The sequence below is a fragment of the Variovorax sp. Root318D1 genome (genome assembly GCF_001424835.1).
GTDB lineage: Bacteria > Pseudomonadota > Gammaproteobacteria > Burkholderiales > Burkholderiaceae_C > Variovorax.
Genome location: NZ_LMCQ01000003.1, coordinates 166678 through 222716, shown reverse-complemented (window position 1 = coordinate 222716; position 56039 = coordinate 166678). Strand labels below are relative to the sequence as shown.

Genomic DNA, 56039 nt, shown 5'->3' with positions numbered 1-56039 from the left:
CACGTGCGCTTCGCGCACGCGGCGTGCGATGAGCTGCGTGACTTGCGAGCCGAAATCGAGGATGAGGATCTTGTCGTGTTGCATGGAGAAGACTCGGTCAGAGCGTTGAAATGTCGAACAGCTTCACGCCCGCTTGCGGCGCGGCCTGGATGAGTTGCTCGTCGAAGGTGGCGAGCGGAAGATTGAGCGACTTGGCGAGCCACAGATAGCCCGCGTCGTAGAGCGATACACCCACGTCGATGGCCACGGCCAGAACGGCTTTGTGCTGGGCCGGCGCGAGCTCGTGCAGTTCGACGCGATGGCGGATGGCGTCGAGCACGCTCCACAGCCCTTCAACCGCCGAAGTCGGAATGCGGCCGCTGCGCACGCCGTTGGCGAGGATGTTGGCGCACTCCCACTGCCAGGCGTTGGGCGCCTGCGGCTCCACCTCGTCGCGGCGGATGGCGGCGTAGAGCTTGCGGGTGTGTTCGCTGGCCTGGTCTGGCAGCAGCCAGGCGGCGGTGACGGAAGCGTCCATGACGAAGGCTGTCACGATTGACGCCCTTCGTCGAGCAATGCGCGCACCGGGCGGCCGGGCTGGATGGTGGCGTGCAGCGCGTCAATCTGGCCGAGCTCGCGCTCGATCTGCTCGTCGGTGATGACTGGCTTGCGCCGCACCGGCAGCATGCGCACGACTTCCTTGCCGTGGCGGGTGATGCGAACCTCCTCGCCCTTTTCGACCGAGTCGATCAGGGCGGAGAAGTTGTTCTTGGCTTCGGCGATGCCGATGGATTGCATTTGGGCCAGAAGATATTAGTCTGGCCAAATTTTAAACTTATTCTGGCCTGACTTTCAAGATCTGGCCAGAACCCGCTTACTCAGCCCGGTAATTGGGCGCTTCCTTGGTGATCTGCACGTCGTGCACGTGGCTTTCACGAATACCGGCCGTGGTGATCTCCACGAACTCGGCCTTGTTCTTCATGTCCTCGATGGTCGCGCAGCCGCAGTAGCCCATGCTGGCACGCAAGCCGCCCGACATTTGATAGACGATGGAGACCATCGAGCCCTTGTACGGTACGCGTCCTTCGATGCCTTCAGGTACCAGCTTGTCGGCGTTGGGATTGCCGGTGGTGGATTCCTGGAAGTAGCGGTCGGCGCTGCCCTGCTGCATGGCGCCAATGGAGCCCATGCCGCGGTAGCTCTTGTAGCTGCGCCCCTGGAACAGCACGATCTCGCCCGGCGCCTCTTCGGTGCCCGCGAACATGCCACCCATCATCACGGTGCTTGCGCCTGCGGCAATGGCCTTGGCGATGTCGCCCGAATAGCGGATGCCGCCGTCGGCGATCAGCGGAATGCCGGTGCCTTGCAGCGCGGTAGCCACGTTGTCCACGGCCATGATCTGCGGCACGCCCACGCCAGCGACGATGCGCGTGGTGCAGATCGAACCGGGGCCGATGCCGACCTTGACCGCGTCGGCGCCGGCGTCGGCCAGCGCACGCGCTGCATCGCCGGTGGCAATGTTGCCGCCGATCACGTCGACCTGCGGGTAGTTTTTCTTGACCCAGCGCACGCGCTCGATCACGCCGGCGCTGTGGCCGTGCGCAGTGTCGACCACGATGGCGTCGACGCCGGCCTTGACCAGCGCCTCGACGCGTTCCTCGGTGCCCTCACCCACGCCGACCGCGGCGCCCACGCGCAGGCGGCCCGAGGGGTCGCGCGCGGCATTGGGAAAGCTGGTCTGCTTGGTGATGTCCTTGACGGTGATCAGGCCCTTGAGTTCCCACGCGCTGTTGATGACCAACAGGCGTTCGAGCTTGTGCTTGTTCAAGAGCGCCTTGGCCTCGGCCAGCGTGGTGCCGTCGGGCACGGTGATGAGCTTTTCGCGCGGCGTCATGATCTCGCTCACCGGCACGTCGTAGCGGTTCTCGAAGCGCAGGTCGCGCCCCGTGACGATGCCAACCACCTTGCCGCCATCGAGCACCGGGAAGCCCGAAATGCCGAGTTCGTCGGACAGCTGCATGACCTGCAGCACGGTGTGCGTCGGCGTGATCACCACGGGATCGCGCAGCACGCCCGATTCGTAGCGCTTCACCTTGGCCACCTGCGCGGCCTGCTCGGCCGCGGTGAAGTTCTTGTGCACGATGCCGATGCCGCCTTCCTGCGCGATCGCGATGGCGAGGCGAGCCTCGGTCACCGTGTCCATCGCGGCGGAGACCAGCGGCAGATTCAGCGCGATGTTGCGGGAAAAACGGGTGGCGAGAGAGGTGTCCTTGGGCAGGACCTGGGAGAACGCTGGCACCAACAACACGTCGTCGAAGGTGAGCGCTTTGCCGAGAAGGCGCATGGGTGAAGCTCCAAAAGACGGATTGTAGCGATGCTCGGTACTTACCCGCCCCGGAGGGGGCTTCAGGCGGCTGCAAGTTGCCCGGACAGGTGGCCGAACGTAGCCAATTTCCAACTCACCTTGCTCGAAAGCTCGCACCGGCCATGTTGCCAAACGTAAGGCAACGCTAAACTCGCCGCATGAAATTCGCGCATTGGCTCGTACTTGGATGTGTTTGCCTGCTGCCGCTCTCGGCCAGCGCGCAATGGCAATGGATCGACAAGAACGGCAAGAAGGTCTTCAGCGACCAGGCGCCGCCGCCGGACGTGCCTGAAAAGAACATCCTGCGCCGCTCGGGTACACCCCCACCGCGCGGCGGCTCGACGCAAGCCCCCGCGGAGGCCGATGCGCCCGAGGCATCCAAGCCGCGCGAAGTCGCGACCGCGCCCAAGCCGTCGGGCGTCGACAAGGAACTCGAGGAAAAGACCAAGAAGGCGCAGGCGGAAGAAAAAGCCAAGCAGGCGGCCGAGGCAGAAAAGAACGCCAAGATCAAGGCCGAAAACTGCGACCGCGCCCGCCAGGGCAAGGCCACGTTCGACAGCGGCCTCCGCGTGGCCAGGGTCAACGCGAAGGGCGAGCGCGAAATCATGGACGATGCCGCGCGTGCCGCGGAGCAGAAGCGCCTTCAGTCGGTCATCGAAAGCGACTGCAAGTAGTAACTGCAGCACCCAGGCCGGTTCAGTAGCCGGCCTTGCCGCCCTTGCGGCGGTTCGCAAAAAGACCGGTGCCGCGTGCGCCTTGGCGCTGGAAGCGCTCGCGGCGCGCCACCTTGGGATCGACGGCCAACGGCCGGCACAGTTCAACGCGATCGCCGTCTTGCAGCGGCTGGTCCCAGCCCACCTCCCTGCCCCAAATCCCCGGCGTCATGGCCTGGCGCCAGTCCAGCTGCGGAAAGCGCTGCGCGAGGCCGCTGGCCTTCACGGCATCGTCCAGGGTGGCACCAGGTGCGAGCCGCAGGACCTGCTCGAACACCTCGCGCGGCGCGGGCGAGCAGCTCAGCGTGACTTCGATCATTGACTAATCAGGCCGCGCCGTAGACCTGCTCGGCGCGCTTGACGAAAGCTTCGACGAGGCTGGAGGCGACGGTGTCGAACACCGGCCCCACCAGGGCCTGCAGCGCGAAGTTGCTGAAGCCATAGCTCATGTGCAGTTCGACGCGGCAGGCGCGCTCTCCGGGCTCGCCCACGGGGGCGAATTTCCAGAGGCCGTCGAGGTTTGAGAACGGGCCGTCGACGAGCTTGAGATGCACTTCGCGCCCCGGCACGTGCGTGTTGCGGGTGGTGAAGCTCTGGTGAAGGCCCGCGAAAGCCAGGCCCACTTCGGCGGTCATTCCGGCTTCGTCCTCCTCGATGACCCGCGACTTGTCGCACCACGGAAGGAACTGCGGATACTTCTCCACATCGGTGACGAGCGCGTACATCTCTTCGGCGCTGTACCAGATGAGGACGGACTTGTTGACTGTTTTCATAGAATCGGGACAGCGTGCGCGACGGATTGTATTGAAGCCATGCGCCCCCACCTTTCCGAGCCATGGCCACCAAGAAACAAGATACCTCCTCCCGCATTGCCGACAACAAGAAGGCCGCGTACAACTATTTCTTCGAAGAACGCTTCGAAGCCGGCATCGTCCTCGAAGGCTGGGAAGTCAAATCCCTGCGCGAAGGCAAGGTCCAGCTGACCGATGGCTACGTGGTGATCCGCGACGGCGAGCTGTTTGTCGTCGGCCTGCAGATCAACCCGCTCAAGAGCGCTTCGACCCACGTCAACCCCGACTCCATCCGCACCAAGAAGCTGCTGCTGCACAAGGAAGAGATTCGCCGCCTGGTCGGCAAGGTCGAGCAAAAAGGCTACACGCTGGTGCCGCTCAACCTGCACTGGAAGGCCGGCAAGATCAAACTCGAAATTGCGTTGGCCAAAGGCAAGGCCGAGCACGACAAGCGCGACACCATCAAGGATCGCGAAGGCAAGCGCGAGGTCGAGCGCGCGATGAAGAGCCGCAACCGCTAAATTTTTGCGCGGCATGGAATAGAACGCGCGCTGCAGGCGTTTGTGCGGTGTCATCGGATCGTCGATGGCACCAACCCAGGAGTCATTCCATGTCGCCTTTCCGCACTTCCTACGCCGGCCTTGCCGCCGCGCTGCTGAGCAGCCTGCTCGCGTTTCCCGCGTTCGCACAGCCCAAGGCCGCCGACGGTGCGCTGGTCGGGCCGAACGGCATGACGCTGTACACCTTCGACAAGGACACGGCCGGCAGCGGCAAATCGGCCTGCAACGGCGGCTGCGCGGCCAACTGGCCGCCATTCATGGCCACCGACAGCGACAAGCCCGCCGGCGATTTCACGATCGTCACGCGCGACGACGGCAAGAAGCAGTGGGCCGCCAAGGGCTGGCCGCTCTACTACTGGGCCAAGGACTCGAAGCCGGGCGACAAGACCGGCGACGGCGTCGGCGGCGCCTGGAAAACCGCCAAGCCCTAAGCACGATCCACAGCCCGCCTTTCCGTGGACGCCCGCCTGATCGCTGAACAGATTCCGAGCCTGCGCCGCTATGCGCGCGCACTCACGGGCGACGCATGGGCGGCCGACGACCTGGTGCAGGACACGCTCGAGCGGGCCTGCGGCAAGTGGCGGCTCTGGCGGGTAGGCAGCGATCTGCGCGCGTGGCTGTTCACCGTCATGCACAACATCTTCGCGAGCCAGCGGCGGCGCATGCCATCGCCCCACAGCGTCGTGCCGCTGGACGACGTGGCGCATGAGCTGCACGGTGCCGTCGATGCGGGCCGAGACCTCGGCAGCGGCCTCGATCTGCAGCGCTGCCTGATGCAATTGCCCGAGGAGCAGCGTGCCGTGCTGCTGCTGGTGGCGCTCGAAGACCTTTCCTATGCCGAGGTGGCGAAGGTGCTCGGCATACCCGCCGGTACCGTGATGTCGCGCCTGTCACGTGCCCGCGCCCGGCTGCACGAGTTGATGGATGGCGCCACCGCGCCAAGCCGCCCCGGCCTGCGGCGCCTGAAGTGAAAAACATGAACCGCCCTGCCCCGCCCCCTACCGACGACGAGCTGCATGCCTTCGTCGATGGCCAGCTGGCACCGGACCTCAACTCCGAGGTCGAAGAAGCCATGGCGCACGACCCGGCCATCGCCGAACGTGTCGCGGCCTGGCGCAGCCAGCGGGACGCCTTGCGCCAGCTGCACGGCGAACTGCTCGGTGAACCCGTTCCTGCCCACTTGATAAGCGCACTCGATCGCATCGAGCCGCGGCACGCTCGGCAAGGCCGATGGATCCGATGGGGCGGCATGGCGGCCAGCGTGCTGGTCGCCTTTGCCGCAGGATGGTTCGGCAATGCCCAATGGTCGATGCAGCGCGCTGGGCCAGCCCAACTGGCCAAGGCACCCGCGATGCGCGAGTTCGTGCACGACGCGTCGGTGGCGCACGCCGTCTACGCACCCGAGAAAAGACACCCGGTCGAAGTGGCCGCCTCGGAGCAACAGCACCTCGTGCAGTGGCTGTCGAAGCGGCTCGACAAGCCGCTCAAGGTGCCCGACCTGGCATCGATGGGCTACACGCTCGTCGGCGGCCGACTGCTGCCGGGAGAAAGCGGCGCGCGCGCCCAGTTCATGTTCGAGGACGCGGCGGGCGAGCGCGTGACGCTCTACATCGGCACGCTCGACAGCCGAACAGCCGCCGGTACGACCGCATCGCGCGAAACAGCGTTCCGCTTTGCCTCCGAAGGGCCGGTGCCCAGCTTCTATTGGGTGGACCAGGGCTTCGGCTATGCGGTTGCAGGCAAGCTACCGCGAGACGTTTTGCTCAAACTGGCGACGCTCGCCTACCGGGATTTGTCTTGAGCCCGGCATAAACTGCCGACTCGCGCAACCAAACCAACTGGCTCGATTTCGCGATTTATCAACTGAAGGAGAAACTGCATGAAATTGCTCAGCGCCTCGATCCTCGCGGCGGCACTGCTCGCCGGCTGCGGCGGCATGTCCAACAAGACCGCCAGCGCACCCGACGCGCCTACCCGCACCGCCGACGGCGTACTCGTCGGACCGAATGGCATGACGCTCTATACCTTCGGCCGCGATACGGCCGGTGCGGGCACCTCCGCCTGCAACGCCCAGTGCGCCGCCAACTGGCCGCCGCTGCCTGTGGCCGAAACCGCCAAGCCCATGGGCGGCTACACCATCATCGTGCGCGAAGACGGCAAGAAGCAGTGGGCCTACAAGGGCGCTCCGCTCTACTACTGGACGAAGGACAGCAAGCCCGGCGACAAGACGGGCGACGGCGTGCTGAACGGCGCCTGGAAAGTCGCGCGTCCCTGATTGCGCGTCTCTTGAATGCGAAAAGGCCCCGGCAAATGTCGGGGCCTTTTTCTTTTAGCACCTGGATGCGCTAATGCGCGCTGGGAAGCGCGTCATCTGCCACCGTGGCGCGGCGTCCGCGCATGGCGAGCAGCTCGTTGAATACCAGCGCGCCGATCACCAGCACACCGCCGGTCAGCACGCTCACCGCAGGTTCTTCGCCCGCGCCGAGCCACGCCAGTGCAATACCGAAGATCACTTCGAGCAGCGCAAGCAACGCGACCTCGGGCGCCTTCAGCACCCGGGCGCAAAGCACTGACAGCACGCACGGAATCGCAAGCTGGAACACGCCAAGGAAAGCCAGCAGGCCAAGGTCGTGCGCAGTCGCCTTGAACGGCAGGGAAAACGGCAAGGTGGCCAGCGTGCTGAGCGCGGCGCCAATGAGCACCGCGGGAACCAGATCGATGTCGCGCCCCTTGGCCTGCGCATGCTGAACCACCGTCCAGTTGGTGGCGCCCGCGAGCGGCACGCAAAGCGCCACCAGCGTTCCGAGCAGCGATCCGCCCGCCGTATCGCCGCCCTGCATCAGTTGCGTGCCGTACATCCAGGCGATGCCCAGCCCGGCCACCACGATGGCAAGCCAGGTTCGCGCGGGCAGCCGGTGACCGATGAAGATTCGCGCGGCCAGCGCGGTAAGCAACGGCCCGAGCGACATTGTGACCAGCACGCTGGCCGTCGAGGCCAGCGTGAGCGCCACCATGAAGGCCGTGAACATCACGGTCCAGCAGACCCCCGAGATCCAGAGCTCGCGCCCGCCGCTGCGGATTTGCGAAAACACCGCACGGCCCCGCCAAAGCGGCAAGATCACCAGCAGCGCCAGCATCGTGAAGAGGCTGCGCCAGAAGGTGATCTCGAAACTGTGCGCCTGTGCGAGGTGCCGCGTGACGACGCCCGCCGTGGCCCACATCAGGGTCACGGCGACCATCAGCCACACGGCTCCTCCGTGCGTCAGGCGCAGCATCGGTCGATGTCGGCGATCAGCTCGCCGTTTCGCGGCTGGCGCGCTTGCGGTCGCTTTCCTTCAGGAAACGCTTGCGCAGGCGCACGCTCTTGGGCGTGATTTCGACCAGTTCGTCGTCCTCGATGAATTCCACGCCGTATTCCAGCGTGAGGTCGATCGGGGGCGTGATCTTGATCGCATCTTCCTTGCCGCTCACGCGGAAGTTGGTCAGCTGCTTCGTACGCGTGGCGTTCACCACGAGGTCGTTGTCGCGGCTGTGGATACCGACGATCATGCCTTCGTACACCGGATCGTTGGCCTTCACGAACATGCGGCCGCGGTCGTCCAGCTTGCCCAGGGCGTAGGTGAAGATTTCACCATCGTCCATCGAGATCAGCACGCCGTTCTTGCGGCTGCCGATGTCGCCCTTGTGCGCCTCGTAGCTGTCGAAGATGTTGCTGATGAGGCCCGAGCCGCGCGTCAGGTTCAGGAACTCGTTGGTGAAGCCGATCAGGCCGCGCGCCGGAATGCGGTACTCGAGGCGAACACGGCCGCGGCCGTCCGGTTCCATGTTGACCAGCTCGCCCTTGCGCTCGCCCAGTGCCTGCATCACGCCGCCCTGGTGCTGCTCTTCGATGTCGGCCGTCACCAGCTCGATGGGCTCGTGCTTCTCGCCGTTCACGGTGCGGAACACCACGCGCGGCTTCGACACTGCCATTTCGTAGCCTTCGCGGCGCATGTTTTCCAAGAGGATGGTCAGGTGCAGTTCACCGCGGCCCATCACTTCGAAGATACCTTCTTCGTCGGTTTCGTTCACGCGCAGCGCAACGTTGTGCTGCAGTTCCTTCTGCAGGCGGTCCCAGATTTGGCGGCTGGTGACGAACTTGCCTTCGCGTCCGGCCAGCGGGCTGGTGTTCACGCAGAAGTTCATGGTCAGGGTCGGCTCGTCGACCTTGAGCATGGGCAGCGGCGCGGGCTTGTCCTTGTCGGTCACGGTGACGCCGATGCCGATGTCGGTGATGCCGTTGATCAGCACGATTTCGCCGGGGCCGGCTTCAATCGATTGCACGCGGTCCAGGCCTTGGAAGGTCAGCACCTGGTTGACGCGGCCCTTGACGGTCTTGCCGTCCGGACCTTCCATGACCAGCACGTCGGTCATGGGCCGGAGCGTGCCCTGGCTGATGCGGCCCACGCCGATGCGGCCGACGAAGGTCGAGAAGTCGAGCGCGGAAATCTGCAGCTGCAGCGGCGCGTTCGGGTCACCCTTTTGCGACGGAACGTGCTTCAAGATGGTGTTGAACAGGGCCGACATGTCGGGGCCCCACTGCTCGCCTGCAGCGCCTTCTTCCAGCGACGACCAGCCGTTGATGCCAGAGGCATACACCACGGGGAAGTCGAGCTGTTCGTCGGTGGCACCGAGCTTGTCGAACAGGTCGAAGGCGGCGTTCACCACCTTGTCGGGGTTCGCGCCCGGCTTGTCGACCTTGTTCACGACCAGGATTGGCTTGAGGCCGAGGGCCAGTGCCTTCTTGGTCACGAAGCGCGTCTGCGGCATCGGGCCTTCCTGCGCGTCGATCAGCAGCACCACGCCGTCGACCATGGACAGCGCGCGTTCCACTTCACCGCCGAAGTCCGCGTGGCCGGGGGTGTCGACGATGTTGATGTGCGTGCCTTCCCAGGTCACGGCGCAGTTCTTGGCCAGGATCGTGATGCCACGTTCCTTTTCAATGGCGTTGTTGTCCATCACCGTGTCGACGACTTTTTCGTGCTCGGCGAAGGTGCCCGACTGGCGCAGCAATTGGTCGACCATCGTGGTCTTGCCATGGTCCACGTGGGCAATGATGGCGATATTGCGGATTTGCTTGGTACTCATGGTGTCGCTTCGGTCTGTTGTGCGTTCAAAAGAATTTGCTGGATTTCGATGGGGTTCAGCAAGCGCCCCGGTATCAATTCGTTGGCAGCGACATGCGCCGTGCCGAGGAAGGCAGGAGGCGTTTCGCCGAACACCGCCACGTGGTCGGCATCGGGCCAGGTGCCGCGGCGGCGCAAACCGGACAGAAAGCGCCCCGCATCTTCGCTGCCCAGCATGACGATCGTATGGCCCTCGACCAAGGATTCGGCAGGCAACAATTGGGCCAACCGCTCTTCCTCGCCCATGGCTTCGAGCGCCTCGAGCGTGATGCACTGCGCCACGCCGAAACCGCCGGTGGCCGTACGGCGCAGCGACGTAAGATGGGCGCCGCAGCCCAGTGCCTCGCCGATGTCTTCGCCCAGCGTACGGATGTAGGTTCCCTTGCTCACGGAAGCCACTATTTTTATCGCATTGCCCGCCGATTCGGCTGCTGCCTGTGTGATCTTCAATGCATGAATGACCACGTCGCGCGGCGCTCGCTCGATCTCGATGCCTTCGCGGGCGTACTCGTACAGCGCCTTGCCGTCTTTCTTGAGTGCGCTGTGCATCGGCGGCACCTGCCGGATCGGGCCGGTGAATTGCGCCTCGACGCGGGCCAGGTCTTCAGGCGTGACGTGCACCGGACGCTCGGCGATCACCTCGCCCTCGGCATCGCCGGTGGCGGTCTTGATGCCCAGGCGGGCCGTGGCCTCGTAGGTCTTGTCGGCATCGAGATGCAGCTGGCTGAACTTGGTGGCCGCGCCAAAGCACAGCGGCAGCACGCCGGTGGCCAGCGGATCGAGCGTGCCGGTGTGGCCCGCTTTTTCCGCGCGCAGCAACCACTTGGCCTTCTGCAAGGCCTGGTTGCTGGAGAGTCCCAGCGGTTTGTCAAGCAACAACACCCCATGCACAGGGCGCCGCTGCACCCTTGTGCGTGGCGCATTCATCGCTAGTCGTCTTTCGAACGCGAAGCGACGGCCTGCGCGATGAGCGCATTCATGTCGGCCGCACGCTCGGTGGTGCGGTCGAACAGGAAGTGCAGCGTTGGCACGGTGTGGATGTGGAGACGCTTGAACAGGCCATTGCGGAGGAACCCCGCGGCCTGGTTCAGCGCTTCGGTGGTCTCGGCCACGTCGCCCGTGAGCATGCTGAAGTACACCTTCGCATGCGCATAGTCGGGCGTGACCTCGACCGCCTGGATCGTGACCATGCCCACGCGCGGGTCCTTCAACTCGCGCGCGATCAGCTCCGTCAGATCCCGCTGGATCTGGTCGGCAACCTTGAACGCGCGGTTGGGGGCGGCGGCTTTTCTTTTCGGCATGGTCTCTCTCGCGTCGAACGCTTACAGCGTCCGGGCGATTTCCTTGATCTCGAAGAATTCCAACTGATCACCTTCTTTGATGTCGTTGTAGTTCTTGAGCTTGATACCGCACTCGAAGCCTTCGCGCACTTCGCGAACATCGTCCTTCATGCGCTTGATCGAGTCGACTTCGCCGGTGTAGATCACCACGTTGTCGCGCAGCAGGCGGAAATGCGCCGTGCGGTTGACCGAGCCCGAGGTAATGTACGAACCTGCGACCGTACCGATCTTGGAAGCCACGAACACCGTGCGGATTTCGGCCGAGCCGATGATTTCCTCGCGGCGCTCCGGTGCCAGCATGCCCGACATCGCGACCTTGATCTCGTCCACGGCGTCGTAAATGATGCTGTAGTAGTTCAGCTGTACGCCATTGCCTTCGGCCAACTTGCGCGCACCGGAATCGGCGCGCACGTTGAAGCCGATCACGATCGCCTTCGAGGCGATGGCAAGGTTGATGTCGCTTTCGCTGATGCCGCCGACGCCGGCGTACACCATCTGCACCTTGACCTCTTCGGTCGCCAGCTTGAGCAGCGACTGGGCCAGCGCTTCCTGCGAGCCCTGCACGTCGGCCTTGATGATGATCCGCAGCGTCTGCACTTCGCCGGCCGAGAGGTCGGTGAACATGTTCTGCAGATTCGCGGCTTGCAGCTTCGCCAGCTTGGTGTTGCGGAACTTGCCGGCACGGTAGGTGGCGATTTCGCGCGCACGGCGCTCGTCGGCCATCACCATGAACTCGTCGCCCGCTTGCGGCACTTCGGTCAGGCCCTGGATCTCGACCGGAATCGACGGACCCGCGGACTTGATGGCCTTGCCGTCTTCGTCGAGCATGGCACGCACGCGGCCATAGGTCGAACCTGCCAGCACCACGTCGCCGGTCTTGAGCGTGCCGGACTGCACCAGCACGGTCGCAACCGGGCCACGACCCTTGTCGAGCTGCGCTTCGATGACCAGGCCCTTGGCGGCGGCATCCACCGGCGCCTTGAGTTCCAGCACTTCGGCCTGCAGCAGCACCTGCTCGAGCAGTTCGTCGATGCCCTGGCCCGTTTTGGCGGACACCGGCACGAACGGCACGTCGCCGCCGTACTCTTCGGGCACGACCTCTTCGGTCACCAGTTCTTGCTTCACGCGGTCCGGGCTGGCATCGGGCTTGTCGATCTTGTTGATCGCGACCACGATCGGCACACCGGCAGCCTTCGCGTGCTTGATGGCTTCCTTGGTCTGGGGCATGACGCCGTCGTCGGCCGCCACCACGAGGATGACGATGTCGGTGGCCTGCGCACCGCGGGCACGCATGGCCGTGAAGGCCTCGTGACCCGGGGTGTCGAGGAACGACACCATGCCGCGTTCGGTCTGCACATGGTAGGCACCGATGTGCTGCGTGATGCCGCCGGCTTCGCCCGCGGCCACCTTGGCGCGGCGGATGTAGTCCAGCAGCGAGGTCTTGCCGTGGTCGACGTGGCCCATGACGGTCACGACCGGTGCGCGCGGCAGGGCTTCGGCGGTTTGCGCCGACACGTCCTCGTCGGTGAAGGCTTCGGGGTCGTCCAGCGCGGCAACGACCGCGTTGTGGCCCATTTCCTCCACCAGGATCATGGCGGTGTCCTGGTCCAGCGACTGGTTGATGGTCGCCATCTGGCCCAGCTTCATGAGCTGCTTGATGACTTCCTGCGCCTTGACGGCCATCTTGTGCGCGAGCTCGGCCACCGTGATGGTTTCGGGCACGTGCACTTCGAGAATGCGCGCCTCGACCGGTGCGGCCTGCACATGCTCTTCATGGCCTCCACGGTCATTGCTGCCACGGCGGCCGCGCGGGCCTCCGCGCCAGTTGCCGCGGCCAACACCACCGCTGGCATCGCCGCGGGTCTTGATTTCTTTCTTCTTGGCCGGATCGCCAGCCCAACTCGACGAGAGTTTGGCCGACTTGACTTCCTTGCCGGCACCTGCAGCGCCAGGGGCTGCGGCAGCACCTGGTGCGGCTGGCGCGCCGGGGCGCGCGGCCGGGGTGGCTGGCTTGTGCAGCGTTCCCTTGACCGCGGCCTTTTCGGGCTGCGGCTTCTCGGGCGCCTTGTGCGGCACCAGCACGCGGGCCGGTGCATTCATCATGGCGCGAATGGCTTCGGCTTCGGCGAGTGCCTTGCGGCGACGCTCGTCGAGGTCCTTGGCGCGGGCGGCTTCTTCGTCGGCACGGGCCTTCGATTCGGCGGCGGCCTTGGCCTTCGCGTCTTCCTTGGCTTGCGTGGCGGCGGTTTGCGCAGCCAGCTTGGTGTCAGCGGCTTGCTGTTCGGCGGCGGCTGCTGCGGCTGCGGCAGGCGCGGCAACTGGCTTGGCGGTTTCCTTCGGGGGCGCGGCAGCGGCTTCGGCAGCGGCCTTCTTCTCGGCGGCGATGCGTGCGGCTTCCTGCTCTGCCTGTTCGGCGCGCTCGGCCTTTTCAGCCTGCTCGCGTTCGCGCGCTTCGGCTTCTTCGCGCAGGCGGCGCTTCTCAACCAGTTCTTCTTCCTGGCGGCGGATCAACTCGGCCTGGCGGCGCGCTTCTTCCTCGCGGCGGGCCAGTTCAGCTTCGTCGACGCGGGGTGCGGCGGGAGCCGCGGGCGCTTCGGCCACCGGTTGTTGTGCTTCGGGCACGGCCGGGTGGCCGTCGTCGCGCTGGATGAAGGTGCGCTTCTTGCGCACCTCGACCTGGATGGTGCGGGCGCGGCCGGTGGCATCGGCCTGCTTGATCTCGCTGGTCGACTTTTTCGTCAGCGTGATCTTCTTGCGCTCGGGCTCGGCGGTGCCGTGGCTGGCTTTGAGAAAGCCGAGCAGGCGCTGCTTGTCAGCCTCGGTGAGTGCATCGGTGGGTGCCGCTTTGGGCACGCCTGCGCTCTTGAGCTGGTCAAGCAAGGTTTCGGGAGTCTTCTTGAGCTCGTTCGCGAACTCGGCGACAGTGGTACTGGACATATTGGTTTCGTGCCTCCATGACCATCACTCTTGGCCGGCGAACCAATGTTCGCGGGCTTTCAAGATGAGGGCTTTGGCGTCATCGGCGCTGTGGCCGGTGATCTCGGTGAGTTCATCGACCGCGAGGTCGGCGAGGTCGTCGCGGGTGTGTACACCCGCCTCGGCCAGCTTTGGAATCAGCTCGGGGTCAAGGCCTTCGAGGTCGCGCAGATTCTGCGAGACGGTCTCGACGCCCTCTTCCTTGGCGATTTCCATGGTCAGCAGCGCATCCTTGGCGCGCGTGCGCAGCTCATTGATGGTGTCTTCATCGAAAGCTTCGATCTCCAGCATTTCGGAGATCGGCACATAGGCCACTTCCTCGAGGCTGTTGAAGCCCTCGGAGATCAGGATGTCGGCGATTTCCTCGTCGACGTCGAGCTTTTCCATGAACAGCTTGCGGCTGGCGTCGGTTTCGACGGCCTGCTTCTGCGCAGATTCGTTGGCGTCCATGATGTTGATCTTCCAACCCGTGAGGTCGGAAGCCAGGCGCACGTTCTGGCCGCCGCGGCCGATGGCGATGGCGAGGTTTTCCTCGTCGACCACCACGTCCATGGCGTGCTTTTCCTCGTCGACCACGATCGACGACACGTTGGCCGGAGCCAGGGCGCCGATCACGAACTGGGCCGGGTCTTCGCTCCACAGCACGATGTCGACGCGCTCGCCGGCGAGCTCGTTGGTGACGGCGTTGACACGGGTGCCGCGCACGCCGACGCAAGTGCCAATCGGGTCGACACGCTTGTCGTGCGAGAGCACGGCGATCTTGGCGCGCGAACCGGGGTCGCGGGCGCAGCTCTTGATTTCGAGCAGGCCTTGTTCGATCTCGGGCACTTCCTGGCGGAACAGCTCGATCATGAACTCGGGGGCCGAGCGCGACAGGATGATCGGCGCGCCGCGCAGCGTCAGGTCGACCTCCATGATCATGGCCCGCACGCGGTCGCCGTTGCGCAGGTTTTCCTTGGCAATCATCTCGCTGCGGCGCAGGCGCCCTTCGACGCGGCCGGCCTCCACGATGATGTCGCCCTTGTCCAGGCGCTTGACGGTGCCCACGAAGATCTTGTCGCCGCGCGACATGAAGTCGTTCAGCAGCATCTCGCGCTCGGCGTCGCGGATCTTCTGCAGGATCACCTGCTTGGCGGCCATGGCGCCGATGCGGCCGATCGGCACCGAGTCCACCGATTCCTCGATGTACTCGTCGACCTCGATGTCGGGCATTTCTTCCTTGGCTTCGAACAGGAGGATTTCCTGGTCGGGCAGCTGCAGGCCGGCCTCATCCGGAACGACGTGCCAGCGGCGGAAGGTTTCGTAGTCGCCGCTGTCGCGGTCCACGGCCACGCGGATGTCCACTTCGCCCGCATAGAGCTTCTTGGTGGCTTGCGCCAGTGCGGATTCGACCGCGCCGAAGACCACGTCGCGCTCGACGTTCTTCTCTCGCGAGATCGCATCCACCAACATCAACATTTCGCGATTCATGCCACCACTCCTCTGTTCAGTCCGGAACATTCGTTCCGTCGTCAATATCCGAAAAACCCGGTTGGGTTTTGGCCCTGCGGCCCTTGAAATCCACAATTGGCGCGAGCCGCGCATCGCGCAGCTCGTCCAGCACGAAGCCGAGCGCCTGCAACTTTGCAGGCGCGCGCTTCTTGCTCACTTTTTGTCCCGGTTTGGGCTCGGGCGCATCGCTCCAGACGATTTGCCAGCCCGGGGCTCCGTCGGCCCCTTCCGCTCTTTCAGCACGCTCCAGCGTGCCGCGAAATTTCTTGCGGTTGGCAGACACCTGCCCCGCCGCCGCGGCACCCATCGGCGCCTTGAGCGTGATGTCGATCACCTCACCGACGAAACGCTCGAAATCCTGCTCATTGCGAAGCGGACGGTCAATACCCGGCGAGGAAACCTCGAGCCGCTTGTAATCGACACCATCGACCTCGAGCGCAAACTGCAGTTGCCGCGTGACCTTTTCGCAATCCTCGACGGTCACGAAGGGCTCGGGAATTCCCGCAGCCACAGCTTCCGAGGTGGGGGCTGTCCAGGGCAAATCAATCGTGACGCGCAGCAATCCCCCGGCCGATCTTTCGATCTCGACCAGGTCGTAGCCGAGTCCGGCCACGGTTTGTTCCACTGTCTGCTGCAATGCCACGTGTTTGAAAATGCCTTGTAAAAATGCCTGTGCGAAATGCTTGTACGCGCCACCCGCCCGCCACGGGTGCCACGCATCGAGAATGCATAGACCAAAAAAAACGGGCGGTTGGTACCCGCCCGTTTGGTCGTGAGCCTCGAATTATATGCTATTCGTGTGAGAAATGAAGGGGCTTTGACGCTCAGTTGCCTGTTATGCGGCGAGATTTCGACCACACCAGCGCAAACAGCGCGGCCCCCAGCGCCAGGGCCGCAGCCGCCACCAGCAGCGGCAACTGGAACGAACCGGTTCGCTGCGCCAGCGGCGCGGCAAAAAGCGGCCCGATGATCTGCCCGACGCCATAGGAAGCCGTGGCGTAGCCGATCAGCCCAGCGGCGGCATTGCCCCGCAGCCGGCGCGCATCCCGCATCGCAAAAAGAGTGATGGCCGTGAACGGCATGCCGAGCAGCAGGCTGCCAAGCGCAAAGCCGGCAATGGTGGGCCACGCCACCGACAGCAATACGCCCAGCGCCTGCAGCGCATACGCCGCCGCCAGCAGCAGCCGGTTGTCCCAATGGAGGGGCGCGCGGGCGCCGATCAGCGCGCCCGGAATGATCGCCAGCCCGAAAAGCGGCCAGAAGAAGTCGGGCCAGGGCGAGCCCGGCAGCGCCTGGCGGGCAATCACGGGCAGGAAGGTCGCCGTGATGATGTAGCCGAAGCCGGCCAGGCCGTAGAGCGCGACCAGCCAGACGGCGTCGCTGCGTGCCGAGGCCGAAGCCGGCGTACCTGCCGCGGCTGCAGGCGTGGCTGCGGAGCCGGCAGCCACTGGCAGCTCGCCGTCGTCGAACACCCGCCAGATCGCCGCCACCAGCACCACCGCCAGCAGCCCGAGACCGATCCACCCGGTTTCTGAACCCCACCGCCCCAGGGCGCCGCCGAGCAGGCCGGTCATGGCAATGCCGATGCCGGGGCCCGTATAGATGACGCCGGCCAACGCCGGGGAGTTGGTTTCGGCCAACCGGCGCAGGCCCCATCCGGACGCGAATACGAAGACCCAGGCACTCATCACGCCGGCTGCCGCGCGCAAGATGCCCCAGCTCGTGAAGCTGTGGAGCACACCCATGCCGACCAGCAGCACAGCCGTTGCGGCCAGCCCGCCGCGCACCATGGTCTTGGCCTTGATGCCGATGGCCGCGCAGCTGACCGCGCCCAGGAAGTAGCCCAGGTAGTTGAGCGACGCCAGCACGCCTCCCGCCTCGAGCTGGAGCTTTCCCTCGTGCAGCATGATCGGCAGCATGGGCGTGAAGGCGAAACGTCCCAACCCCATGGCCACAGCCAAAGTGACCATGCAGGCCAGCGCCGCGCGCCAGGCCCCGCGCCGGCCTTGTCTGATTCCCGACATGGCTCTGAATTCCGTTGTTCTATTCCAGCAGCGCGGCGGCCACCAGTTTTCTTGTGTAGGGGTGCTCTGGCGCATCGAGCACGCGCTCGACGAGGCCGGCTTCGAGGATGGCGCCATCCTTCATCACGATGACCTGGTGCGCCATGGCGCGAATCACTTCGACGTCGTGGGTGATGAGCAGGTAGCTCAGGCCGCGCTCGCGCTGCAGGCGCTGCAGCAGGCCCAACACCTGCTTCTGGATCGTCACGTCGAGCGCACTGGTGGGCTCGTCGAGCACCAGCAGTTGCGGATCGACGATGAGCGCGCGCGCAATCGCAAGTCGCTGGCGCTGCCCGCCCGAAAACTCGTGCGGGTAGCGGTCGAGCAGCGACGGAAACTGCGTCTCGCTCAAACCCACGTCGGCCAGCGCCGCCAGGGCCCTTGCCCGGCGCTGCTCGGTGTCAAGCTCGGGTGCATGAACGCGAAGTCCCTCGCCAACGATTTGCTCGACCGTCATGCGCGGCGAGAGCGAAGAAAACGGGTCCTGGAAAACCACCTGCATGACCCGGCGCAAGGCCAGGTCGGACCCCCGGTCGACCGCCCAGCCCTTGCCATCCACCTTGAGCGCCCCGCGATACTTCAGCAGTCCGAGAGCGGCCAGCGCCAGCGTCGACTTGCCCGACCCGGATTCCCCGACCACGCCCAGCGTTTCACCAGGCGCGATGCGGAAATCGGCGTTCTGCACCGCGATGAATTCGCCCTTGCGGAACCAGCCGGCAACGCCCGGCCGGGACACCGGATAGCTCACCCGCATGCCCGTGGCCTCGAGCAGCGGCCGTGCATCGGCGCCCGCGGCCACGGCGGCGACGTTGCGCTCGGGATGGCTGTCGATCAACTTGCGGGTGTACGCATGTTGTGGCGCTTGGAACACCGTGGCCACCTCGCCCTGCTCGACGATGTGGCCGTCTTCCATCACCGCGACGCGGTCGGCGAACCGGCGCACCAGGTTCAGGTCGTGGGTGATCAGCAACACCGCCATGCCATGCTTGCGCTGCAGGTCGGCCAGCAGATCGAGGATCTGCGCGCGCACGGTCACGTCGAGCGCGGTGGTCGGCTCGTCGGCCAGCAGCAGGCGCGGCTTGCAGGCGAGCGCCATGGCGATCATGGCGCGCTGGCGCTGCCCACCCGAGAGCTGGTGCGGAAACGCCCTCGCCCGCCGCTCCGGCTCGGGAATGCCGGTGTCGGCAAGCAACTGGACGGCGGCGGCTTGCGCGTCGCGTGCCGAGAGCCCTTCGTGCAGTTCGAGCACCTCGGCAATCTGGTCGCCCACGCTGTAGAGCGCGTTGAGCGCGGTCATCGGCTCCTGGAAGATCATTGCGATCTCCTTGCCGCGAATGCCGCGCAGTTCCCGCTCCGGGATCGACAGGAGGTCGCGCCCGTTCGAAGCCTGGGGGTCGAACAGCTTCGCGACACCTGCGAGGTCGGCGTTCTGGGCCAGGCGCAGCAGCGCCAGCGCCGTGACGGTCTTGCCCGAGCCCGACTCGCCCACCAGGGCGAGCTTCTCGCCGGCGGCAATGTGGAAGTCGATGCCATGCACCACCTCCTTGCCGCCGAACGCGACGCGCAGGCCCTTGACGTCCAGCAGCGGCTGATGAGGGGTCGTCATTGCGCTCACTTGTCGGCCTTTCGCGGATCGAGCGCATCGCGCAGCGCGTCTCCCATGAAGGTCAGGAGCATCAGCGTCACGACGAGCACGCCAAAGGTTGACAACGAGATCCACCAGGCATCGATGTTGGCCTTGCCCTGGCTGAGCAGTTCGCCGAGGGACGGCGTACCCGGCGGCACGCCAAGGCCCAGGAAGTCGAGCGACGTCAGCGCCAGGATCGCCGCGCTCATTCGGAAAGGCAGGAAGGTGACGACCGGCACCATGCTGTTGGGCAGGATGTGTCGCCACATGATCTGCAGGTTGCCGACGCCGAGGGCGCGCGCGGCGCGTACGTAGTCCATCTGGCGGTTGCGCAGAAATTCGGCGCGCACGTAGTCCGACAGGCCCATCCATCCGAAAAGGCTCAGCAAGATGAGCAGCAGCGCCACGCTGGGCGAGAAGATCGCGCTGAAGATGATCAGCAGGTAGAGCTCGGGCATGGAGCCCCAGATTTCGATGAAGCGCTGGAATGCGAGGTCGGTCTTGCCGCCGAAGAAGCCCTGCACAGCTCCCGTCACGATGCCCAGCACCACGCCGATGACCGTGAGCGCCAGTGCAAACAGCACGCTTACGCGAAAGCCGTAGATCAACTGCGCCAGAAGGTCGCGGCCGCGGTCGTCGGTGCCAAAGAAGTTGTCGCGCGATGGGGCCGACGGATTCGGCAACTTGGCAAAGTAATTGAGCGTCTGCGGGCCATAGGTGTTCGGCGCATAGATTGCCCAGTTTTCCCCCGCTGTGATCCGCTCGCGGATGAACGGATCGAGGTAGTCGGCCGGTGTCTCAAAGTCGCCGCCGAAGGTCTTTTCGGGGTAGTCGCGCAGCACGGGGAAGTAGGTGTGCCCCTCGTAATGCACGACGAGCGGCTTGTCCGTGGACAGCACTTCCGCAAAAAGGCTGAGGACGACGAGCACCGTGAAGACGACGAGGCTCCAGAACCCGAGCGGATTCCGGCGAAAACGGCGCCAGGCGCGGCGCGCAGGGCTCAGCGAAACGGGCAGCGCGTCAGTCAAATTTCACCCTCGGGTCGACCCAGACGTAGCAGAGATCGGAAATGAGCTTGGTCAAGAGGCCGATCAGCGTGAACAGGTACAGCGTACCGAGCACCACGGGATAGTCGCGCCGGATCACGCTTTCGTAGCTCAGAAGGCCCAGCCCATCGAGCGAGAACAGCGTCTCGATCAGCAGCGACCCTGTGAAGAAGGCGCCGATGAAGGCTGCCGGAAATCCCGTGATGATCGGGATCAGGGCGTTGCGGAAGACGTGTTTCCAGAGCACCTGCCGTTCGGCCAGCCCCTTCGCGCGCGCCGTCAGCACATATTGCTTGCGGATTTCCTCCAGGAAAGAATTCTTCGTGAGCATGGCCGTCACGGCAAAGCTGCCGAGCACCATCGCGGTCACGGGCAATGCAATGTGCCAGAGATAGTCGACGATCTTCGCGCCCCAGCCGAGCGTTTCCCAGTTGGGCGAGGTCAGCCCCCGCAACGGAAACCACTGGAGCTGCCCGCCGAAGATCACGAGCAGCGCCACCCCCAGCACAAAGCCGGGTATCGCATAGCCGACCAGCACGATGAGCGTGGTCACAAAGTCGAAACGCGAACCCGCGCGCACCGCTTTCGCTACGCCGAGCGGCACAGCGATCAGGTAGCTGATGAAGAAGGTCCAGAGGCCCAGGCTGATCGACACCGGCAGCTTTTCCTTGACCAGGTCCCACACCGCCTTGCGCTGGTAGAAGCTCTGGCCCAGGTCGAGCTTCGCGAACGACTTGAGCATTTGCCAGAAGCGCTCGTGCGCCGGCTTGTCGAAGCCGTAGAGTGCCTTGATCTCGGCAATGCGTTCCGGCGGCAGCCCCTGCCGTCCGCGATAGCCGGCTCCGCTGCTCGCTGCGCGCTCGCCACCGGAATCGCGGCCCTGCAGTTGCGACACCATCTGCTCAACGGGTCCGCCGGGCACGAACTGGATGACCACGAAGGTCAGCAGCAGCACGCCGAGCAGCGTGGGCACCATAAGGAGCAGGCGTTTGAGGATGTAGCTGGCCATGGCGTGCGCGATTTTCTATTTGTTCGTGGGCGACGCCCACCAGGTAGTCATCGCCCAAGCGTCGGCCTGGTAATACGGGGGAACGACATCGGGCAGTACGACAGGCCGCGGCCGGTAGCCGACCAGGAAGGCGCTCCCGTAGTACTGCGGGATCGAGTAGTAGCCGTGCGACAGCACGCGATCGAGCGCGCGCACCGCCGTGCGCAGTTCGGACCTGGTTGTGGCGCTGAGCACCTTCTGCACCAGCGCATCGACGGCCGGATCGGCAATGCCCCAGATGTTGGAAGAGCCATGGGTCTCGGCCGCCTTGGACCCGAAGAAGTCGAGCAACTCGCCTCCGGGCGCGGTACTGCCCGACAAGCGCAAGCTGGTCATCTCGAAGTCGAAATTGTCCATGCGCTGCTGCGACAGCGAGAAATCGACGGTGCGAAAGCGCATCTCGATGCCAAGCTTCTGCAGCGCGCTCTGGAACGGCGTGGCAACCCGGATGAGCGAGGGCTGGTCGTTCAGGAACTCGATGGTGAACGGCTCGTTCTTGGCGTTGCGCAGCGCGCCATCGCGGTAGGTCCAGCCCGCCTCGGCCAGCAACGCCCTTGCGCGGCGCAGATTCTCGCGCAGGCTTCCTGGCGGCGCGGTGCTAGGCGAGATCACGGCCGGTCCGAAGACTTCGGGGCGAAGCTTGTCGCGCAGCGGTTCGAGCAGCGCCAGCTCGTCGGGTTTTGGCAAGCCTTCGGCGTGAAACTCGCTGTTGGGGAAATAACCCTGCACGCGCGTGTAGAGCCCGTAGAACAGCTGGCGGTTGAGCCATTCGAAATCCATCGCCAGCCCGATGGCCTGGCGCACCCGCACGTCCTTGAATTTGTCCTTGCGAAGGTTGAATACGTAGCCCTGGAAATCGCCGGGGTTTCGGGTTTCGAAAGCGCGCTTGACGAGCTCGCCGCTCTCGAACTGCTTGCCCTTGTATTGGCGCGCCCAGTTGCGTGAAGTGAATTCGCGCATGAAGTCGAATTCACCCGCCTTGAGCCCCTCGAAGCGGGAGGTGTCGTCCAGGTAGTTCTTGAAGGAGATCCGGTCGAAATTGAACTGTCCCCGGCGCACCGGCAGCTCGGCGCCCCAGTAGCGCGGGTCGCGTACGTAGGTGATGTCGCGGCCCAGCCGGGCGCTCGCGGGCTTGTAGGGGCCGGAGGCAATCGGCACCTCGCTGATGATCTGGTCGAAAGGCTTGCCGCCGCCCCAGGCGCGGCTGAACACCGCCATGCCGCCAACCACCAAAGGCAGCTCCGGATTGGGCCTTGCGAACTCGAAGCGCACCGTGCGTTCGTCGAGTGCGCGCACGCCCTTCACCTCGGCATAGATCGTTCGGAACTGGGGCGCTGCCAGCTTGCTGTTGAGCGTTTCAAAGGAATACACCACGTCAGCAGCCAGCACCGGCGAGCCGTCGTTGAAGCGCGCCTTGGGATTGAGCCGGAATGTGGCGGAAAGCTTGTCGGCTGGCACCTCGACGTCTTCCGCCAGCAGGCCATAGGCTGTGGTCGGCTCCTCCGAATTGCCTGCGAGCAGGCTTTCGAACACCAGGACGCCCTGCCCATAGGGCGCCGTGCCCTTCAAGGTGAATGGGTTGAACTTGTCGAAGTTGGTGGGCCGGGTCGGCGGCACCATCCGGATCTCGCCGCCCTTGGGCGCATTCGGGTTCACGTAACTGAAATGGGTGAAGCCGTGCGGATACTTGACGTCGCCGAACTGCGCATAGGCATGGGCGGCCCATGAAGGAGCCACCCAGAGCATCAGGAGAAAAAGCAGCCAAGCCCGCATGCGAGAATTCTGCCCAAGATTTTCACGAGGCAACTTCATGGGCTTTCTTTCCGGCAAAAAACTGTTGATCACCGGCGTGTTGAGCAATCGCTCCATTGCCTACGGCATTGCCAAGGCGTGTCACGAACAAGGCGCCGAGCTTGCTTTCAGCTACGTCGGCGAGCGATTCAAGGACCGTATCACCGAATTCGCCGCGGACTTCGGCTCCAAGCTTATTTTTGACTGCGACGTGGGCGACGACGCGCAGATCGACAAGCTCTTTGCCGATCTGGCGCAGACCTGGCCCAAGTTCGACGGCTTCGTGCACAGCATCGGGTTCGCGCCGCGCGAGGCGATCTCTGGCGACTTTCTCGAAGGCCTGTCGCGCGAGGGTTTCAAGATTGCGCACGACATCAGCGCCTACAGCTTCCCCGCCATGGCCAAGGCCGCCCTGCCCTACCTCAACGACAAGGCCGCGCTGCTGACGCTGACCTACCTGGGCGCTGAACGCGCACTGCCCAACTACAACACCATGGGCCTGGCCAAGGCTTCGCTCGAAGCTTCGGTGCGCTACACCGCGGCGTCGCTCGGCCCCAAGGGCATGCGTGTCAACGGCATCAGCGCCGGCCCCATCAAGACGCTGGCAGCCAGCGGCATCAAGGGTTTCGGCAAGATGCTGTCCGCCGTGGCCGAGGCCTCGCCGATCCGCCGCAACGTGACCATCGAGGAAGTCGGCAACGTGGCCGCCTTTCTGCTGAGCGACCTTGCCAGCGGCGTGAGCGCCGAGATCACTTACGTGGACGGCGGCTTCAGCAACGTCGTCGCGGGAATGGGCGAATAAGGACTCGTGCCCGGCAACCTACGCCGAACATTGCGTCTTCATCGATCGGCAGCCGCACCTTGCTGACCCGACGTTCCCTCCTGCTTGCCGGGCTCGGCGCGCTGGCGGCCCGTGTGGCCGTCGCGCGCGAGGCCGCGCCGGCACTGATGCTGGCGGAGGTCTACCGCCCAGGCATGTCGCTGGCGGACTATTGGGTCAGCGAAAAATACGACGGGGTGCGCGGCTACTGGGACGGCCAGCAGCTCTGGACGCGCGGCGGCGAGCCGGTGGTTGCGCCCGCCTGGTTCACGGCAAAGTTGCCCAAGCAGCCACTCGATGGCGAGCTGTGGGCCGGCCGGGGTCAGTTTGCGCATGCCGTTTCCACCGTGCGCAGCCAGGCGCCGCACGACACCGCCTGGCACAGCATGCGGTTCATGGTGTTCGATCTGCCGACGCAGGGCGGCGATTTCACGGCGCGGCTCGCGGCCCTGCGCAAGCTGCTCCCGATCACCGACGCGCCGTGGATCGTGCCCGTGCCTCAAGAGCGCGCCACCACGCATCCCGAGTTGCAAGCGCTGCTCGACAAGACCGTGAAGATGGGCGGCGAAGGCCTGATGCTGCACCGGGGCGGTTCGCTCTATCGCGCAGAACGCAACAGCGACCTGCTCAAGGTCAAGCTCCACGACGACGCCGAGGCCCGGGTGGTCGGGCACGTTCCGGGCAAGGGCCGGCACGGTGGCCGGCTGGGTGCGCTGCTGGTCGAAACGCCCGAGGGCAAGCGCTTCAAGCTCGGCACCGGCCTCACCGACGCCGAGCGCGAGAACCCACCCGCCATCGGGAGCTGGGTGACCTACCGCTTCAACGGCACCAACCCCAGTGGTCTGCCGAGGTTTGCCCGCTTCATGCGGGAGCGCATCGACCTGCCCTCTTGAAGCGAAGCGCGCCGGCCGCGCGCTGCCCTGCTTTGTGCCTATTTCTTCGGCGCGGCCACGCAATCGGCGTAGTAGCGCTTCTTGCCGGTTTCATCGATGCGCGCCACAAGCCCGTGGATGTCGGTCTCGAAGCCCGGGCACTGCAGGTTGAACTCACGCGAGAACCTGAGGTAATCGACGATCTTCTTGTTGAACACTTCGCCGGGAATCAGCAGCGGAATGCCCGGCGGGTACGGCGTGATCAGGCTGGTGGTGATGCGCCCTTCTAGCTCGTCGATTTCCACGCGCTCGGTCTTGCGGTGCGCGATGTGGGCGAAGGCATCGCTGGGCTTCATGGCCGGCGTGAGATCGCTCAGGTACATCTCGGTGGTGAGGCGCGCCACGTCGTAGCGCGCATACAGCTGGTGGATGTGCTGGCACAGGTCGCGCAGGCCCAGGCGCTCGTAGCCGGGGTGCTGCTGGCAGAACTCGGGCAGGATGCGCCACATCGGCTGGTTGCGCGCGTAGTCGTCCTTGAACTGCTGCAACGCCGTGAGCAGCGTGTTCCAGCGGCCCTTGGTGATACCGATGGTGAACATGATGAAGAAGCTGTAGAGCCCGGTCTTCTCCACGATCACGCCGTGCTCGGCGAGGAACTTGGTCACCACGCTGGCAGGAATGCCCGTCTCGGCAAAGTTGCCCTCGAGGTCGAGGCCGGGGGTCACGATGGTCGACTTGATCGGGTCGAGCATGTTGAAGCCGTCGGCCAGTTCGCCGAAGCCGTGCCAGTTGCGCGGCGACTTCTTGCTCTTGCTCGGCTTGCCGTTCTTCTCGCCCGTCATGATCCAGTCTTCGGCGCGGCCGATGCCTTCGTCGACGAGCTTCTCGGGGCCCCAGACCTTGAACCACCACTCGTCCTTGCCAAACTCGTCCTCCACCTTGCGCATGGCGCGGCGGAAGTCGAGCGCTTCGAGGATGCTCTCCTCCACCAGCGCGGTGCCGCCGGGTGGCTCCATCATGGCGGCGGCCACGTCGCAGCTCGCGATGATCGCGTACTGCGGGCTCGTGGACGAGTGCATCAGGTAGGCCTCGTTGAACAGGTCACGGTCGAGCGCACGGTTCTGCGAGTCCTGCACCAGCACGTGGCTGGCCTGGCTGATGCCGGCCAAGAGCTTGTGGGTCGACTGGGTCGCGAACACCAGCGACTCCTTCGGCCGAACGCGGCGCTTGCCCATGGCGTGGTAGGCGCCGTAGAACGGATGGAAGGCCGCGTGCGGCAGCCACGCTTCATCGAAGTGCAGCGTGTCGACATAGCCGTCGAGCATGTTCTTGATGGTCTCGGTGTTGTAGATCACGCCGTCGTAGGTCGACTGCGTGAGCGTCATCACACGTGGCTTGACCTTGTTCGGGTCCACGTCGGCGAGCAGCGGGTTGGCCTTGATCTTGGCCTTGATCGCGCTCTGCTCGAACTCGCTCTTCGGAATCGGGCCGATGATGCCGAAGTGGTTGCGCGTGGGCTTCATGAACACCGGAATCGCGCCGGTCATGATGATCGCGTGCAGGATCGACTTGTGGCAGTTGCGGTCGACCACCACCACGTCGTCCGGCGCCACGGTGTGGTGCCACACCATCTTGTTGCTGGTGCTGGTGCCGTTGGTCACGAAGAAGCAATGGTCCGCGTTGAAGATGCGCGCCGCGTTGCGCTCGCTGGCCGCCACCGGGCCGGTGTGGTCCAGCAGCTGACCGAGCTCTTCCACCGCATTGCAGACGTCGGCACGCAGCATGTTCTCGCCAAAGAACTGGTGGAACATCTGGCCCACCGGGCTCTTCAGGAACGCCACGCCGCCCGAGTGGCCCGGGCAGTGCCACGAGTACGAGCCGTCTTCTGCGTAGTCGATCAGCGCCTTGAAGAAAGGCGGCTGCACACCCTCCAGGTAGCTCTTGGCCTCGCGGATGATGTGGCGCGCCACGAACTCGGGCGTGTCCTCGAACATGTGGATGAAGCCGTGCAGCTCGCGCAGGATGTCGTTCGGGATATGGCGCGAGGTCTTGGTTTCGCCGTAGATGTAGATCGGCACGTCGGCGTTCTTGCGGCGCACCTCGCCGATGAAGCTGCGCAAACTGAGCACCGCGGGATCCAGGTCGGGGCCCACGGTAAATTCCTCGTCGTCGATCGACAGGATGAAGGCGCTGGCACGGCTTTGTTGCTGCGCAAACTGGCTCAAGTCCCCATAGCTCGTGACGCCCAGCACCTCGAAGCCCTCGCTTTCGAAGGCCTGCGCAAGCGCGCGAATACCAAGGCCCGAGGTGTTTTCGGAGCGGAAATCCTCGTCGATGATGACGATGGGGAAGCGAAATTTCATGAGCGGGGTCCCGGACAGGCAATGAGGCGCGAAGTGTACGGAATTCGGATGAAGGATTCCGTGACCTTTTGACTCAGAATGTCGGGCGTCCATCAAAGAGGAGAAGACATGGCGAATTCCACCATCTGGTGGCTGATAGCGGGGGCTGCCATCGTGCTCGAGTTGCTCTCGGGGACGGTTTACCTGTTGCTGCTGGCCACGGGCTTCGCAGCGGCAGCGGTGGCGGCGCACCTCGGCGCGGGCACCGTCGCGCAATTGGTCGTGGCGGCCGTGGTCGGCGTGGGTGCGGTGCTTGCCTGGTACGTGGTGCATGGCCGGCGGCCGGCTGCGCCACCCACCGGGTCGAATCGCGACATCAACCTGGACATCGGCGAACTCATTCATATCGAAGCGTGGAATCCCGACGGTACGGCCACGGTGCGCTATCGGGGCGCCCAGTGGACAGTCGTGCCACGCCCCGGCCACTCCCCGGTCACCGGCGAGCACCGCGTGGTCGAGGTCATTGGCAGCCGCCTCGTGGTCGAGAAAACCTAATCAGAACTCAAAAGGAAAAAACATCATGGAATTTTCAGTTCCCATCATCATTCTGGTGATCGCGATCATCGTCATCAGCCAGTCGGTCAAGTTCGTGCCGCAGCAGAACGCCTGGGTGCGCGAGCGCCTGGGCAAATACCACAGCACCATGACGCCGGGGCCCAACTTCCTGATCCCCTTCATCGACAAGGTCGCCTACAAGCACAGCCTGAAGGAAATTCCGCTCGACGTGCCGAGCCAGATCTGCATCACGCGCGACAACACCCAGCTGCAGGTCGACGGCATCCTGTACTTCCAGGTGACCGATCCGATGCGCGCGAGCTACGGCTCGTCGAACTACATCGTGGCCGTGACGCAGCTGGCTCAAACGTCGCTGCGCAGCGTGATCGGCAAGCTCGAGCTCGACAAGACCTTCGAGGAGCGCGACGTCATCAACGCCCAGGTGGTTGCGGCCATCGACGAGGCGGCTCTCAACTGGGGCGTGAAGGTGCTGCGCTACGAAATCAAGGACCTGACCCCGCCCAAGGAAATCCTGCTGGCCATGCAGGCGCAGATCACCGCCGAGCGCGGCAAGCGCGCGCTCATCGCGGCCTCCGAAGGCCGTCGCCAGGAGCAGATCAACATCGCCACCGGCGAGCGCGAAGCCTTCATCGCTCGCTCCGAGGGTGAGAAGCAGGCCCAGATCAACAACGCCCAGGGCGAGGCGGCCGCCATCACCGCCGTAGCCACCGCCACGGCCGACGCCATCGAGCGTGTGGCGGCAGCCATCCGCCAGCCCGGCGGCGAACAGGCCGTGCAGCTCAAGGTGGCCGAACGCGCGGTCGACGCCTATGGCAAGGTCGCGGCCGATTCCAAAACCACCCTGATCGTCCCCAGCAACATGTCTGAAACGGCCGCGCTCATCGCCTCGGCCATGCGCATGGTCCAGGCCGGCAAGCCATCGAATCCGGCCTGAGCGACTGCTACAATCGAAGGCTCAGGAGCGGTGGATGAGCGGTTTAAGTCGCACGCCTGGAAAGCGTGTGAGGGTTAATAGCCCTCCGCGGGTTCGAATCCCGCCTGCTCCGCCAGAGAATTGATTGTTCGCAACCGTTCGCGAGCATGAGAGTCAGAACAAGAAGCCCAGGTTGCCTCCAGCATCCTGGGCTTTTTTATTGCGCGTTGCGCCCTTGCAACGCGCTCCTGGCTGCCCGCCAACCTCAACTGGCGGTACGATCCAAAGTCTTACTTTCACGCCTGCAAAAGGAGCCCGGATGGCCGGACAACCACAACCTACCCCGACTGGCGATACGTCGCTCGAACAGACATTGGAGAAGACCGAAGCGGTTGCCGCCGATGTGCAGCGGGCGTCGGACAACCTGGCGGTCGTGAGCACGGTCCTCGAACAGGAGCTGCCCGAGGAAATCCAGGTGGGCGACGTGGCCCAGGCCATCGAGCACACAAGCCAACTCGAGGAAAAGCTGGCCAAGTCGGCCGAGACGCTGGCTGAGGTGAACGCCGCCTTGAGCGAGGAAATCGAGAAGCGCCTTGAGATCACGGCCCAGCGCGACGAAAGCCAGGCGCAGGCCGAAGAGCTCAAGGCAAGGATCCGTTCCAACGCTTCGGACTGATCGTCTCCACGGTCTTTCCAGTCGAACGGAACGCTCCGTATCCCTTCTCCTACGCTGCGCACGCATCCGGCACGCTACGCTATTGGTTCTCAAAGCGAAACCACGGCATGGCCCTCATCACGTTCCTCGTCGAGGACAACAAGACCATCAGGGACAACCTGGTCCCGGCTCTCGAAGATCTGGTCAATGGCCACGTCGTCGGCTTCGCCGAAACCGAGTCAGCCGCGCTCGCCTGGCTCGCTTCACACCCCCATGACTGGCAGTTGCTCATCGTCGACCTGTTCCTGAAGGAAGGGTCCGGCCTGGGTGTGCTCTCTGGCTGCAAGACACGCGGCCCAGGCCAGCGCGTTGTCGTGCTGAGCAACTACGTGACGGCCGACATCCGGGCGCGCTGCGAGGCCCTGGGCGCCGACGCGGTCTTCGACAAGTCGCGCGATCTCGACGCTTTCATCGAATATTGCAACACCGACCGGCCCTCGGGCTTTGCCGGGTTGAACTGACGACGGTTGCCGCCAGCCAAAGAAAAAGGGCCCGAAGGCCCTTTTTCTTTTTGCGCCTAGGCGCAGAGTCGTGTCGCGAAACCGATCAGCGCACCACGGCGATTTGCGTACGCACGCCACCCTTGTAGGTGAAGAGCGTCAGCGCGCCGTTCTTGATGTCGCCCTTTTCGTCGAAAGCGATCGGGCCGGTCACGCCCTTGTATTGCACCTTGCCGACTTCCGGCAGGTACTTTTCAGGGTCGGAAGAACCGGCCTTGACCATGGCTTCAGCCAGAACGTTGACGGCGTCGTAGACGTACGGTGCGTAGATCTGGACTTCCACGCCGTTCTTGGCCTTGAACTTGGCCTTGAAGTCTTCCAGCGGCTGCTTGAAGTCGCCATCGACACCACCGGCTTCGGCGCAAACCACCATCTCTTCGCCGATGGCATCGCCAGCCAGCTTCGGCAGTTCGCCGGTGCACAGGCCGTCGCCGCCCATGAACTTGACGTTCAGGCCGAGTTGCTTGACCTGCTTGAGCATCGGGCCGCCCACGGCGTCCATGCCGCCGAAGAACAGCACGTCGGGCTTGGCGGCCTTGAGCTTGGTCAGGATGGCGTTGAAGTCGGTCGACTTGTCGGTCGTGAACTCGTGGCCGACGATGGTTCCGCCGGCAGCCTTGGCCGCCTTCTCGAATTCTTCGGCAACGCCCTGGCCGTAGGCCGTGCGGTCGTCGATCACGGCAATGTTCTTGCCCTTGAGCGTTTCGACGGCGTACTTGCCCAGCGTGCCGCCGAGTTGCGTGTCGTCAGCCACCACGCGGAACGCGGTCTTGAAGCCCTGGCGCGTGTACTTGGGATTGGTTGCCGAAGGCGAGATCTGCGGAATGCCGGCGTCGCTGTAAAGCTTGGAGGCAGGAATCGTGGTGCCCGAGTTCAGGTGGCCGACGATGCCGTTGACCTTGCTGTCGACCAGCTTCTGGGCCACTGCGGTGCCTTGCTTCGGATCACCTGCGTCGTCTTCTGCGAGCAGTTCGAACTTGGCAACCTTGTCGCCGATCTTGAGGCCCTTGGCATTCAGGTCTTCGATGGCCATCTTGGCGCCGAATTCGTTGTCCTTGCCAAGGTGGGCAATGGCGCCGCTGGTGGGGCCCACGTGGCCGATCTTGACGACCAGCGTGCTTGCCGGAGGCGCTGCAGGTGCGGGGGCCGCTGCCGTGGGCGCCGGGGCGGCCGGTGCAGCAGCTTCTTCTTTCTTGCCGCAAGCCACGAGCGTGAGAGCAGCCAGTGCGACCGCAGTCCATTTCAATTGCATGAGAACCTCCAGAACATTGATAAATAAACTAAAAACCGGTCGTGTGATCCGGGCGCGCAGACCTCGCAAGTTTCGCGCCGCAGACCAGCGGCACCCTCCCGCCCCACCGACCTGGCGCGCAGTTTAGCTGAAGCTTTACGCTCCGGAAGTTGGCACAGACCCTGTGTTTTCAGAGAGCTCGGCGGCCATTGCCTCGATCACCAAGGCACGCAAAACAGCCTCTATTTCTTCGCGCAGCCGAGGCACCATGGCATCGAGTTGCTGCTGCACGGCGGCCGACACCGCGTCGCTCAAACGCTCCTCCAAAGAGAGGTCGACGCGCTGCAATACCCGGTGCAGTAGCTGCTCTTCGAGGCGGACGATTTCGGCGTCCGAACGCTGCTCGGCCGGAGGCAGCGCAACGGCTTCGGCGGGGTCGATGGGCGCGGCTGGCGCGGCCACAGGGCTTGCCGGCTCGGTGCCCGCAGGCTCGCCCGGCAGGTCGAGCACCGTAGTCAGGGTGGGGACGAACCGGGGCGGTGTACGCAGCGTGCTGGCCATCAGGAAGCGCTCCTTGCAAAGTCGTGCGGCTGGATCGTGTAGCCACGGTCGGCATAGTGGCGCCAACGCGATCGGCCGATCTGCCGCTCTGCGGCCTCGTCGCTCACGATGTCGATCAGGCGCTCGAAACGCTCGAAACCCGCCGGGACCTCGGCGCCCAGGTTCACGAGCATCTCGCGGTGCGGCAGCGACGCGGCCTCCGCGCCCTCGGCCGAAAGAATGACCGGCGAACGGGCCACCACATGAGGCTGCGCATCGGCCCGGCAATGGGCGATGAAGTCGGAGGGCAAGAGCTGCCAGAGCGCGGCATCCACCGCCTCGAGCGTCTGCGCCTCGCCGACCACCACCACCCGCAGCCCGCGCGCGTTCACGGCCTTGCGAACCAGCCGGCAGGCGTAGTTCACCTTGTCCGGCGTATTGAAATGAAAGCCGATTTCGGTCACTGCGCGGACCGGGCCTTTCGGGTGGCCGAACCGGTGCTCTTGCGCGAGGCCTTCGACGGGGCCGCCGCCTTGGCTGCCTCGCCGCGTGAGCGTTCCATCAGATAGGAAACCAGCAGGCCCACTGGCCGGCCGGTCGAGCCCTTGGCCGCCCCGCTCTTCCAGGCCGTGCCCGCGATGTCCAGGTGCGCCCAGGCGAAATCGCCGACAAAGCGCTGCAGGAACTTGGCCGCCGTGATGGCCCCGCCCGCGCGGCCCGCCACGTTGGCGACATCGGCAAAGTTGCTCTTCAGGCCATCGGCATATTCGTCGTCAAGCGGCAGGCGCCAGCAGCGGTCTTGCGACTCCTCGCCGGCCGCCTGGAGTGCCGCAGCCAAGGTTTCGTCGGCGGTGAAGAGGCCGCTGCGCACGCCGCCAAGTGCCACCGCGCACGCACCGGTGAGGGTGGCTATGTCGATCACGGCGGCCGGCTCGAAGCGCTTGGCGTACGTGAGTGCGTCGCACAGGATGAGCCGCCCCTCGGCGTCGGTATTGAGCACCTCGATGGTCTGGCCGCTCATGCTGGTGACCACGTCGCCAGGCTTGATTGCTCGGCCGTCGTTCATGTTCTCGCACGTAGGCACGAGGCCCACCACGTTGATGGCCGGCTGGATTTCGCCCAGCGCGCGGAAGGTGCCCAGCACGCTGGCCGCGCCGCACATATCGAACTTCATCTCGTCCATTTCGGCAGCCGGCTTGAGCGAGACGCCGCCGGTGTCGAAGGTGATGCCCTTGCCGACCAGCACCACGGGCGCCTGGTCCTTGGGGCCGCCCTGGTAGCGCAACACGATGAAACGCAGCGGTTCGGCGGAGCCTTGTGCCACGGCAGCGAACGAGCCCATGCCGAGCTTCTGCACCTCCTTGGGGCCGAGCACCTCGCATTTGATGCGCGACAGCTTGGCCAGGCCCTGGGCCGCCTCGGCAAGCAAGGTGGGCGTGCAATAGTTGCCGGGGCGGTTGCCCCACTCTTTTGCGAGCTCGATGCCGGACACCGTCGCGCGGGCTTCGTCGAAGGCCTTGCCGACCGCCGCGGCGTCCGCCACACCGAGCGTCAGGTTGCGGACGGTGCGCCCGTTCTCGCCGTTCGAGGCCGTTGCCTTGGTCGTGGTGTAGACGTAGCTGGCGTCGGCGGCGGCGGCCACGGCGCTTGCGACGGCCGCGCCATCGGCCTGTTGCGCGAAGACCATGACCATGCGCTTGGGCGCGTTGGCCTTGGCTGCGTTGACCGCGGCAATGACGCCGCTGCGCACCGACGCGGGCTTGCCGTCGCCAATGGCGGCGAGCACGACGCGCGACGCGACCACCTCGTCGGGATGGTAGAGCGCGAGCAGCTTGCCGGCCTTGTCGGGCAGGTCGCCAGCCTTGCGGGCGCTGGCAATCAGCGCTGACAACGGGTCCTTGGAAGTGAGAGGTGCGCTGCCGACGAGCACGATCAGCACGTCTGATTTTTCGGCCGCGGCGCGGGCAAGGGTGAGGGTCTTGAGCTGAAAGTCCATAATCCTTTTTTTCCTCGAACGATGTTATTCCATTCTTCCTTACGCAAGGAGCTGTCGCGCAGCTTCGGAGCGACCCTCGTTGTCCTGGTCACCATCGTGATGACCATGATGCTCATCCGCACGCTCGGGCTTGCCTCCAAGGGCAGCGTGAACCCGTCCGAAGTGTTCCTGGTGATGGCGTACACGGTGCTCGGCTACATGCCGACCATCCTGAGCCTGAGCCTGTTCATCGCCATCGTTGGTACCTTGTCGCGCATGTATCGCGACAGCGAAATGGTGATCTGGTTCTCCAGCGGGCGCGGCCTGGCCGATTTCGTCAAGCCATTGTTCCGCTTTGCCTGGCCGGTGCTGGCGCTGATTGCGGTCATGGCGCTGCTGGGCTGGCCGTGGGCCAACTCCCAGACCATCGGCATGCGCGCGCAATACGAAAGGCGCAGCGACATCGAACGCGTCACGCCGGGCGAGTTCCGCGAATCATCGGGGCGCATGCGCGTCTTCTTCATCGACAAGGACACCCCGGACGGCGCCACCGCGACCAACGTCTTCATCTGGGCGATCGAGCGCGGGCTGCAAATCACCACCTCCGCGCGCAGCGGGCGCATCGAGAACGTCGGCGAGAACCGCTTCCTGATGCTGAGCAACGGGCAGCGGCTGGAGCGTCCGCTGATGCCCACCGCGGGCCTCAAGATCAGTGAGTTCGAAACCTACGGCACGCGCGCCGGCGGCAATGCGGACCTGGATGGCGACAGCACCCCCGCGCGCGCCAAGCCGACGCTGCAGCTCCTGCGGGAGCCAGGCGACGCAAGCCGGGGCGAACTGGCCTGGCGCATCGGCATGCTGCTGGCCGCCATCAATTTCGTGCTGCTCGCACTGACCGTCTCCAGCGTCAACCCGCGCGTGGGGCGCAGCGGCAACCTGCTGTTCGCGCTGTTCGCCTTCGTCGTCTACTACAACATGCTCAACCTCGGCCAGAGCTGGATCAGTTCCGGCCGCTTCGGCATGGGCTCGTTCATGCTGATGCTGCACGGCGGCGTCCTCTTGATCGGCGTCGCGTGGCTGTTCCTGCGCAACAACAACTGGGGGCGGCGGCGCAAGACCGAGCACGTCATGGCCGGCGGCCTGCCCTCCCAGCCCGCAAAAACGGACCCGACCCCGTGAAGACAATCCGACGCCTGATCTATGTCGAGGCACTGAAGGCCGTGGCTTTCGTGACACTCGGCTTCCTGAGCCTGTTCTTCTTCTTCGACTTCGTCGACGAACTGCAGTCGATCGGCAAGCCCGAAAGCCTGGCCTACGGGCCCGCGCAGGCGCTGATTTATGTGGCTCTGCTGATTCCAAGCCACCTGTATGAACTGCTCCCCATCACCGTGCTGATCGGCTGCATCTTCGTGATGGCGCGCCTCGCGCAGAGCTCCGAATACACGATTCTCCGCACCAGCGGCCTCGGCCCTTGGCGCGCCTTGCGCACTCTGCTGCTGCTCGGCGTGGGATTCGTCGTGCTGACCTTTGCCATCGGCGACTACATCGCGCCAGCCTCGGAGCGCACCGGTCAGCTACTCAAGTCGCGCTACCAGGGCTCGTACTCGCTGGTGGGCAATACCGGTGCGTGGCTCAAGGAGAAACGCGAGAACGTGTCCTATGCCGTCAACGTGCTGTCCATTGCACGCGATGGCTCGCTGAAGAATGCGCGCATCTTCGAGTTCGACGCCAACGGCTATGTGCGCAAGCAGCTCTTCGCGTCTTCGGCGCGCATTTACGACGACCACTGGACCCTCTCGGACGTCGAACTGCAGGACTACGACACCCGCACCTCCGCCGACAAGGCCCGCATCGTCACGACCAAGGTGCCTCAGCTCGACTGGCCGACCACGCTGACGGCCGAGATGGTGTCGGTGGCACTGCTGCGGCCGGACCGCATGGGCACCATCGACCTGTTCGACTACATCAGCCACCTAGAAGCCAACGGCCAGACCGCACAGCGCTACGAGATCCAGTTCTGGCGCAAAGTCTTCTATCCGCTCTCGTGTCTCGTGATGGTGGTGCTCGCCCTGCCCTTCGCGTACCTGCACTTCCGCCAGGCCGGCATCACCACCTACGTTTTCGGCGGCGTGATGATCGGCATCAGCTTCTTCTTGCTGAACAACGTGTTCGGCTACCTCGGCAATCTGAGTAACTGGTCGCCATGGCTCACAGCGGCGGCGCCGGGGCTCATTTATTCAGTCATGTCGCTTGCCGCGTTCAGTTGGCTGGTTCTTCGAAGATAGAAGAGAAGACGATGGCGATCGGCAATGCAAGGGGCATCATCCTCTTGGCCCACGGTTCGCGCGACGAGCGCTGGCGCGCACCGATCGAGGCCGTGGCTGCGCGTGTCACGGCGCTCGATCCGCAGGCCCGCGTGGTGTGCGCCTACATGGAACTGGCCACGCCAGACCTGCGCACCGCCGCCGCGGCCTTGATTGCGAGCGGTGCCCGTTCGCTTCGCGTCGTTCCGCTGTTCCTGGGCATGGGAAAGCACGCGCGCGAAGATCTGCCGCTACAGCTCGAGGCGCTTCGCGGCAGCTGGCCAGACGTGCACTTCAAGCTTGCCAACATCGTCGGAGAGGAGCCCGAACTGGTCGAGCTCCTCGCCAGAATTGCAAGCAAATCTTGAATTCACGGCTATTTCGATAGACTCCGAAGGCATAATGAATTCCGCAATAAGACGGAATTTGATATGAATCTGCACCAGTTCAAGTTTGTTCAGGAAGCCGTGCGGCGCAACCTGAACCTCACGGAAGCGGCCAAGGCGCTCCACACGTCGCAGCCGGGGGTGTCGAAAGCCATCATCGAGCTCGAGGAAGAACTCGGGGTCGAAATCTTCGCCCGCCACGGCAAGCGGCTCAAGCGGGTCACCGAACCGGGCCAGCATGTGATTGCCAGCATCGAACTGATCATGCGCGAGGTCGGCAACCTCAAGCGCATCGGCGAGCAGTTCAGCGCGCAAGACAGCGGCACACTCTCCATTGCCACCACGCACACCCAGGCGCGCTACGTGCTGCCGGTGCCCGTGGCTAAGCTGCGCGAGGCCTACCCCAAGGTCAACGTGAGCCTGCACCAGGGCTCGCCCGACCAGGTGGCGCGCATGGTAATCGACGAAATCGCCGAGGTGGGCATTGCCACTGAATCGCTGGCCGACTACACCGAGCTGGTGACGCTGCCTTGCTACGAATGGCAGCACGTGCTGGTGCTTCCCAAGGACCACCCGCTGGCCGCCAAGGAACGCATCTCGCTTGAAGACCTGGCGCACGAACCCATCATCACCTACCACCCGTCATTCACGGGCCGCACGCGCATCGACCATGCGTTTGCACAGAAGAAACTTACCCCTCGCATCGCGCTCGAAGCGATCGACTCCGACGTGATCAAGACCTACGTGCGCCTCGGCCTGGGCGTGGGCATCGTGGCCGAAATGGCGGTGCGCGACGAGTCGAACGCCGATCTCGTGGTGCGCCCCATGGGCCATGTGTTCGGACAGAACATCGCGCGCGTGGCGTTCAAGCGCAGCGCCTACCTGCGAAACTTCGTGTTCAAGTTCGCCGAGCTTCTGTCCGACCGGCTCGACCGCAACCTGATCGCCAAGGCCCTGAGCGGCCATCAGCAAGACTACGAACTCTGAGATCCAGCCCCGGCTTCAGACCACGACCATGAGCACCGCTACTTCTTCCTCTATCCGCACACCGGCCATCGGCACCAAGCTGCCCGCCGTCGGCACCACCATCTTCACCGTGATGTCCGCGCTGGCGGCAGAGAAAAATGCGGTGAACCTCGGCCAGGGCTTTCCGGATTTCAACTGCGACCCGAAGCTGCTCGAGGACGTGACCGCCGCCATGGCGGCCGGCCATAACCAGTACCCGCCGATGCCCGGCATCCCGGCACTTCGCCAAGCCATTGCGGGCAAGATCGCAGCGCTCTACGGCCACAGCTACAGCGCCGCCGACGAGATCACAGTGACCGCCGGCGCCACGCAGGCGATCATCACGGCCATCCTCGCCGTGGTGCGCGCGGGCGACGAAGTGATCGTTCTGGAGCCCTGCTACGACAGCTACGTGCCCAACATCGAACTGGCCGGCGGCAGCGTGGTGCGCGTGCCGCTCGTGCCCGGCACCTTCCGCCCCGACTTCGACAAGATTGCTGCGGCGCTATCGCCGCGCACGCGCGCCGTCATCGTCAACACGCCGCACAACCCGAGCGCCACGGTGTGGACCGCGGCCGAAATGCGCAAGCTCGAAGAGCTGCTCGCCCCCACCGACGTGTTCGTGATTGCCGACGAGGTGTACGAGCACATGGTCTACGACGGCGCACAGCACGAAAGCGTGGCGCGTTTCCCGGGCTTGGCCGCGCGCAGCTTCATTGTGAGCAGCTTCGGCAAGACCTACCACGTCACTGGCTGGAAGGTCGGCTTCGTGGCTGCGCCGGCGCCGCTCATGGCCGAGTTCCGCAAGGTCCACCAGTTCAACGTGTTCACCGTCAACACGCCTATGCAGCATGCGCTCGCGCAGTACATGGCCGATCCAGCACCTTACCTGGAACTGCCGGCCTTCTATCAGCGCAAGCGCGACCTGTTCGCCGCCGGCCTGGCCGAGAAGACCCGCTTCAAGCTGCTGCGCAGCGAGGGCAGCTACTTTCAGTGTGTCGACATCTCGGCGGTCAGCGAGCTTTCGGAGGCCGACTTCTGCCTGTGGCTGACCCGTGAGATCGGCGTGGCGGCCATTCCACTGTCGGCTTTCTATGGCAACGGCTTCGACCAGCGCGTGGTGCGCTTCTGCTTTGCCAAGAAGGACGAGACGCTGCTTGCCGCGTTGGACCGCCTCGCACGGCTATAAAGCCGACGCCACCGGTAGGATAGTCCTGACCACCGAAGGAGCGGCTTTCCGGCGTGTTTTTCGACCTTGGACAGCGAGCATGCAGGCTCGTAACAACAACGTCCAGGAGAAAAGCATGTCCCTCTCGTTCATTCTGCTGATCGTTTTGATCTTGCTGTTGATAGGCGCGCTGCCGAGCTGGGGCTACAGCCGGAGCTGGGGCTACTGGCCCAGCGGTGGCCTGGGCCTGGTTCTGCTGATCGTCATCATCCTGGTGCTCATGGGACGCATATGAAGCTTCCGGACAATTCGCGCACCTGAAAGAAGCCCGCGGCAAGCGGGCTTTTTTTCGTCCGCTTGCCAGGATCAGGCCTGCAGCTGCGCCCAGGCCTTGTCCAGCCGCTTGATGCTGACCGGCTGCGGCGTGCGCAACTCCTGCGCGAAGAAGCTCACGCGAAGCTCTTCGAGTAGCCAGCGGAATTCGAGCATGCGATCGTCCACCGCGCCCTTGCGTTCCGCGACCAGCCGCCAGTAGCGCTGCTCTTGCGGCCGAAGCTCGGCCAGCTTGGCGGCGTCGCGCGCGGGATCGGCGCGCAGCTTGTCGAGCCGCAGCACGATGGCCTTGAGATAGCGCGCGAAATGCTGCAGCTGCGTCCACGGTGTATCCGCGATGAAGCGCTTGCCGACCAGGCGCTGCAATTGCTGCGCGGCGTCTTGCACGGCCTCGGGCTGGATCTTGGTGTCCTTGATCTTGCGCGCCGCGGCGGCGTACTCGATGAGGATGACCGATGCCAGCCGCGCCACCTCGTTGGCAATCAAGGTGAGCCGACCGCGGCCTTCTTCCAAGCGGCGCTTGAAGGCGAATTCATCAGTCGGCAGCGGCTCCTGCAGAAAGGCCCTGTCGATGGCCACATCGATGATCTGCGTGCGCAACTCTTCCGAAGTGCCGAGCGGCATGTAGGCCACTGCCATCTTCTGCAGATCGGGGATGTTCTTCTCGAGGTACTTGAGCGCGTCTTTCAGCTGCAGTGCAAACAAGCGGCGCAGACCCGCACGGTGCTTCGCGGCCGCCACGGCCGGCTCGTCGAACACCTCGATGGTGACGGCATCGCCTTCGTCCCGCAGGGCCGGAAATCCGATGAGCGACTGCGCGCCGCGTCGCACTTCCATCAGCTCGGGCAGCTCGCCGAAGCTCCAGCTCGTGTAGCGCTGGCCCGCGGGCAGGCTCGGCGTTGCCGGAGCCGGCGCAGCGGCACGGCCCTTGGCTTGCGCCTGTCCTTCGGTCGCCTCGGCCGGCTTGCGGTCGGGGGAAGCCTTGACGTTGAGCCCGGCCAGCGCCTGAAAAGCGCCTCGCGCCTGCGCGCCCAGTTCCGCCTTGAGCGCGCCCAGGTTGCGCCCCATGCCGAGCTGGCGTCCATGCTCGTCCACGATGCGCAGATTCATGAACAGGTGCGGCGGCAGCATGTCGAGCTTGAAATCCGCGCGCTTCACATCGATGCTCGTCGCATCGCGCACACGCTTGAGAAGCACGTCGGTCAGCGAACCGTGGCCGAACACCTCGGGCGCCGAGAGTTCTTCCGCGAGCCTTGCCGCCGAATCGGGCAGCGGCACCAGCCGTGAGCGCGGACGCTGCGGCAGGCTCTTGAGCAGTGCCTGGATCTTGTCCTTGAGCATGCCCGTCACCAGCCATTCGCAGCGCTCTTCGCTCACCTGATTGAGCACGAAGAGCGGCACGCTGACCGTGAGGCCGTCCTTCGCATCGCCGGGTTCGTGCAGGTAGCTCGCCGCGCAGTCGACACCGCCAAGCCGCAGCGTGGACGGGAACGACTGTGTGGTGATGCCCGCCGCCTGGTGGCGCATCAGCTCTTCGCGGGTCAGGAAGAGAAGTCGCGGCTGATCCCTCGAGGCCTGGCGGTACCAGTTCTCGAAGGTGATGCCGCTCGCCACGTCGGCAGGCAGCTGCGCGTCGTAGAAGGCGAAGATCAGTTCGTCGTCGACCAGCACGTCTTGCCGGCGCGACTTGTGCTCCAGCCCTTCGACTTCACGCACCAGCTTGCGGTTGGCCACGAGAAACGGAAACTTGCTCTCCCATTGCCCGGCGACCAGCGCTTCGCGGATGAAGATCTCGCGCGCAGCCACGGGATCGACCTTGGTGAAATCGACGCGGCGCCCGCTGTAGACCACGAGCCCGTACAGCGTTGCACGTTCCAGTGCCGAAACCTGTGCGCCCTTCTTCTCCCAATGCGGGTCGAGCAACTGCTTTTTCAGCAGATGGCCCGCCACCTGTTCGAGCCACTGCGGTTCGATGTTGGCAATGCCTCGCCCAAAGAGACGCGTGGTCTCGACCAGCTCGGCCGCGACGATCCAGCGGCCCGGCTTCTTCTTCAGGTGCGCGCCCGGATGGCGGTAGAACTTGATGCCGCGCGCACCCAGATACGCCTCGTCGTCTTCCAGCTTCCAGCCCACGTTGCCGAGCAGGCCTGCCAGCATCGACAGGTGCAGCGGTTCGTAGCCGGCAGGCTCCGCGTTGATGCGCCACTTGTGCTCTGTCACCACAGTGAGCAGCTGCGAGTGGATGTCGCGCCATTCACGCACGCGGCGGATGTTGATGAAGTTCTGCCGCAGCAGCTGCTCGTACTGCCGGTTGCTGAGCTTGTGAGTGTCTCCGTGGCCGCCGCGCGCATCGGCGATCCATTTCCACAGCCGCAGGTAGCCGCTGAACTCGCTCTTCTCGTCGTCGAATTTCGAATGCGCCTGGTCGGCCTGCTGCTGCGCGTCCATCGGGCGGTCGCGTACGTCCTGCACGCTGAGGGCCGACGCGATGACCAGCACTTCTTCGAGCGCGCCGCGCGTGCGCGCTTCCAGAATCATGCGGCCCACGCGCGGGTCGAGCGGCAGCTTGGCGAGCTCGCCGCCGGTGGCGGTGAGCTCGTTGGCATCGTCGACCGCGCCGAGTTCGTTGAGCAGCTGATAGCCGTCGGCAATGGCACGCGGCGAAGGCGCCTCGAGAAACGGGAACCGCGCCACGTCGCCAAGGCGCAGCGACTTCATCCGCAAGATCACGCCCGCCAGCGACGAACGCAGGATTTCGGGGTCGGTGAAGCGCGGGCGGCCTTCGAAATCCTTCTCGTCATAGAGGCGGATGCAGATGCCGTTGGCCACGCGGCCGCAGCGGCCCGCGCGCTGGTTGGCCGCGGCCTGGCTGATCGGCTCGACAAGCAGCTGCTCGACCTTGCTGCGGAAGCTGTAGCGCTTGACGCGCGCGGTGCCGGTGTCGATCACGTAGCGGATGCCCGGCACGGTGAGCGAGGTTTCCGCCACGTTGGTGGCGAGCACAATGCGCCGGCCCGAATGGCTGTCGAAGATGCGGTCCTGCTCGGGGCCCGACAGCCGCGCGAACAGCGGCAGCACCTCGGCATTGCGCAGCAGCGGCTGGTGGCTCAGGTGGCGGCGCAGATGGTCGGCCGCCTCGCGGATTTCGCGCTCCCCGGGCAGGAACACGAGGATGTCGCCCGCGTTGTGCGGATCGCGCCAGAGCTCGTCGACGCCGTCAGCGATCGCATCGTTCAGGTCATGCTCACGGGATTCTTCGAAGGGCCGGTAGCGCTGCTCGACCGGAAAGGTGCGCCCCGATACATAGATGATCGGCGCCGGCCCCCTGCTCGACGCAAAGTGCTGCGCAAAGCGGTCGGCATCGATGGTGGCGGAGGTGACGATCACCTTCAGGTCGGGCCGGCGCGGAAGAATCTCGCGCAGGTAACCCAGCAGGAAATCGATGTTCAGCGAGCGCTCGTGCGCCTCGTCGATGATCAGCGTGTCGTAGGCCTTGAGCAGCGGATCGGTCTGGGTCTCGGCCAGCAGAATGCCGTCCGTCATGAGCTTGACCGAGGCGTCGCGGCTCAGCCTGTCCTGAAAGCGCACCTTGAAGCCGACCACGTCGCCCAGCGGCGTTTTCAGCTCTTCGGCAATGCGCTTGGCCACCGAGCTGGCGGCAATGCGCCGAGGCTGCGTATGGCCGATGAGCCGGCCCTTGCCCGGCGGCGCATTGAGCTTGCCGCGGCCGAGCGCCAGGGCGATCTTCGGCAGCTGCGTGGTCTTGCCCGAGCCGGTTTCGCCGCAGACGATCACCACCTGGTGCGCCTCGATGGCGGCCATGATTTCGTCGCGCCGGCCGGAGACCGGAAGCGATTCGGGAAAGTCGATGCGCAAGGGAGCGGAAGGTGTCGTGGTCGTCAAGGGAAAAGCTGATTCGCGAAGGCGCGGCGGGCAAACCGGCGATTATCGGTCCGCGCCACCCCTGCTGCACGCCTTGCGACACGCCGGCTGCTGCGGGCGGACAGCCCGCCCCGCGCGAAACGCCCTTCAAGAATGCACAATCACGCTCCATGTCCACCGTTTTCAACTTCACCTTCGTGCCCTGGTTCCGCTCGGTCGCGCCCTACATCCACACGCACCGCGGCAAGACTTTCGTGGTCGCCCTGGCGGGTGAGGCGATCGCGGCGGGCAAGCTGCAGAACATTGCGCAAGACCTGGCGCTGATCCAGAGCATGGGCGTCAAGATCGTGCTGGTGCACGGTTTTCGCCCGCAGGTCAACGAGCAGCTCGCGGCCAAGGGGCACGAGGCGCGCTACTCGCACGGCATCCGCATCACCGACGAGGTGGCGCTCGACTCCGCCCAGGAAGCCGCCGGCCAGCTGCGCTACGAGATCGAGGCCGCCTTCAGCCAAGGCCTGCCAAACACGCCGATGGCTGGTTCGACCGTCCGCATGATTTCGGGCAACTTCATCACCGCCCGACCCGTGGGCGTGGTCGACGGCGTGGACTTCAAGCATTCGGGTTTGGTCCGCAAGGTCGATGCCGTGGGCATCCGGCGCACGCTCGATTTCGGCGCCATGGTGCTGATGTCGCCCTTCGGCTTCTCGCCCACCGGGGAGGCCTTCAACCTGACGATGGAGGAAGTGGCCACCAGCGTGGCCATTTCGATCCAGGCCGACAAGCTGATCTTCCTGACCGAAATTCCGGGCATTCGCATCGACAGCGAACTGCCGGAGAGCGAAGACAACCCCATCGACACCGAGCTGCCGCTTGCCGCGGCCGAAAAGCTGCTGGCGTCACTGCCGCCACCGCAGAAGCCGACCGACACCGCCTTCTACCTGCAGCACTGCGTGAAGGCCTGCAAGGGCGGCGTGGAGCGCAACCACATCCTGCCTTTTGCGCTCGACGGCGCGCTGCTGCTCGAGGTGTACGTGCACGACGGCGTCGGCACCATGGTGATCGACGAAAAGCTCGAGAGCCTGCGCGAAGCCACGGTCGACGACATCGGCGGCATCTTGCAGCTGATCGAGCCGTTCGAGCGCGACGGCACGCTGGTCAAGCGTGACCGCACCGAGATCGAGCGCGACGTGGGCCACTACACGGTCATCGAGCACGACGGCGTGATCTTCGGCTGCGCGGCGCTCTACCCCTACCCGGAGGCCAAGACCGCCGAGATGGCCGCGCTGACCGTCTCGCCTCAATCGCAGTCGCAGGGCGACGGCGAACGCATCCTCAAGCGCGTCGAGCACCGCGCCAAGGCCATGGGCCTGGAAAGCATCTTCGTGCTCACCACGCGCACCATGCACTGGTTCCTGAAGCGCGGCTTCCAACAGGTCAACCCCGACTGGCTGCCCGAGGCCCGCAAGCGCAAGTACAACTGGGACCGCAAGAGCCAGGTGCTGGTCAAGAAAATCTGAACCTTTGAACCTTTAGAGGAAAGCCCGCCGCCATGACGTTCGCCACCGCCTTGCTGTTCTCCATCGTCGCGCTGGCCGCCATCGCAACTCCCGGGCCGACCGTGCTGCTGGCGCTGAGCAACGGATCGCGGCGCGGCGTGCGCGGCGCGCTGCCAGGCATCCTGGGCGCCGTGCTGTCCGACTTCGTCCTGGTCGGCGCCGTGGCGCTGGGCCTGGGCGCGCTGCTGGCAGCCTCGGAGTTCTGGTTCTCCATGCTCAAGTGGGTGGGCGCCGTGTACCTTGCCTGGCTGGGCATTCGCATGCTGCGCTCCAAGGGTGGCAGCTTCGATGCGCCGCGCGCCGAGGCTGGCGAGCCCGCTACAGGCATGAATGGAGACGGCCGCAAGGTCTTTCTCAAGTCGTTCCTGGTGGCGGTCACCAACCCGAAGGGCTATCTGTTCTGCTCGGCACTGATGCCGCAGTTCATCGACCCCGCCGCCGCGCAGGGCATGCAGTACGCCATCATCGCCGTGCTGTTCGCCTCGCTGGACGCGTTGGTGATGCTGGTCTACGCCTTCGTGGGCGCACGGGCAATGCGGCTGCTGACGGTCGCCGCAGGCCGCTGGATCGACCGCACCTGCGGCGCGATGCTGCTGGCGCTGGCCGGCTCGCTGGCGTTCTACCGGCGCAGCGGCCCCTGAGCGGCGCGGGGCCTGAGCGGCCGGCGACCCGTCGCCGATAATTGCTCTCCATGAATCCCCTGCTTTCCAAGCTTCAGCCCTACCCCTTCGAGCGGCTGCGGCGCCTGTTCGAGGGCGTCACGCCCAATGCCGATTTCGCACCCATTAGCCTGGGCATCGGCGAGCCCAAGCACGCCACGCCGGCCTTTATCAAGGAAGCGCTGGCCGCGAGCATGGCCACGCTCGCAGCCTACCCCGCCACGGCCGGCACCCTGGCGCTGCGCACCGCCTTCACCGACTGGCTGCAGCGCCGCTACGCCCTGCAGGTGGACCCGGCTACGCAGGTGCTGCCGGTCAACGGGTCGCGCGAGGCGCTGTTCTCGCTCGCGCAAACGGTGATCGATGGCAGCAAGACCCCGGCGCCGGTGGTGGTTTCGCCCAATCCGTTCTATCAAATCTATGAAGGCGCGGCTCTGCTCTCGGGCGCCGAGCCTTACTACGTGCCGAGCGTGGCGGCGCGCAACTTCGCGGTGGATTGGGACAGCGTGCCCGAAGCCGTCTGGGAACGTACGCAACTGGTGTTCGTCTGCTCGCCCGGCAACCCGACCGGCGCAGTGATGCCGCTGGACGAGTGGCGCAAGCTCTTTGCTCTTTCGGACCGCTATGGTTTCGTGATTGCAGCCGACGAGTGCTACAGCGAGATCTACTTCCGCGACGAGCCGCCGCTCAGCGGGCTGGAAGCCGCCGCCAAGCTCGGCCGGGGCGACTTCAAGAACCTGATTGCGCTCACGTCGCTGTCCAAGCGCAGCAACGTGCCGGGCTTGCGCAGCGGCTTCGTGGCGGGCGACGCGGCCATCATCAAGAGCTTTCTGCTCTACCGCACCTACCACGGCAGCGCCATGAGCGGCACCGTGGCCGCGGCCAGCATCGCGGCCTGGGGCGACGAAACCCACGTGGTCGAAAACCGCGCCAAGTACCGGGCCAAATTCGCCGCCGTGACGCCCCTGCTCGAACCGGTGCTCGACGTGCGGCTGCCCGATGCCAGCTTCTACCTCTGGGCGGGGGTGCCCGAAGTGTGGGCTGGCGACGACGAATCCTTCGCCCGTGCGCTCTACGCTCAATACAATGTTACGGTTCTGCCGGGGAGCTATCTGGCGCGCGGCACGGCACACAGCGCCAACCCCGGCCGTGGCCGCATCCGCATGGCCTTGGTGGCCGAAACGGCCGAATGCGTGGAAGCCGCCGAGCGCATCGTCCGCTTCGTGCAATCCGGCCAAACAGGCCGGGGCTGAACCGCTGCTTTCCCGGCTCCCATTTTTCACACGAGACTTTCTCCATGACCCAGCAACTGCAACAAATCATCGACGCCGCGTGGGAAGACCGCGCCAACGTTTCGCCCAGCGCCGCCTCGGCCGAAGTGCGCGACGCCGTCGAGCACGTGATCTCCGAGCTCAACAACGGCAAGCTGCGCGTTGCCACCCGCGAGAGCGTGGGCAAGTGGACGGTGCACCAGTGGATCAAGAAGGCCGTGCTGCTGTCGTTCCGCCTGAAGGACAACGAGCAGATGCAGGCCGGCTCGCTCGGCTTCTATGACAAGGTGCCGACCAAGTTCTCGCACCTGTCGGCCGGCGAGCTGAAGGAATCGGGCGTTCGCATCGTGCCCCCGGCCGTCGCACGCCGCGGCAGCTACATCGCCAAGGGCGCGATCCTGATGCCCTCGTACGTGAACATCGGCGCCTACGTGGGTGAAGGCACCATGGTCGACACCTGGGCCACCGTGGGTTCATGCGCGCAGATCGGCGCCAACGTGCACCTGTCGGGCGGTGTCGGCATCGGCGGCGTGCTCGAGCCCCTGCAGGCCGGCCCCACCATCATCGAAGACAACTGCTTCATCGGCGCCCGCTCCGAAGTGGTCGAAGGCGTGGTGATCGAAGAAAACTCGGTGCTCGGCATGGGCGTGTACATCGGCCAGAGCACCCCGATCTTCAACCGCGACACCGGCGAGACTTTCTTCGGCCGTGTGCCGTCCGGCAGCGTCGTCATCAGCGGCAACCTGCCCAAGAAGACCAAGTCGGGCCAGGACTACAGCACCTACGCGGCGATCATCGTCAAGACGGTCGATGCGCAAACGCGCTCCAAGACCAGCCTGAACGACCTGCTGCGCGATTGATCGACAGGTTCCCGCCTTTGTCCCGTTAGAAAACAACAGCACCCGAGGAGAGTGAGAGCGATGAACATGATGGAGCGAATCCTTCGTCTGATGGCCGAGCGCAAGGCATCCGACATCTACCTCTCGGCGCACTCCCCGGTGCTGATCCGCATCAACGGCACCTGCGTGCCGATCAACGCCCAAGTGCTGCCGGCCACCGCGCCGCTGGCGCTGCTGGCCGAAGTGGTGCCCGAAGCCCGCATCCAGGAGCTGGAGAGCAAGGGCGAGCTCAACATGGCCGTGATGCTCGAAGGCGCCGGCAACTACCGCATCAGCGCCATGCGCCAGCGCGGCAGTTATGCGGTTGTGGTGCGGCACATTGCCTCGACCATTCCCAGCTTTGCCGACCTGAACCTGCCCGACATTCTCAAGACGCTGATCATGGAGAAGCGGGGCCTGATCCTGATGGTTGGCGCTACCGGTGCAGGCAAGACCACCACGCTGGCGTCGATGCTCGACTACCGCAACGAGCACGCCACGGGCCACATCCTTACGGTGGAAGAGCCCATCGAGTTCACCTACACCAACAAGAAGTCGCTGGTGAACCAGCGCGACGTGGGCAGCGACACCGAGTCGCTGCATGTCGCGCTCAAGAACGCGCTGCGGCAGGCGCCCGACGTGATCCAGATCGGCGAAATCCGCGACCGCGAGACCATGACGGCGGCCATTGCCTACGCGCAGTCGGGCCACCTGTGCGTGGCCACGCTGCATGCCAACAACAGCTACCGCGCGCTGAACCGCATCCTGAGCTTCTTCCCGGTCGAGGTGCGTCCCACGTTGCTGGGCGACCTGGGCTCGGCGCTGCGCGCCATCGTGTCGCAGCGGCTGCTGCGCACGCCCACGGGCGGCCGCGTGCCAGCGCTCGAGGTCATGCTCAACACCGCCCTGGTGGCCGAGCTGATCGAAAAGGGCGATTTCTCCGCCGTCAAGGAAGCCATGGAGCAATCGATGGCCGAAGGCTCGCAGACCTTCGAGGAAGACATTGCCCGCCTCATTACCGAAGAGCGCGTGACGCGAGAGGAAGGTTTGGCCCAGTCCGACTCGCCCACCAACCTGATGTGGCGGCTGCAGAACCGCGCCGCGCCCAAGCAGAAGGCCGAAGAGCGCAACCTGATGGACCAGGTGGACGAACCCACCTTTACCGACATCACGCTCGACGTGAAGTTCTGACCCAGTCTCTTTGGCTTTTTTCCGATGTCCCGTACGCTCCAGCTCGCCGAACAACTCATCTCGCGCCCCTCGGTTACTCCTGACGATGCGGGCTGCCAACGGATCCTTGGCGAGCGGCTGGCGCCACTGGGCTTCACGCTGGAGACCATCGAGAGCGGTCCTGCGGATTTCCGCGTGACCAACCTCTGGGCGGTGCGCCGGCCGGCCGCTGCCGCGGCCACAAAGACGCTGGTGTTCGCCGGTCACACCGATGTGGTGCCCACCGGCCCGGTCGAGCAATGGACCAGCCACCCTTTCACGCCCACGCACCGGGGCGGCAAGCTCTATGGCCGGGGCGCATGCGACATGAAGACCTCGGTCGCGGCCTTCGTTGTCTCCATCGAAGAATTCCTGCGGGCCACGCCCGATCCGAAGCTCACGCTGGCGCTGCTGCTCACCAGCGATGAGGAAGGCCCGGCCGTCGACGGCACCGTCGTCGTCTGCAACACGCTGGCGGCGCGCGGCGAGGTGCTCGACTACTGCATCGTCGGCGAGCCCACCGCCGTCGAGCGCTGCGGCGACATGATCAAGAACGGCCGCCGCGGCACCATGAGCGGCAAGCTCACGGTCAAGGGCGTGCAGGGGCACATCGCCTACCCGCACCTCGCAAGCAACCCCGTGCACTCGGTGGCGCCTGCGCTGGCCGAACTCGTGGCCATCAACACCGCCGGCGGCTGGGATGCGGGCAACGACTACTTCCAGCCGACCAGTTGGCAGATCAGCAACTTTCACGCGGGCACCGGTGCGAGCAACGTGATTCCGGGCAACGCGGTGATCGATTTCAATTTCCGCTTCTCGACCGAGTCGACGCCCGAATCCTTGCAGAAGCGCGTGCATGCGGTGCTCGATGCCCATGGCGTCGACTACACGCTGGCCTGGACCGTCGGCGGCCTGCCTTTCCTGACCACGCCGGGCGAACTCGTCTCGTCGGTGCAGGCAGCCATCGCCGATGAAACCGGCATCGCGACCGAGCTCTCGACCAGCGGCGGCACCAGCGACGCGCGCTTCATCGCCAAGATCTGCAAGCAGGTGGTCGAGCTCGGCCCGGTCAATGCGAGCATCCACAAGATCGACGAGCACATCGACGTGGCCGAGATCGAGACGCTGAAGAACATCTACAGGCGCACGATGGAGCGGCTCGAAGCGTCGCTGGTCGGATGAGCGCCGCGCCGGGCCTCCCCAAGCAACCTCGCACCGCAGCGCGAAGCGCGGAGGTAATTCAGTGAGCACGGTCATCGAGCTGATCGAGGCCGGCGCCAAGCGGCTCGAAGACGCCGGCGTCGCCTTCGGCCACGGCACGGCCAACGCCTTCGACGAGGCCGCCTGGCTGGTTCTGTGGCGGCTGAAGCTGCCGCTCGACGACATCGACGCCGTGGCCAACACACCCGTCTCCCCGGCCGATGCGGGCAAGGTCGCCGCGCTGTTGGACGAGCGCATTGCCACACGCAAGCCTGCCGCCTACCTGACCAAGGAAGCCTGGCTGCAGGGCGTGCCCTTCTACGTGGACGAACGCGCCATCGTGCCGCGCAGCTTCATTGCCGAGCTGATGGCCGACGGCAGCATCGATTACTGGCTTGGCGAGCACACGCAGCGCGTGCTCGACCTGTGCACGGGCAATGGCAGCCTGGCCATCCTCGCGGCCATGACCTATCCGGAGACCACCGTGGACGCGGCTGACCTGTCGGTCGAAGCGCTCGAGGTGGCCGCCATCAATGTCTCGCGACACCAGCTCGACAGCCGCATCAGGTTGATCGAATCCGACGGCCTGGCCAACCTGCCCGGCCCGTACGACCTGGTGCTTTGCAACCCGCCGTACGTGAACAGCGCGAGCATGGCCGCCCTGCCCGCCGAATACCGCGCCGAGCCCGAACTGGCACTGGCCGGCGGAGACGACGGCATGGACTTCGTGCGCCGGCTTTTTGCCGACGCCCCCTCGCGCATGAGCGAAGAGGCCGTGCTGGTACTGGAAATCGGCAACGAGCGCGACTACTTCGAAGCGGCGTTTCCGCAGCTCGAAGTCGTGTGGCTTGAAACCTCCGCGGGCGAGGACCAGGTTCTGCTCGTGACCCGGGCCGCGCTGCTGGCCGGTGCCGGCGCTCGTTAGCTGCGCCAGCCCTCCCCCCTTCCTCCTCTGCCACGTTCCGCAGCCACGGCTGCGAACCCTACTTTCTACCGGGCGGCCTTCCCATTTGCCCCTTCGCGCCGAGCCGCCATGGCCGGGCGGGATAATCGCCCCTACGGTTCCTATTTCATGATTACTCTCAAAAACGTCATTCTTCGCCGCAGCGCCAAGGTTCTGCTCGACGGCGCCACCGTCACCATCAACCCTGGTGAAAAGGTCGGCCTCGTCGGGCGAAACGGCGCCGGCAAGTCGACCCTGTTCGCGCTCTTCAACGGCTCGCTGCACGAGGACGGCGGCGACTTCTACGTGCCCAAGCAGTGGCGCATGGCCCAGGTCGCGCAGGACATGCCTGAAACCGAGGAGTCGGCCACCGACTTCGTGGTGGGGGGCGACACCCGCCTGGCCGAGCTGCGCGCCACGCTGGCGGCCATTGAGGCCGCCTACGAGGCCAACCCCGACGACTCCGACATCGGCATGGAGTTGGCCCACGCCTACACCGACCTGGCCGACGCCGGCGAGCACGATGCCGTGCCGCGGGCCCAGGCCCTGATCCTCGGACTGGGATTCAAGTCGCACGAACTCGACGGCCCCGTCAACAGCTTTTCGGGCGGCTGGCGCATGCGCCTGCAACTGGCCCGCGCGCTGATGTGCCCGAGCGACCTGCTGCTGCTCGACGAACCCACCAACCACCTGGACCTGGACGCATTGGTGTGGCTGGAAGCCTGGCTGCAGAAATACGCCGGCACCATGATCGTCATCAGCCACGACCGCGAGTTTCTCGACGCCGTGACCGACGTGACCTTGCACATCGCCAACGCCCAGCTCACGCGCTACGGCGGCAACTACAGCAAGTTCGAGGACATGCGTGCGCTGCAGATGGAGCAACAGCAGGTCGCCTTCTCCAAGCAGCAGGACAAGATCGCCCACCTGCAAAAGTTCATCGACCGCTTCAAGGCCAAGGCCAGCAAAGCCAAGCAGGCGCAAAGCCGGGTCAAGGCGCTGGAGCGCATGGAAAGGGTTGCGCCGCTCCTGGCCGAAGCCGACTTCACCTTCGAGTTCAAGGAGCCGGGCAACATCCCCAACCCGATGCTGTCGATCAGCAACGCCAGCTTCGGCTACGAGATCGAAGGCGAAGAACCCAAGACCATCCTGCGCGGCGTGAGCCGCTCGGTGCTGGCAGGCCAGCGCATCGGCATCCTGGGCGCCAACGGCCAGGGCAAGTCGACGCTGGTGAAGACCATCGCGCGCGAAATGGGCGCATTGGCCGGCCAGGTCACCGAAGGCAAGGGCCTCAACATCGGCTACTTCGCGCAACAGGAACTCGACGTGCTGCGCCCGCAGGACAACCCGCTCGAACACATGGTTCGCATGGCCCGCGAGCTGGGCAGCGCCGTCAAGGAAAGCACCGGAGAGCAGGCCTTGCGCGGCTTCCTCGGCAGCTTCAACTTCAGCGGCGACATGGTGAAGCAACCCGTCGGCACCATGAGCGGCGGCGAAAAGGCGCGCCTGGTGCTCGCGATGATGGTGTGGCAGCGCCCCAACCTGCTGCTGCTGGACGAGCCCACCAACCACCTGGACCTGGCCACGCGCGAGGCCCTGGCCGTGGCGCTGAACGAGTTCGAAGGCACGCTGATGCTGGTGAGTCACGACCGCGCACTGCTGCGCTCGGTGTGCGACGAGTTCTGGCTCGTGGGACGCGGCGTGGTCGCCGATTTCGACGGCGACCTGGACGACTACCAGCGCTACCTGCTCGACGAAGCCAAGCGGCTGCGAGAGGAAGCCAAGATTGCCGTACGGGACGCCGCCGCCGCGATCGCCGCCGAACCCGTGGCCATTGCTGCTCCTGCACCCGCCGCCATCGAAGCTGCCGCCGCAAACAAGAATCCGCAGCAGCGCAAGCAGGACGCCCAGGGGCGCCAGCAGCGCAGCGACCAGGCCAAGCCGATCAAGCGCGAGATCGCGCAGATCGACGAACGGCTGGCCGCGGCAGGCACCGAGCGCGCCGCGCTCGAAGCGCGCCTGGCACAGCCCCTGCCGTCCGCCGAGATTGCAGAGGCGGGCAAGCGCCTGAAGACCCTCAACGACGAAATCGGCCGACTCGAAGAGCGCTGGCTGGCCCTGTCGGACCAGCTCGAGACGCTGGCGGCCTGAACCCTGCAAAGGAGGCACCTCGCATGCCGTCTGCCATCGAACTGGCCCGGGGCGACGAAAAGCTGATTGCGGCCATCCACCGCAGCCGCCGCCTGATCGGCCGCAAGGCGTTGATGGCCGCGGCCGCCAGTGCCATTCCGTTGCCGGGCATCGACTGGGCCGCCGACGCGGCCCTGCTCACACGCCTGGTGCCGCAGATCAGCGCCGAGTTCGGCCTTTCCGTCACGCAGGTCGAAAAGCTCGCACCGCATCAACGCGAACGCATCCAGAAGGCCGCCACCACGGTGGGTGCCTTGCTGGTGGGCCGGCTCGTCACGCGCGAGCTGCTGATCAAACTCGCCCGGTATGCGGGCGTGAAGCTCACTGCCAAGCAGGCCACCAAGTACGTGCCGGTTGCCGGGCAGATCGTGTCCGCCGCGCTCGGCTATGCGGCCTTGCGAGCCCTCGGCGAGCAGCACATCAAGGATTGCGTTCGCGTGAGCACGACGCTCGCCCTGTCGCCGCCCGAACCGCATTCGCCCGCCTGAAGGCGCAATCGTCGAACAAGACAATTTCTTCTGGTCAGGTGGCATGCAGGTTCAGCGAACATAGTGAAGGCTCTCCCTGTGGCCTGCACTCCCTCTGATCCTCCCTCCTCCAGCAGGTCACCTTCCAGCCCGCCTTTGTGCGGGCTGCTTTTTTTGCTGTGCAGCAAGAAGTGATTCAGCCGACGCAGCATAAAAAAAGCCGCTCGATGGAGCGGCTTCTTGAGGGGTGGTAGGACGTACTGGATTCGAACCAGTGACCAACGGATTAAAAGTCCGCTGCTCTACCAACTGAGCTAACGTCCCGGAACCATTTTTCGTTTTGAAGATTTGCCAGTAGCAAATGCAGCAAAGCCAAAGATTATAGCGCGGCGCTGCTCGCAATCTTGTCGAGAACCCAACCTGCCGCACATTGGCCGAAAGTGGCCGTCACGCTCACCACCGAGCCGTAGCCGTGGCAGTTGAGCGAGCCGTCGCCTTCGATGGCGCAGGAGGCATCGGGCGGCGCGACGCTCTCGCGGCTGAAGACGCAGGTGACGCCGATCTTGCGGCCCTCGCGCGGAGCGCCATGCTCCTTGCGAAGGCGCTGGCGCAGCTGGGCCAGCAGCGGGTCGTGAGTGACGAGCGAGAGATCGTCGATGTCGACCTTGTGCGCCTGTCGCTTGCCGCCAGCCGCACCTGCGGTAACGAAAGCCGTGCCCGAGGCGCGCGCCCATGCGGCCATAGTGAGCTTGGCCTTCACCTGGTCGCAGGCATCGATGATGGCAGTTGCGGGGCCATTGGCTTGCTGCGCCGTTTCGAGCAGCGTCGTCCAGTTGCCTGGTTCGACGAACTCGTCGATCGCGAGCACCTTGCACTCCGGGTTGATCTGCGCAATGCGGTCACGCATGGCCTCGACCTTGGCTCGCCCAACCGTCGAGTCGAGCGCATGGATCTGCCGGTTGATGTTCGACTCCGACACATGGTCGAGATCGACCAGCGTCAGCCGACCCACTCCACTGCGCGCCAACGCTTCGACGGCCCACGAGCCGACACCGCCGATGCCGACGACGAGCACATGGGCGTTCCGGATGCGCGCAGCACCAGCCACGCCGTAAAGGCGTTCGAGGCCGCCGAAGCGGCGCGCATAGTCGGGCGCCGCCGCGGTGTCGGTGACGACATCCACGGCGGCGTTCGATGCTTGCGAAAGGGTTGCTGCGCTCAAGCGGAGAGCTCCGCCGGCGTCAGCGCAGACGCGAGAGACGCTCGCGGCCCGCCTGTGCGGCTTCGGATTGCGGATAGGCCTTGGTCAGGTCTTCCAGCGTGCGGCGCGCGGCGCGCGTGTCCTTCAGCTCGATCTGGCAGTTGGCAATCGACAGCACGGCCTCGGGAGCCTTGGCGTGGTCGGGTGCCAGCGACAGCATGGAGCGGAAGTTGGCAATGGCCTCGTTGTAGTTGCGCGTGGCGTACTGCGCATTGCCGAGCCAGAACAGCGCGGATGCGTTGTAGCCGCTTTGCGGGTAGCGCTTGACGAACTCCGCGAACGCGGTTTGCGCCTGCGCGAACTGGCCCGCGCGGAAGATACCGAGCGCCGCATCGAAGTCGGCTTTTTCCTTGGGATCGGCAGTGAATTCGCGACCGTCCACCGAAACCTTTGCGGGTTCGTTCTGCTTGAGCCGGTCGTCGATGGTGGTCTGGCGCGACTGCAGTTCGCTCAGCGTGCGCTGCAACTGCTCGTTCTGCCCGGTCATACGTGCAAGGTCGCCCCGCATCTGCTCGATCTGGTTTTGCAGTTCGAGCAGGCTGCGGCGCAGCTGGCCGTTTTCGTCGGTCAGCCGCTGATCGGTCTGCTGGCGCATCGCCTCCACCCGCTGCCGCAGGTCAAGGATGGCTCGGCGCGCCTCATCATCCTCGAACAATGCAGCTTGCGAGCCGATCGAAACGCAAAGCAAGGCGGCAGCCAGGGCCGCGCCTCGCAACAAGGCGCGTTGCATCACCGTGTGTATCGAATTTCAGCGCGGCGGTTCTGCGCCCAGGCTTCTTCGCCCGAACCCTGGGCCGCCGGCTTTTCCTTACCGAAGCTCACGGCTTCGATCTGGGCGTCGTTCACACCCAGGAGCGTGAGCGCGCGGCGGACGGCTTCGGAGCGCTTCTGGCCGAGTGCCAGGTTGTACTCGCGGCCGCCGCGTTCGTCGGTGTGGCCTTCAATGGAAATGCGGCGCTGCTGGTTGGCCTTGAGGAAACGGGCATGGCCGTCGATCAGGGCTTGGAACTCGGGCTTGACCGTGTAGCTGTCGAAGTCAAAATAGACGATCCGTTCGATCCCGACCGGGCCTTGCGCGGTGGAGGCATTGGGATCGATGGAGACGGGAGCGACTGCACTCGCGCTGCCCTGCTGCTGGCCACCGGCGGAGCCGGAGCGGTCGGTTACCGGTGCATCGTTGAGCTTGGTGCCCGACGAGCAACCGGCAATCAGGGCCACGATGGCCAGCGAATAAATCGTACGTTTCAACATTGGGTACTCCTCAAATAAACCTTGATCATTGCTTTTGAAACGGACCCCAGTCCGGTTCTCTTATGTCTCCCGCCTGCCCGGCCAGCCGTGCTTTTATCTTGCCGTCGAGCGTGGTCGTCATGAGCGCTTCGCGGCCTTGCAGCTGCGTTGCATAGACGATCAGCTTGCTGTTGGGTGCGAAACTTGGACTCTCGTCTGCCGAGGTGTCGGTGATGGCCGAGACGTTGCCGGTGGCCAACTCCATCACATGGAGTTTGAACGCACCCCCCACGCGGGAGATGTAGGCCAACCACCGGCCATCGCCGCTGACAGACGGAGAAATGTTGTAGGTGCCGCTGAAGGTCACACGGGTCGGCGCGCCGCCGCTGGCGCCCATCTTGTAGATCTGCGGTGCACCGCCGCGATCGCTCACGAAGTAGATGGTGCTGCCGTCGGCCGAGTATGCAGGTTCGGTGTCGATGCTGGCGCTTTGCGTCAGGCGGCGCGGCTCGCCGCCGCCTGCCGGAATGGTGTAGAGCTGCGAGCCGCCGTCGCGGCTCAGCGTGACGGCCAGCGAGCCGCCATCGGGTGCCCATGCCGGTGCGCTGTTGGAGCCGCGGAAGTTCGCCAGCAGGCGGCGCTGTCCGCTCGCCACGTTG

Annotated in this window: 55 protein-coding genes and 2 tRNA genes (2 of these 57 only partly in view); 28 read left to right on the top strand and 29 right to left on the bottom strand. The window is 65.0% G+C overall.

Features of this window, described 5'->3' with window-relative positions:
- The 4 genes from guaA to guaB all read right to left on the bottom strand — a co-directional run.
- On the bottom strand, positions 1–84 hold the start of the coding sequence (gene guaA / locus ASC78_RS04725; RefSeq protein ID WP_055797108.1) for a glutamine-hydrolyzing GMP synthase. The gene continues 1533 nt to the left of window position 1, outside the view; only the first 84 of its 1617 coding nucleotides appear in the window; it begins with the start codon at positions 82–84; the stop codon falls past the left edge of the window.
- A 13-nt stretch (positions 85–97) separates the two neighbouring features.
- Positions 98–517: a type II toxin-antitoxin system VapC family toxin gene (locus tag ASC78_RS04720; RefSeq protein WP_055797105.1), complete on the bottom strand. Its 420-nt coding sequence runs from the start codon at positions 515–517 to the stop codon at positions 98–100.
- Between the two features lie 11 nt (positions 518–528).
- The gene (locus tag ASC78_RS04715) at positions 529–777 is read right to left on the bottom strand and encodes a type II toxin-antitoxin system Phd/YefM family antitoxin (RefSeq protein WP_055797102.1); all 249 of its coding nucleotides are present in this window, start codon (positions 775–777) and stop codon (positions 529–531) included.
- A 76-nt stretch (positions 778–853) separates the two neighbouring features.
- The gene (gene guaB, locus ASC78_RS04710) at positions 854–2323 is read right to left on the bottom strand and encodes an IMP dehydrogenase (protein ID WP_055797099.1); all 1470 of its coding nucleotides are present in this window, start codon (positions 2321–2323) and stop codon (positions 854–856) included.
- 179 nt (positions 2324–2502) lie between these two features.
- On the opposite strand from guaB, the gene ASC78_RS04705 reads away from it, so the two are divergent.
- Positions 2503–3018, top strand: coding sequence for a DUF4124 domain-containing protein (locus ASC78_RS04705; protein WP_055797097.1), 516 nt, complete (start codon positions 2503–2505; stop codon positions 3016–3018).
- A 22-nt stretch (positions 3019–3040) separates the two neighbouring features.
- On the opposite strand, the gene ASC78_RS04700 is transcribed toward ASC78_RS04705, so the two are convergent.
- Together ASC78_RS04700 and ASC78_RS04695 are read right to left on the bottom strand one after the other, a co-directional pair.
- Positions 3041–3376, bottom strand: coding sequence for an RnfH family protein (locus ASC78_RS04700; RefSeq protein WP_055797093.1), 336 nt, complete (start codon positions 3374–3376; stop codon positions 3041–3043).
- Positions 3377–3383: 7 nt separating this feature from the next.
- Positions 3384–3830: a type II toxin-antitoxin system RatA family toxin gene (locus tag ASC78_RS04695; protein ID WP_055797090.1), complete on the bottom strand. Its 447-nt coding sequence runs from the start codon at positions 3828–3830 to the stop codon at positions 3384–3386.
- Positions 3831–3892: 62 nt separating this feature from the next.
- Between ASC78_RS04695 and smpB the strand changes: the two genes are divergently transcribed.
- The 5 genes from smpB to ASC78_RS04670 all read left to right on the top strand — a co-directional run bounded on the left by smpB (position 3893) and on the right by ASC78_RS04670 (position 6683).
- Complete coding sequence (smpB, locus tag ASC78_RS04690; RefSeq protein ID WP_055797087.1) at positions 3893–4369, top strand: SsrA-binding protein SmpB; 477 nt, start codon at positions 3893–3895, stop codon at positions 4367–4369.
- 89 nt (positions 4370–4458) lie between these two features.
- Positions 4459–4839 carry a COG4315 family predicted lipoprotein gene (locus tag ASC78_RS04685; protein WP_055797084.1) on the top strand — a complete coding sequence of 127 codons (381 nt, stop codon included), beginning with the start codon at positions 4459–4461 and terminating at the stop codon, positions 4837–4839.
- A gap of 24 nt (positions 4840–4863) precedes the next feature.
- Positions 4864–5379, top strand: coding sequence for a sigma-70 family RNA polymerase sigma factor (locus tag ASC78_RS04680; protein WP_055797081.1), 516 nt, complete (start codon positions 4864–4866; stop codon positions 5377–5379).
- Between the two features lie 5 nt (positions 5380–5384).
- Positions 5385–6209, top strand: a complete 825-nt coding sequence (locus ASC78_RS04675) for an anti-sigma factor family protein (protein WP_055797078.1) — start codon at positions 5385–5387, stop codon at positions 6207–6209.
- 78 nt (positions 6210–6287) lie between these two features.
- Positions 6288–6683 carry a COG4315 family predicted lipoprotein gene (locus ASC78_RS04670; protein WP_055797076.1) on the top strand — a complete coding sequence of 132 codons (396 nt, stop codon included), beginning with the start codon at positions 6288–6290 and terminating at the stop codon, positions 6681–6683.
- Positions 6684–6753: 70 nt separating this feature from the next.
- Here the strand turns inward: ASC78_RS04670 and ASC78_RS04665 are convergent, their stop codons facing one another.
- From ASC78_RS04665 to ASC78_RS04610, 12 genes are all read right to left on the bottom strand, one after another.
- The gene (locus ASC78_RS04665; protein ID WP_200934261.1) at positions 6754–7683 is read right to left on the bottom strand and encodes a DMT family transporter; all 930 of its coding nucleotides are present in this window, start codon (positions 7681–7683) and stop codon (positions 6754–6756) included.
- Positions 7684–7699: 16 nt separating this feature from the next.
- Positions 7700–9535, bottom strand: coding sequence for a translational GTPase TypA (gene typA, locus ASC78_RS04660; RefSeq protein ID WP_055797073.1), 1836 nt, complete (start codon positions 9533–9535; stop codon positions 7700–7702).
- Positions 9532–10500, bottom strand: coding sequence for a tRNA pseudouridine(55) synthase TruB (gene truB / locus ASC78_RS04655; RefSeq protein WP_055797070.1), 969 nt, complete (start codon positions 10498–10500; stop codon positions 9532–9534). Before truB ends, typA begins: the two co-directional genes overlap by 4 nt.
- 2 nt (positions 10501–10502) lie before the next feature.
- Entirely contained in the window at positions 10503–10874 is a 372-nt protein-coding gene (gene rbfA / locus ASC78_RS04650; protein WP_028258724.1) for a 30S ribosome-binding factor RbfA, read from the bottom strand.
- Between the two features lie 21 nt (positions 10875–10895).
- A complete protein-coding gene (gene infB / locus ASC78_RS04645; protein ID WP_055797068.1) occupies positions 10896–13850 on the bottom strand; it encodes a translation initiation factor IF-2 in 2955 nt (984 codons plus the stop codon).
- A gap of 24 nt (positions 13851–13874) precedes the next feature.
- Positions 13875–15359 carry a transcription termination factor NusA gene (gene nusA, locus ASC78_RS04640; RefSeq protein WP_055797065.1) on the bottom strand — a complete coding sequence of 495 codons (1485 nt, stop codon included), beginning with the start codon at positions 15357–15359 and terminating at the stop codon, positions 13875–13877.
- Between the two features lie 16 nt (positions 15360–15375).
- Positions 15376–16023 carry a ribosome maturation factor RimP gene (gene rimP, locus ASC78_RS04635; RefSeq protein ID WP_055797063.1) on the bottom strand — a complete coding sequence of 216 codons (648 nt, stop codon included), beginning with the start codon at positions 16021–16023 and terminating at the stop codon, positions 15376–15378.
- 181 nt (positions 16024–16204) lie between these two features.
- Complete coding sequence (locus tag ASC78_RS04630) at positions 16205–17404, bottom strand: YbfB/YjiJ family MFS transporter (protein ID WP_055797060.1); 1200 nt, start codon at positions 17402–17404, stop codon at positions 16205–16207.
- A 19-nt stretch (positions 17405–17423) separates the two neighbouring features.
- Positions 17424–19049 carry an ABC transporter ATP-binding protein gene (locus ASC78_RS04625; protein ID WP_055797058.1) on the bottom strand — a complete coding sequence of 542 codons (1626 nt, stop codon included), beginning with the start codon at positions 19047–19049 and terminating at the stop codon, positions 17424–17426.
- Between the two features lie 5 nt (positions 19050–19054).
- Positions 19055–20098: an ABC transporter permease gene (locus ASC78_RS04620; protein WP_235504985.1), complete on the bottom strand. Its 1044-nt coding sequence runs from the start codon at positions 20096–20098 to the stop codon at positions 19055–19057.
- Positions 20091–21125: a microcin C ABC transporter permease YejB gene (locus tag ASC78_RS04615; protein WP_055797055.1), complete on the bottom strand. Its 1035-nt coding sequence runs from the start codon at positions 21123–21125 to the stop codon at positions 20091–20093. The genes ASC78_RS04620 and ASC78_RS04615 overlap by 8 nt, the downstream gene beginning before the upstream one ends.
- 15 nt (positions 21126–21140) lie before the next feature.
- Positions 21141–22937, bottom strand: a complete 1797-nt coding sequence (locus ASC78_RS04610; protein WP_055797053.1) for an extracellular solute-binding protein — start codon at positions 22935–22937, stop codon at positions 21141–21143.
- A gap of 37 nt (positions 22938–22974) precedes the next feature.
- Here ASC78_RS04610 and fabI point away from each other — a divergent pair, with 37 nt between their 5' ends.
- Positions 22975–23757, top strand: coding sequence for an enoyl-ACP reductase FabI (gene fabI / locus ASC78_RS04605; RefSeq protein ID WP_055797050.1), 783 nt, complete (start codon positions 22975–22977; stop codon positions 23755–23757).
- A 59-nt stretch (positions 23758–23816) separates the two neighbouring features.
- Complete coding sequence (locus ASC78_RS04600; protein ID WP_055797048.1) at positions 23817–24668, top strand: DNA ligase; 852 nt, start codon at positions 23817–23819, stop codon at positions 24666–24668.
- A gap of 38 nt (positions 24669–24706) precedes the next feature.
- On the opposite strand, the gene ASC78_RS04595 is transcribed toward ASC78_RS04600, so the two are convergent.
- On the bottom strand, positions 24707–27010 hold the full coding sequence (locus ASC78_RS04595) for an arginine/lysine/ornithine decarboxylase (RefSeq protein WP_055797046.1): 2304 nt from the start codon (positions 27008–27010) through the stop codon (positions 24707–24709).
- 108 nt (positions 27011–27118) lie between these two features.
- Between ASC78_RS04595 and ASC78_RS04590 the strand changes: the two genes are divergently transcribed.
- The 5 genes from ASC78_RS04590 (at position 27119) to ASC78_RS04570 (ending at position 29654) form a co-directional block, all read left to right on the top strand.
- Positions 27119–27544 (top strand): NfeD family protein, encoded by a 426-nt coding sequence (locus ASC78_RS04590; protein WP_055797042.1) that lies wholly within the window; start codon positions 27119–27121, stop codon positions 27542–27544.
- 25 nt (positions 27545–27569) lie between these two features.
- The gene (locus ASC78_RS04585; protein ID WP_055797039.1) at positions 27570–28499 is read left to right on the top strand and encodes an SPFH domain-containing protein; all 930 of its coding nucleotides are present in this window, start codon (positions 27570–27572) and stop codon (positions 28497–28499) included.
- Between the two features lie 24 nt (positions 28500–28523).
- A tRNA-Ser gene (locus tag ASC78_RS04580) sits at positions 28524–28614 on the top strand.
- A gap of 183 nt (positions 28615–28797) precedes the next feature.
- Positions 28798–29154, top strand: coding sequence for a hypothetical protein (locus ASC78_RS04575; RefSeq protein WP_055797037.1), 357 nt, complete (start codon positions 28798–28800; stop codon positions 29152–29154).
- A gap of 107 nt (positions 29155–29261) precedes the next feature.
- Positions 29262–29654, top strand: coding sequence for a response regulator (locus ASC78_RS04570; protein WP_055797035.1), 393 nt, complete (start codon positions 29262–29264; stop codon positions 29652–29654).
- Positions 29655–29739: 85 nt separating this feature from the next.
- On the opposite strand, the gene ASC78_RS04565 is transcribed toward ASC78_RS04570, so the two are convergent.
- The 4 genes from ASC78_RS04565 to ASC78_RS04550 all read right to left on the bottom strand — a co-directional run bounded on the left by ASC78_RS04565 (position 29740) and on the right by ASC78_RS04550 (position 33460).
- Complete coding sequence (locus tag ASC78_RS04565) at positions 29740–30945, bottom strand: branched-chain amino acid ABC transporter substrate-binding protein (protein ID WP_055797031.1); 1206 nt, start codon at positions 30943–30945, stop codon at positions 29740–29742.
- Positions 30946–31080: 135 nt separating this feature from the next.
- Positions 31081–31485: a hypothetical protein gene (locus ASC78_RS04560; RefSeq protein WP_055797028.1), complete on the bottom strand. Its 405-nt coding sequence runs from the start codon at positions 31483–31485 to the stop codon at positions 31081–31083.
- The gene (locus ASC78_RS04555; protein ID WP_055797025.1) at positions 31485–31928 is read right to left on the bottom strand and encodes a DNA polymerase III subunit chi; all 444 of its coding nucleotides are present in this window, start codon (positions 31926–31928) and stop codon (positions 31485–31487) included. The genes ASC78_RS04560 and ASC78_RS04555 overlap by 1 nt, the downstream gene beginning before the upstream one ends.
- Positions 31925–33460, bottom strand: a complete 1536-nt coding sequence (locus tag ASC78_RS04550) for a leucyl aminopeptidase (protein ID WP_055797023.1) — start codon at positions 33458–33460, stop codon at positions 31925–31927. The genes ASC78_RS04555 and ASC78_RS04550 overlap by 4 nt, the downstream gene beginning before the upstream one ends.
- Before the next feature lie 21 nt (positions 33461–33481).
- On the opposite strand from ASC78_RS04550, the gene lptF reads away from it, so the two are divergent.
- From lptF to ASC78_RS04520, 6 genes are all read left to right on the top strand, one after another.
- On the top strand, positions 33482–34618 hold the full coding sequence (gene lptF, locus ASC78_RS04545; RefSeq protein ID WP_055797019.1) for an LPS export ABC transporter permease LptF: 1137 nt from the start codon (positions 33482–33484) through the stop codon (positions 34616–34618).
- Entirely contained in the window at positions 34615–35724 is a 1110-nt protein-coding gene (gene lptG / locus ASC78_RS04540; RefSeq protein WP_055797014.1) for an LPS export ABC transporter permease LptG, read from the top strand. Before lptF ends, lptG begins: the two co-directional genes overlap by 4 nt.
- Before the next feature lie 11 nt (positions 35725–35735).
- Positions 35736–36110, top strand: coding sequence for a sirohydrochlorin chelatase (locus ASC78_RS04535; RefSeq protein WP_055797011.1), 375 nt, complete (start codon positions 35736–35738; stop codon positions 36108–36110).
- A gap of 63 nt (positions 36111–36173) precedes the next feature.
- Complete coding sequence (locus tag ASC78_RS04530) at positions 36174–37115, top strand: CysB family HTH-type transcriptional regulator (RefSeq protein ID WP_028258747.1); 942 nt, start codon at positions 36174–36176, stop codon at positions 37113–37115.
- A gap of 28 nt (positions 37116–37143) precedes the next feature.
- Positions 37144–38322, top strand: coding sequence for a pyridoxal phosphate-dependent aminotransferase (locus ASC78_RS04525; RefSeq protein WP_055797003.1), 1179 nt, complete (start codon positions 37144–37146; stop codon positions 38320–38322).
- A gap of 115 nt (positions 38323–38437) precedes the next feature.
- Positions 38438–38596 (top strand): DUF3309 family protein, encoded by a 159-nt coding sequence (locus ASC78_RS04520; RefSeq protein WP_082517427.1) that lies wholly within the window; start codon positions 38438–38440, stop codon positions 38594–38596.
- 71 nt (positions 38597–38667) lie between these two features.
- On the opposite strand, the gene hrpA is transcribed toward ASC78_RS04520, so the two are convergent.
- Positions 38668–42456: an ATP-dependent RNA helicase HrpA gene (hrpA, locus tag ASC78_RS04515; protein WP_235504988.1), complete on the bottom strand. Its 3789-nt coding sequence runs from the start codon at positions 42454–42456 to the stop codon at positions 38668–38670.
- A 230-nt stretch (positions 42457–42686) separates the two neighbouring features.
- Between hrpA and argA the strand changes: the two genes are divergently transcribed.
- The 9 genes from argA to ASC78_RS04470 all read left to right on the top strand — a co-directional run bounded on the left by argA (position 42687) and on the right by ASC78_RS04470 (position 52910).
- On the top strand, positions 42687–44033 hold the full coding sequence (argA, locus tag ASC78_RS04510) for an amino-acid N-acetyltransferase (protein ID WP_055796996.1): 1347 nt from the start codon (positions 42687–42689) through the stop codon (positions 44031–44033).
- A gap of 32 nt (positions 44034–44065) precedes the next feature.
- Positions 44066–44713 (top strand): LysE family translocator, encoded by a 648-nt coding sequence (locus tag ASC78_RS04505; protein ID WP_055796993.1) that lies wholly within the window; start codon positions 44066–44068, stop codon positions 44711–44713.
- Positions 44714–44763: 50 nt separating this feature from the next.
- Positions 44764–45984: a succinyldiaminopimelate transaminase gene (gene dapC / locus ASC78_RS04500; protein WP_055796990.1), complete on the top strand. Its 1221-nt coding sequence runs from the start codon at positions 44764–44766 to the stop codon at positions 45982–45984.
- A gap of 44 nt (positions 45985–46028) precedes the next feature.
- Positions 46029–46862 carry a 2,3,4,5-tetrahydropyridine-2,6-dicarboxylate N-succinyltransferase gene (gene dapD, locus ASC78_RS04495; RefSeq protein WP_055796987.1) on the top strand — a complete coding sequence of 278 codons (834 nt, stop codon included), beginning with the start codon at positions 46029–46031 and terminating at the stop codon, positions 46860–46862.
- Positions 46863–46922: 60 nt separating this feature from the next.
- Complete coding sequence (locus tag ASC78_RS04490) at positions 46923–48071, top strand: PilT/PilU family type 4a pilus ATPase (protein ID WP_055796985.1); 1149 nt, start codon at positions 46923–46925, stop codon at positions 48069–48071.
- A 24-nt stretch (positions 48072–48095) separates the two neighbouring features.
- Positions 48096–49271, top strand: coding sequence for a succinyl-diaminopimelate desuccinylase (dapE, locus tag ASC78_RS04485; RefSeq protein WP_055796982.1), 1176 nt, complete (start codon positions 48096–48098; stop codon positions 49269–49271).
- Positions 49272–49332: 61 nt separating this feature from the next.
- A complete protein-coding gene (gene prmB, locus ASC78_RS04480) occupies positions 49333–50214 on the top strand; it encodes a 50S ribosomal protein L3 N(5)-glutamine methyltransferase (RefSeq protein ID WP_055796977.1) in 882 nt (293 codons plus the stop codon).
- Positions 50215–50361: 147 nt separating this feature from the next.
- The gene (locus tag ASC78_RS04475; RefSeq protein ID WP_055796974.1) at positions 50362–52383 is read left to right on the top strand and encodes an ABC-F family ATP-binding cassette domain-containing protein; all 2022 of its coding nucleotides are present in this window, start codon (positions 50362–50364) and stop codon (positions 52381–52383) included.
- Between the two features lie 23 nt (positions 52384–52406).
- A complete protein-coding gene (locus tag ASC78_RS04470; RefSeq protein ID WP_055796971.1) occupies positions 52407–52910 on the top strand; it encodes a hypothetical protein in 504 nt (167 codons plus the stop codon).
- 227 nt (positions 52911–53137) lie between these two features.
- Here the strand turns inward: ASC78_RS04470 and ASC78_RS04465 are convergent.
- The 5 genes from ASC78_RS04465 to tolB all read right to left on the bottom strand — a co-directional run.
- Positions 53138–53213 (bottom strand) — tRNA-Lys (locus ASC78_RS04465).
- Between the two features lie 55 nt (positions 53214–53268).
- Complete coding sequence (locus ASC78_RS04460; protein WP_055796968.1) at positions 53269–54072, bottom strand: tRNA threonylcarbamoyladenosine dehydratase; 804 nt, start codon at positions 54070–54072, stop codon at positions 53269–53271.
- A 58-nt stretch (positions 54073–54130) separates the two neighbouring features.
- On the bottom strand, positions 54131–54880 hold the full coding sequence (gene ybgF, locus ASC78_RS04455) for a tol-pal system protein YbgF (protein ID WP_055796966.1): 750 nt from the start codon (positions 54878–54880) through the stop codon (positions 54131–54133).
- On the bottom strand, positions 54880–55401 hold the full coding sequence (gene pal, locus ASC78_RS04450) for a peptidoglycan-associated lipoprotein Pal (protein ID WP_055796963.1): 522 nt from the start codon (positions 55399–55401) through the stop codon (positions 54880–54882). The genes ybgF and pal overlap by 1 nt, the downstream gene beginning before the upstream one ends.
- Before the next feature lie 25 nt (positions 55402–55426).
- Positions 55427–56039 carry the end of a Tol-Pal system beta propeller repeat protein TolB gene (tolB, locus tag ASC78_RS04445; protein WP_055796960.1) on the bottom strand. Its footprint extends 614 nt past the window's final position, so 613 of the gene's 1227 nt are visible here — the last part of the coding sequence; its start codon lies off the right edge, out of view — the gene reads right to left on this strand; the stop codon is at positions 55427–55429.

Excerpts from the sequence above, each read along its gene's own strand:
- ASC78_RS04720 (WP_055797105.1), bottom strand. The coding sequence starts at position 517 with ATGGACGCTTCCGTCACCGCCGCCTGGCTGCTGCCAGACCAGGCCAGC.
- ASC78_RS04715 (WP_055797102.1), bottom strand. The coding sequence starts at position 777 with ATGCAATCCATCGGCATCGCCGAAGCCAAGAACAACTTCTCCGCCCTG.
- guaB (WP_055797099.1), bottom strand. The coding sequence starts at position 2,323 with ATGCGCCTTCTCGGCAAAGCGCTCACCTTCGACGACGTGTTGTTGGTG.
- ASC78_RS04705 (WP_055797097.1), top strand. The coding sequence starts at position 2,503 with ATGAAATTCGCGCATTGGCTCGTACTTGGATGTGTTTGCCTGCTGCCG.
- ASC78_RS04700 (WP_055797093.1), bottom strand. The coding sequence starts at position 3,376 with ATGATCGAAGTCACGCTGAGCTGCTCGCCCGCGCCGCGCGAGGTGTTC.
- ASC78_RS04695 (WP_055797090.1), bottom strand. The coding sequence starts at position 3,830 with ATGAAAACAGTCAACAAGTCCGTCCTCATCTGGTACAGCGCCGAAGAG.
- smpB (WP_055797087.1), top strand. The coding sequence starts at position 3,893 with ATGGCCACCAAGAAACAAGATACCTCCTCCCGCATTGCCGACAACAAG.
- ASC78_RS04685 (WP_055797084.1), top strand. The coding sequence starts at position 4,459 with ATGTCGCCTTTCCGCACTTCCTACGCCGGCCTTGCCGCCGCGCTGCTG.
- ASC78_RS04675 (WP_055797078.1), top strand. The coding sequence starts at position 5,385 with ATGAACCGCCCTGCCCCGCCCCCTACCGACGACGAGCTGCATGCCTTC.
- ASC78_RS04670 (WP_055797076.1), top strand. The coding sequence starts at position 6,288 with ATGAAATTGCTCAGCGCCTCGATCCTCGCGGCGGCACTGCTCGCCGGC.
- ASC78_RS04665 (WP_200934261.1), bottom strand. The coding sequence starts at position 7,683 with ATGCTGCGCCTGACGCACGGAGGAGCCGTGTGGCTGATGGTCGCCGTG.
- typA (WP_055797073.1), bottom strand. The coding sequence starts at position 9,535 with ATGAGTACCAAGCAAATCCGCAATATCGCCATCATTGCCCACGTGGAC.
- truB (WP_055797070.1), bottom strand. The coding sequence starts at position 10,500 with ATGAATGCGCCACGCACAAGGGTGCAGCGGCGCCCTGTGCATGGGGTG.
- rbfA (WP_028258724.1), bottom strand. The coding sequence starts at position 10,874 with ATGCCGAAAAGAAAAGCCGCCGCCCCCAACCGCGCGTTCAAGGTTGCC.
- infB (WP_055797068.1), bottom strand. The coding sequence starts at position 13,850 with ATGTCCAGTACCACTGTCGCCGAGTTCGCGAACGAGCTCAAGAAGACT.
- nusA (WP_055797065.1), bottom strand. The coding sequence starts at position 15,359 with ATGAATCGCGAAATGTTGATGTTGGTGGATGCGATCTCGCGAGAGAAG.
- ASC78_RS04630 (WP_055797060.1), bottom strand. The coding sequence starts at position 17,404 with ATGTCGGGAATCAGACAAGGCCGGCGCGGGGCCTGGCGCGCGGCGCTG.
- ASC78_RS04625 (WP_055797058.1), bottom strand. The coding sequence starts at position 19,049 with ATGACGACCCCTCATCAGCCGCTGCTGGACGTCAAGGGCCTGCGCGTC.
- ASC78_RS04615 (WP_055797055.1), bottom strand. The coding sequence starts at position 21,125 with ATGGCCAGCTACATCCTCAAACGCCTGCTCCTTATGGTGCCCACGCTG.
- ASC78_RS04610 (WP_055797053.1), bottom strand. The coding sequence starts at position 22,937 with ATGCGGGCTTGGCTGCTTTTTCTCCTGATGCTCTGGGTGGCTCCTTCA.
- fabI (WP_055797050.1), top strand. The coding sequence starts at position 22,975 with ATGGGCTTTCTTTCCGGCAAAAAACTGTTGATCACCGGCGTGTTGAGC.
- ASC78_RS04595 (WP_055797046.1), bottom strand. The coding sequence starts at position 27,010 with ATGAAATTTCGCTTCCCCATCGTCATCATCGACGAGGATTTCCGCTCC.
- ASC78_RS04590 (WP_055797042.1), top strand. The coding sequence starts at position 27,119 with ATGGCGAATTCCACCATCTGGTGGCTGATAGCGGGGGCTGCCATCGTG.
- ASC78_RS04585 (WP_055797039.1), top strand. The coding sequence starts at position 27,570 with ATGGAATTTTCAGTTCCCATCATCATTCTGGTGATCGCGATCATCGTC.
- ASC78_RS04575 (WP_055797037.1), top strand. The coding sequence starts at position 28,798 with ATGGCCGGACAACCACAACCTACCCCGACTGGCGATACGTCGCTCGAA.
- ASC78_RS04570 (WP_055797035.1), top strand. The coding sequence starts at position 29,262 with ATGGCCCTCATCACGTTCCTCGTCGAGGACAACAAGACCATCAGGGAC.
- ASC78_RS04565 (WP_055797031.1), bottom strand. The coding sequence starts at position 30,945 with ATGCAATTGAAATGGACTGCGGTCGCACTGGCTGCTCTCACGCTCGTG.
- ASC78_RS04560 (WP_055797028.1), bottom strand. The coding sequence starts at position 31,485 with ATGGCCAGCACGCTGCGTACACCGCCCCGGTTCGTCCCCACCCTGACT.
- ASC78_RS04550 (WP_055797023.1), bottom strand. The coding sequence starts at position 33,460 with ATGGACTTTCAGCTCAAGACCCTCACCCTTGCCCGCGCCGCGGCCGAA.
- lptF (WP_055797019.1), top strand. The coding sequence starts at position 33,482 with ATGTTATTCCATTCTTCCTTACGCAAGGAGCTGTCGCGCAGCTTCGGA.
- ASC78_RS04535 (WP_055797011.1), top strand. The coding sequence starts at position 35,736 with ATGGCGATCGGCAATGCAAGGGGCATCATCCTCTTGGCCCACGGTTCG.
- ASC78_RS04530 (WP_028258747.1), top strand. The coding sequence starts at position 36,174 with ATGAATCTGCACCAGTTCAAGTTTGTTCAGGAAGCCGTGCGGCGCAAC.
- ASC78_RS04525 (WP_055797003.1), top strand. The coding sequence starts at position 37,144 with ATGAGCACCGCTACTTCTTCCTCTATCCGCACACCGGCCATCGGCACC.
- ASC78_RS04520 (WP_082517427.1), top strand. The coding sequence starts at position 38,438 with ATGTCCCTCTCGTTCATTCTGCTGATCGTTTTGATCTTGCTGTTGATA.
- hrpA (WP_235504988.1), bottom strand. The coding sequence starts at position 42,456 with ATGGCCGCCATCGAGGCGCACCAGGTGGTGATCGTCTGCGGCGAAACC.
- argA (WP_055796996.1), top strand. The coding sequence starts at position 42,687 with ATGTCCACCGTTTTCAACTTCACCTTCGTGCCCTGGTTCCGCTCGGTC.
- ASC78_RS04505 (WP_055796993.1), top strand. The coding sequence starts at position 44,066 with ATGACGTTCGCCACCGCCTTGCTGTTCTCCATCGTCGCGCTGGCCGCC.
- dapC (WP_055796990.1), top strand. The coding sequence starts at position 44,764 with ATGAATCCCCTGCTTTCCAAGCTTCAGCCCTACCCCTTCGAGCGGCTG.
- dapD (WP_055796987.1), top strand. The coding sequence starts at position 46,029 with ATGACCCAGCAACTGCAACAAATCATCGACGCCGCGTGGGAAGACCGC.
- ASC78_RS04490 (WP_055796985.1), top strand. The coding sequence starts at position 46,923 with ATGAACATGATGGAGCGAATCCTTCGTCTGATGGCCGAGCGCAAGGCA.
- dapE (WP_055796982.1), top strand. The coding sequence starts at position 48,096 with ATGTCCCGTACGCTCCAGCTCGCCGAACAACTCATCTCGCGCCCCTCG.
- ASC78_RS04475 (WP_055796974.1), top strand. The coding sequence starts at position 50,362 with ATGATTACTCTCAAAAACGTCATTCTTCGCCGCAGCGCCAAGGTTCTG.
- ASC78_RS04470 (WP_055796971.1), top strand. The coding sequence starts at position 52,407 with ATGCCGTCTGCCATCGAACTGGCCCGGGGCGACGAAAAGCTGATTGCG.
- ybgF (WP_055796966.1), bottom strand. The coding sequence starts at position 54,880 with ATGCAACGCGCCTTGTTGCGAGGCGCGGCCCTGGCTGCCGCCTTGCTT.
- pal (WP_055796963.1), bottom strand. The coding sequence starts at position 55,401 with ATGTTGAAACGTACGATTTATTCGCTGGCCATCGTGGCCCTGATTGCC.